We start from the raw sequence: 51,952 nt of genomic DNA, 5'->3' as shown, positions 1-51,952 counted from the left end.
CCACACCCCCACCAACCCCCCAACCAACCCCCCAACCAACCCCTAACCCCCACGGCCCGCCGCCCGACCCCCACACGGGCGGCACCCACCACCCCACGGCCAGCCCCCCGGCAGGCCGCACGCATACCACCACCCCGAACCACCAGCCCCACCCGACCGACTCACCACCCGCAACCAACCCAAAGGAACCGACCCCGAATGAACCGCCCACCTCTCGCCCGACGCACCCTCCTCACCGGCCTGGCCGCCACCGTCATCGGCTTCAACACCGCCACCCGCGCCTGGGCCACCACCAACGCCCCCACCACCGGGTGCATCACTCCCGTCCCCCCGCTCGACGGCACCCTCACCACCAACCCCGCCACCATCACCGCCCACGCCCACGACTTCGGGCGCCTCACCACCAACACCCCGCACGCCGTCCTCAACCCGGCCTCCGACCAGGACATCGTCAAGATCATCAACTACGCCCGCGCCAACGGCCTCAAGGTCGCCATGAACGGCCAGGCCGGCACCGACAACGACCTCGAATCACACTCCAACTACGGCCAGGCCGGCGCCGCCGGCGGCATCAGCATCAACGCCCGCGCCCTCAACCGCATCCACACCATCACGCCGACCAGCGCCACCGTCGACGCCGGCGTCACCTGGGCCGAACTCACCGTCGCCGCCCTCGCCCAGGGCCTCACCCCGCCCTGCCTCACCGACTACCTCCACCTCACCGTCGGCGGCACCATCTCCATCGGCGGTATCGGCAACACCGTCCAGAAGTACGGCCTTCAGACCGACACCGTCGAATCCCTCGACATCATCACCGGCACCGGACGCCTCGTCACCGCCACGCCCACCAAGAACGCCCGGCTCTTCCACGCCGCCCTCGCCGGCGCCGGGCAGGTCGGCCTCATCGTCCGCGCCACGCTCAAGCTCATTCCCGCGCCCGAACGCGCCCTGGTCTTCAACCTCTTCTACACCGACCTCAGCGCCTACATGAGGGACCAGGAAGCCATCCTCGAAGACGGGCGCTTCCACGGCCAGGTCGGAGAAATCCAGCCCCAGCCCGCCGGACAGCCCACCCGCTTCAAGATCGAAACCGCCATCTACTACAGCGGCAGCACACCCGCCAACCCCCAAGCCCTACTTGCCGACCTCACCCCCCTCCCCCAAGAAACCACCATCACCGACACCACCTACCAGGAATACATCTACCGCGCCAACGCCTTCGCCCAGAACCTCAAGAACATCGGTTACTGGGACCAGCCCAAACCCTGGCTCTCCCTCTTCCTCCCCGCCACCACCACCCACCAGTTCATCACGCAGGCCCTCTCCGTCCTCACCCCCGACGACCTCGGCCAGGGCCTCCTCCTCTTCTACCCCTTCCACACCAACAAGGTGACCACCCCGCTCGCCATCACCCCCGACGAACCCGTCGCCTACCTCTTCGACTTCCTCACCTTCCCCCACCCCGGAACCGACCCCCAACCCGCACTCGCCCGCAACCGTGCCCTCTACGACAGCGCCACCCGACTAGGCGGCAAGCGCTACCTGGTCGGTGCCGTTCCCAACATGACCACCACCGACTGGCAGCGCCACTACGGCCCCCACTGGCGCACCCTCACCGCCAACAAGAACACCTACGACCCCACCCACACCCTCACCCCCGGACAGCGCATCTTCCAGTAACCACACCTCCGACCCACCCCCGACCAAGCCAGAGGAAAGATCATGCACACCATCAACCACACCCACGAAACCGTCTACCCCCACCCCACCCACACCATCTGGCACCACCTGATCAACCAACTCAACAACACCGGCACCTGGCAACACCCCAAGAACACCTTCCAACCGGGCCCCACCCCGCCCCAGGAAGTCACCGGAACCACCCTCACCACCGTTCACACCAACGGCCCCGGAAAGCCCGGCCCCAAAATCCACTTCACCAGCACCACCACCCACACCACCCCCACCTCACCCACCTCACCCACCGACGACCGGTACCACTACACCGCCACCCACAGCGGCCACTTCACCGGCACCACCACCATCACCCTCACCCCTCTCGACAACAACACCCGGACCCGCCTCAGCTACACCTTCACCGCCACCCCCCAGGGATGGACGAAGCTCCTCCCCACCGCCAAGATCCACGCCAACCACACCACCGCCACCATCGCCAACCACGACATCCTCCAGCGGATACTCAGCAAGCTGGACCAGTAATCCGCTTGGCGGACAGGCGTGTCGGCACTCCCGCAATGCGACGGCGCAGGACCGGATCGAACGGCCAATGACGGTCGATCCGGTCCGCAACCCGCAAGAAATCCGAAACCCACCGGAACCCGTCCCACCTCCTTTCGCCTGAAGTTGAGTCAGACCAACGGGTCCTGACGACCCTCAGCGGACGTTGCCCGATGAGATCTCGGACGCGGTCTGAGGAACCGATGAGAAACGCACCCCTCCCGCAGCGACTCCGTTAGCGTGGCCGGATGGATCAGGATGAACAGCGCCTCCACGCCTCCTCGTTCGGCGCGGCAGCGGTCGCCTACGCAGAGCACCGTCCGGACTACGCGCATGCCGCGGTGCATTGGGCACTCGAGGGCGCGCCCGGTCGGCGGGTGCTCGATCTCGGGGCGGGCACCGGCAAGTTGACGGCCACCCTGGCCGAGCTCGGGATCGACGCCATCGCGGTCGAGCCGGACCCCGCGATGCTGAGCGAGTTGCGACGCTCGTTGCCGACCGTACGGGCGCTGTCGGGCAGTGCCGAGGCGATTCCGCTGCCGGATGCCTCGGTCGATGCCGTGCTGGCGGGCAATGCGATGCACTGGTTCGACATGGCGGTCGCGGGGCCCGAGATCGCCCGGGTGCTGAGGCCCGGTGGGGTGCTGGCCGGGCTGTGGAACGTCATGGACGACCGGGTCGCGTGGGTTGCCGGGCTGGCCCGGGTGAGTGGGGCCGCGGCGATCGGTCCGCGGGACACGCCGGCGAGTTGGCGTGTGGAGACGGCCGCCGCACACCTCCCGAAGGAGTCCGGGCAGGCCAGGTTCGGTTCACCGGAGCAGGAGCTCTTCCCGCACGGGCAGCTCCGCACGGCCGATTCCCTGGTCGCGACGCTGGCGACGCGCGCGGGGATGCTGGTCATGCCGGACGGGGAGCGGGAGGCGGCGCTGCGCAGGATCCGCGACTTCCTCGCCACCGAGCCCGAGACCGCCGAAGGCGAGTTCGCCCTGCCGATGCTGACCGGCGTACTGCGCACTCGGCGGCTGTGAGCGCCCCACCCCGAGCCACCCGGCCGGCCAGGCCCCTGCGGCACGCCGGTGTCGACATCGAAGCCGCTGGTCGCGCCCGGTCCGGCCGCCGCGGGCCATACTCGACGGCATGAAGCGCGTTCCCCGCCTCCTCACTCTCACCCTGCTCACCGCCACCGCGGTCGCGGGGCTCGCCCTCGCGGTGGTCGCGGACTGGGGCGGCGGGGGCGGGGAGGCGGCGCGCCCGTGGAGGGACGGTTCGGTCCACGGGCCGTGGCGGTCGGTCTTCGACGGCCACGGGGAGAACCTCGGCCTCCCCAACGGGCTGTCCCTCTCCCCGATGCCCGCGCGGACGCCGGAGGTGACCCATGCCGGGTTGATCGTCTCCACCCGGCAGTACCGGGACATGGACCTCCGGGCGCGGATGCGTACCGTCGCCCAGCTGCGGACGCCCACCCCCAACCCGTGGGAGGTGCCGTGGCTGGTGTGGGCGTACTCCGACCCGGAGCACTTCTACTACCTCGTCCTCAAGCCCAACGGGTGGGAGCTGGGCAAGCGGGACCCCGCCTACCCCGGCGGCCAGCGCTTCCTGGCGACGGGCCCCGAGCCGTTCCCGGTCGGGCAGTGGTCCGCGGTGAAGGTGACCCAGCGCGGCGCGCTCATGGAGGTGGGCGTCGACGGCCGGGCCCTGGTGTCGTACCAGGACCCGGAACGCCCGTACCTGGCCGGCAGCATCGGGGCGTACACGGAGGACGCCCATGTGCTGTTCGAGGACATCGCGGTGGTCCCCGCGCAGTGACCGCGGGGCCGGAACCGCGCAGCCCCGGACCCGCGGTTCCGGGCCCGGTTCCGGTCGCGCGGTTCCGGCCCGCTCTCAGGCCCCGTCGGCCACCAGGCCGTCGACCTGGTCGGGGCCGACGTCGAGCGTGACTCCCCCGTAGGTCTCGGCCTCGGCGCCGCGGTACTGGTGGATGCGGTGGTTGGTCCACAGGTCGTCGGGCAGGCCGGCCTGCCCGGTGAGGCTGGGGTGCCCGTCCCAGCGGGCGTACCAGATCGCGTCGGGCATCGGGGTGCGGCCCGCGCGGGTGGCGGCGACGATGTCCGCGATGCCGGAGTCCATGCTGGAGTAGAAGCCGGAGCGGTAGCCGGACCGGTGCAGGGCGCGGGTCCAGCCGACGGTGAAGTCGACGACCGCCCGGGTGCACACCTGGTCGCCCGTCGGGTAGGCCTCCATGTCAAGGTAGACCGGGCTGCCCGGGCCGAGCCCCAGCGCCCGCAGCGCGGCCGCCGCCTCGTCCGCCTCCTGTCCGCCCTGCTCCTCGGCCCGGGCGGGGTCGATCCGCACCGGCTTGTCCGGACGGGCGGCGCAGGGTGCCTGGAGTCCGACATGGGTGGGCACCAGTCGCCACCCCGTCGCCCGGGCTTCGGCGACCCACTGCGGTGTCAACTCCGGCTGCTCGCAGGCACGCTGACCGCCGCTGCTGTAGATGTTCACGGCGCCGTACGGCGAGGCGGTGCGCCACGCGGCCAGGGCCTCCAGCGGCGGCGCCGAGCAGGAGTCGAACCCGGCCCCGGTGAACCGGTACTCGGGCAGGGGGTCCGTGGACTCTTCGGTCGGCGCGGCGGTGGGTGGTGCGGCAGCGGAACCGGCCGGTTCCCAGCCGCCGGGACCGGGTTCGCGGAGGGCGCCGGGAAGCAGGGCGAGCAGGACCGCCAGGGCCAGGAGCACGGTCGGAGAGGGCGGCGGGGACGGAGTCGGAGTCGGAAGTCGCATCTCCCCGTCCTAACCGTCGGCCGCCGGTCTCCCCCACCGTCGGACCCTCGCGTCGCGCCCCGTCAGCCGAACCCACCACGCACCCGCAGCCGACTCCCCGCAGCCGACGTCACCCGGCGTCGCGCCGCTCGGCCGCCTCGGCGGACACGGCCGCACCGACGCAGTCGAGGACGCGCTCCAGCCCCTGGCGGAACTGCTCGTCGCGGCCGAGTCGCGGCCGGCGCGCCTCCACCGCGATCCTGCCGAAGATCGGGTACTCCCCGCTCTCCAGCAGCTGTCGCACGTACGGGTAGCTCCGCGCCAGCCATTCCTCCTCGCTGACACCGCTGCGGCGGACCTCCTCGGTCCAGCTGACCTCGTCGCGGGCGGCGCCTTCGACGTAGCCGTTGAGGACGGCCATCAGGCTGAGGTTCTCGTCGATCGGGAGGTGGGGGTCGAGGACGCCCATCACCGCTTCGATCAGGCGCAGTTGGTTGGGGCCGAAGCCCGGCAGCGCCCGGTGGGCGGTGGCGATCCACGGGTGGCGCAGCCACATGGCGCGCAGTTCCCCGGCGTAGCGGGCGAGGTCGGCCCGCCAGTCGCCGGTGGGCATGCCCTCGATGTCGATCTCGCCCATCAGCCGGTCGGCCATCAGTTGGATCAGGTCGTCGCGGCTCGGAACGTACCGGTAGAGCGACATCGCGCCCGCGCCGATGTCGGCGGCGATCCGGCGCATGGTGGCGGCCTCCAGGCCCTCCGCGTCGGCGATCCGGATCGCGGCTTCGGTGATCCGGGCACGGCTGTAGGCGGGTTTCGGCCCGCGGGCGGGGCGTTCGGGCCGCATCCAGATGTTCACGTGCTCGGTGTCGGTCACCGTCGCCCTCCTTCTTGCGTACGCGGTACCCAGTAATTTACCGTGGCCGCCATGACCGCGTACAACGTACTCAGTCCAGGGGTGGAGTGATGGGCGACGGAGGCGGCGGCCCCGCGCCCATCGCCGCCGGGGACCGCGACACCGCCGTACGGCGACTGCAGGAGGCCTACGGCGAAGGACTGCTGCCCGACGGGGAGTTGGACGGGCGCCTGCAGCGGGCCCTCACCGCCGGCAGCCGGCGCGAACTCGCCGAGGCGCTCGCCGGACTCCCCGAGCCGCCCCCGCCCAGCACGGCCACCATCACCGGCGCCGCCCTCGGCGGGCGGATCCGTCGGCGTGGCGCCTGGGAGGTCCCCCGGACCCTCACCGTCGCCTCGGCGCTCGGGCGGGTCCGCCTGGACCTGTCCCGGGCGGTGATCGAGCATCCGGTGGTCGACATCGACCTGCGGCTCGGCACCGGCGGGGCCCGCATCACGGTGCCCCGGGACGCCGTCGTCGACCTCACCGGCCTGCTCCCCGGCCTGCGGGAGCCGCGGTACCGCCCTCGTCGGCCGGCGCGCCCGGGCGGGCCGACCATCAGGATCACCGGAGTGCTGGGAGTCGGGCGGCTGAGGATCCGTCACGCCCGCTGGTGAGACCCGTTGACGACAGTGAGAGGGTCTCACCAGCGGGTTCGGCCGGGCAGAAACCTATCCGCGCACCGCCTCGATGAACCCGCTGTCCAGCCCGACACCCTCCGGCAGCGGTCGACCGCAGTCGGCCCCGCAGTCCGCGAGGCTGGTGGTCCGGGCCTGCCAGCCGCGGGCGTTCAGCCATTGGTCGGTGTCGGGGCCGAGCCCGCCCTGCCAGAGTTCGATGACGTGCGCCAGGGCCGGGTCGTACGGGGTGAGGGAGACGTCCCGGCCGCGCTCCATCAGCAGCCGGCTGCCGGGGGCGGAGAGCGAGCCGACGGCCGTGAGCAGTCCGGCCGCCTGCTCGGCGCTCAGGTACACCACCAGGCCCTCGGCCAGCCAGGCGGTGGGCCGCTGCGGGTCGAAGCCGGCCGCCACCAGGCGGCGCGGCCAGCCCGGGTCCAGCAGGTCGCCCGGCAGGACGCCGCGCTCGCACGCGGGCTCGGCGCCGGCGGCGTCGAGCACCTGCTGCTTGAAGTCCAGCACCGGGGGCAGGTCGAGTTCCCACAGCCGCGTCCCGGCGGGCCAGTCCAGCCGGTACGCCCGGGTGTCCAGTCCGGCCGCCAGCAGCACCACCTGCTCGGCACCGGCGGCCCGCAGCCGGTCGTCGTAGAAGCGGGTGCGCAGCGTGATGTGCACGACCAGCCCTGCCACCAGACTGCTGAGGCGCACGCCGCCGGGGGCCGTCAAGGGCATCCCGGCGGCCTCGGCGAACCCGGCCGCGTACGGGTCGACGAAGAGCGGGTCGGGCCGGCGGCTCTCGTGGGCCCGCACCCGTGCGACGGCCAGCGCGGTGCGCGAGACCGGGCTCATCTCATCAGGCGTCGTCGTCATGCCCGACAATCTACCGCCGTCGCACAAGTCCGCTCCGGCCAGCGGGAATTCCTCGCGCACTCCGCCGTTCCCTGGCATGATCCCGGGAGCGCCCGGCTCCCGCGCCGACGGCCCGTCGGGCGTCTCGCGCGGCACCGGCCGGAGCAACGGCCGGAGCACGGGCAGGCGGGGAAGGTACTACCGGTGAGGATGCCGATGAACGTGAGGACCGTACGGACGCCGGACGGTGACGATGCCTGAGGACTCGGTCCCCCTCCAAGACACCCCACCGACACCGGAACCCCGGCCGCAGCAGCCCCCGAAGCCGTCGCCGAAGCCGAGGCGCAGTGCGGGCGAGCTGCTCCGAGCCGCCGCCCCGGCCGTACTCCTCGTCGTCGGCCTCGCCCTCACCGTGCTCGGCTTCGTGCGGTTCACCGAGACCTACCAGCAGACCCGCGCATACCTCGCCACCACGGTCTGCGCCGCGGACGCGAAGCCGGGCGCGGACTGCGTGACGCTGGAGAGCGGCCGGGTGACGAAGAAGCAGGAGGAGGCCGGCTCCGACTCGACCGACTACCTGCTGACGGTGGCCCGCGAGAAGGCGCCCAGCGACCGCTACGGCGTCGGCAGGGCCTTCTACGAGGACGTCGACACCGGCACCTACGTGGAGTTGAAGATCCTGCACGGCAAGGTCTTCGAGCTCAGCTACCAGGGGCACAGCTCCCGGCCGCCGAACACCCCGTACCTGGCGGTCGTGGAGTTCAGCGTGCTGATCGCGTTCGGCATGATCATGATGGTGCTCGCGCTGAGCGTGGACGACGTCGAGTTCATGCTGCCCCTGGCCCTGGGGTACGTGCTCGGAACGGCCATCGCGACCGGCATCGGCTCCCTCACCCTGATCGCCCTCCAGTGGCCGCTGGCGGTCACCCTGGCCATCGCCGTCGTCCTCTGGCTGATCGTCGCCGCCGTCAGCCGCGCCACCTTCGAGGGCCTCTGACCCCGCACCGGCTCCACCGCTCCCCGCTCCCCAGCGACCGACCGACCGGGCGGGGCCGGGCCCTGGCCGCGCCGAGGAGGGATTGTCAGATCCCGAACAATGGAATGTCAGGTCCCGAACAAGGGAAGGAGCCTCCCCACACCCACCACCCCCGGGAGGACCTCCGTGTACGTCCGGACCAGAACAGCAGCCGCCCTGCTGACCGCCGCCCTCGCCACCAGCCTCCTCGGCGCCGCCCCCGCCTGGAGCGCGCCCGCCACGGACGGTCCGAGCTCCCCGACGGCGAGCGCCTCCCGGCACCAGGTGGAGGCCTTCGCCGAGGACGGCACCATCTCCCACGGCACGGCGCCCGCCGCCTCCCCGTACCTGGCCGCCCCCTCCCCCGCCCTGAGCGCACCGACCGCCGGCGGTGACGGCGACGGCGAGGTCACCGCCCTGGTCCACAACGGCGACCCGGCCACCAAGCTGGACGTGGTGGTGATCGGCGACGGCTACTCCGCCCAGGAGCAGGGCAGGTTCCGCACGGACGCCGCCGAGAAGTGGCGCGAGATCACCGCCGTCGAGCCCTACGCCACCTACCAACGCCTGTTCAACGTCTGGGCGGTGAACGCGGTCTCGCCCGAGTCCGGCGTCACCGGCGATCCGGACCGGGCGACCGTCCGGCACACCGCGCTCGGCTCCTACTTCTGGTGCGACGGCGTCGAGCGGCTGCTCTGCGTGGACGAGAAGGCCGTCGAACGCTACGCCGCCAAGGCGCCGCAGGCGGACCTGGTGATCGTGGTCTCCAACAGCACCAAGTACGGCGGCGCGGGCTACAACGACGTCAAGTCCACGCTGGGCTACGAGGGCATCGCCACCGTCGCGGGCGGCAACGCGAAGTCCGGGCAGATAGCGGTGCACGAGACCGGGCACTCGCTGGGCAAGCTCGCCGACGAGTACGCCTACGACGGCCAGGGCACCTACCAGGGCGCCGAGCCGCCCGAGGCCAACCTCAGCACCCTGACCGCCGACCGGATGCGCGCCCAGGGCACCAAGTGGTCCCGCTGGCTCGGCCAGGCCTCGCCCGACGGCGGAACGGTGGGCGCCTACGAGGGCGCCGGCTACTACCCGACGGGGCTGTACCGGCCGACCGAGAACTCGATCATGCGGTCGCTCGGGCGGGAGTTCAACCTGCCCGGGCGGGAGGCGATGATCGCCGGCTTCTACCGCCACGCCACCCCGCTGACCAGCCCCACCCCCACCGGCACCCGGCTCACCGCCGCCGACCGCCTGACGGTCGACCTGCCGGTGTCCGGCACCCGGTTGCACTGGTACCTGGACGGGCGCGAGCAGACCGCGCTGCGCGGACGCACCACCCTCGACCTCGGCGCACTGCACCTGACCGGCCCGCGCTCGCGGCCGCACCTGCTCACCGCCGTCGCCACCGACCCCACCCCGGCGGTGGCGGACCCGGCACTGCGGGCGGAACTGACCCGCAGCCTGTCCTGGTCGGTGACCCGCTAGCGGACTCCGGCGGCCCGCGCCCCGGGCCGCCGGAGGCGGCCCCCCCGGGTGGTGCGGGGGGGCGCGGGGGAGTGGTTCCCGCCCTGGGCGAAACGCCCCCGCGCCCGCCACCCCCCCGCGGTGGTGCCCGACCGGCCCCGGCTGGGCCTCGGGACCGGTGGGCCGTTCGGGGGGGTCCCCCACGAGGGCAGACGTCGCCCCGGGCCCCCGGGCCCCCTTCGGCGCCCGCCGGGGAGGTTCCGGCGGGCGCCGAGGAAGTGGTCCCGGCCGTCCTCGAAGCCCAGCGGCCCCGGCAACTCCTCCAGCGGCCCCCACAGTTGTCGCGGTACGGGTTGGCCGCCCGCCCATCATCCGGTCGTCGTCGGCGGCGGCGACGCGATCACGGCCATCCCGCCGACCCAGGACCTACAGCGGCCGGCGCCGCACCACGCTCTCCGGCGGCCGCCGCCGCAGCGGCGCGAGTTCGCGCTCCAGGGTCCGGACGTCCCGGGCGATGCTCGCCGCGAGGTCCCTCGGCCCGGTGTCGCTCGGCAGCCGGCGCGTCCAGGAGCGGGACTTGGCCGGGCCGTCCTGGATCATGTGGAAGGTGAGGCCCACCACTCCGCCGACGTCGGCCAGGCTCACCAGGATCCGGGTGTCGGCGAGGTCGATGGTGACTTCGTTGCCGATGCACGAGCATGCCACCAGCCCCTGGATGTCCTCCTCCGCCAGGTACCTGGCCAGCGGAACCGCCCTCCCCCGGACCAGAAACGGACGTGCCACCGTACCCACGGGAACCGCCTCCTCTCGCCGTACGCGTGCCACCCCGGCCGGGCGCAAGCGCGCCGCAACTGACCGGGCCCCGACCATGCTCCACCACCCTGCCGAAAAGCGCCAACTCAGCGTCTCACCAAGTGAATTGAGCGCATGCATCCGACCGGCGCACCGGCGCACACCCGGGCGCACCGGGTAACGCCACCGGGGGCGGCGCCCCCGGGCAACGCGAGTGCCCGCCCGCGCGAGGCGGACGGGCACCGGGGAAGCGCGACGGGCGGACGGGCTCAGCGGCCGGAGCGGCCGAACCGGCCGTGCAGGACCAGGGAGCGGGTCAGCGCCAGCAGACCCGCCGTGCACAGCGCAGTCCGCAGCATGTTCGCCGCCACCCACGTCCCCTCGAACTTCGTCCGCACCGCGGCGAAGTCGTGGATCTGCGACGGGTCCCCGGCGGCCGCCAGGTCGTTGTTCAGCGGGATGTTGACGCCCATCGTCACCATCAGCGCCACCACGTACAGCAGGGTCGCCCCCGCCGCCCACAGCGCCGCCTGCCGCCGGCCCGCCTTGTGCTGCAGCCAGGCGGCGACGCCCGTCGCCACGAAGGCGCCCGTGAAGACGAGGCCGAACATTCCGTTCTCGATCGACTTGTTGATGTGCTGCATCGCCGTCACGTACGTCCGGTCGTCACCGGCCGCCAGGCCCGGCATCACCGACACGTCGAAGGCGAAGAACAGCCCCGCCATCAGCCCCATCGCGATGGTGGCGCCCACCAGCACGGGACCGGCGGCCTTGCCCTGACCGGTACCGTGCACCGAACTCCCGCGTCCCGTACCGCCGATGGCGGACGGCGCGGAGTAGGACAGCGGAACCGTGCTCTGATCCGAACGCATCCAAGGACCCCTTTACTCTCCCGGCTCCGCGGGGTGCGGCGCCGACGAACTTCGGAAACACGCGGCACCGCCCACCGTGCGGCGGGCCGCGCAACAGAACCGCGACAACCGGAACCTCCCCTCGCGTCAAGGCACTTGCCGTGCTCGTCGGTGCCGGGCCGGATCGGCCGAACGGGACAGCGGCCGGGCCTTCGGGCCGCCCCTGAAGGCCCGGCGGACAGGGTCGGAGGACGGGGTCGGAGGACGGATCAGAGGACCGGGCCGAGGGTGCGCCGGTAGCGCCGGTCCAGCACCGTCCGGCCGAGCAGCCGCACCGGGGCCGGGATGGTCGCGGACACCGCCCGCACCGAGGCCTGGTCGGCGCCGTCGAACATCCACGGCTGGAGGTAGGTCATCACCTGGGCCGGCGCGCTGCCGATGATCCGCCGCTCCACCCGCAGGTACTCCTGCACCGGCAGGCCGGCCAGCGCGGGGAAGACCACCGGCTCCTCGTGCCCCAGGTGCTCGCGCACCAGGGACTGGAACGCCCGGGCGGCTTCCGGCAGTTCGGCGCTGCGACCGGCGGCCAGCACCCCGGCGACCCGGGCCATCACCCGGTCCAGCGCCTCGTGGTCCTGCTCCAGCACACCGCTGCCGTCGAAGCCGGCCACCCGGTCGCGCAGGTACGGCCAGAGGATCTCGTCCTCGCTGTGGTGGTGCCAGTCGATCACCGCCCGCAGCCGCCCGAACCAGTCGGCCAGCCCGGCCGGCGAGCCCGATCCGCCGCGTGCGGCGACGGCGCACAGCCGTGCCGCGTCCCGGCGCATCGCGACGTGCATCAGGCCGAAGCCCCGGATGTGTTCGGGCAGTGCGCCCAGTGACTGCTCGCTCGACCAGACCGTCGTGCCGTCCGACATGACCAGACCTCCAGAGTCCGTTCAGCTACTCGACCACCGCCCGTCGGACGACGGGTCGGCTCAGGTGTTCCACACGCCGGTGGCGGCGGCCGCCCGCGCGTAGTCCGCGAAGTCCCTCGGCTCACGCCCCAGCGCCCGCTGGACCCCGTCCCCCAGTGAGGCGTTGCGACCGTCCAGGATCACCGCGAACAGCTCCGCGAAGTCCCCCGGCAGCCCCGCCTCCTCCAACACGGCCCGGTACGCCTCCAGGGACACCGCCTCGAACCGCACCTCGCGCCCGATCGCCGACGACAACTCCCGTGCCACGTCGGCGAAGGAGAGCAGCCGCGGCCCGGTGAGCTCGTACACCTCCCCCGCGTGGCCCGCCTCGGTCAGGGCCGCCACCGCGACGTCGGCGATGTCCTCCACGTCCACGAAGGGCTCCACCGCGTCCCCCACCGGCAGGGCCAACTCCCCGGCCAGCACCGGCTCCAGGAAGAACGACTCGTCGAAGTTCTGGTCGAACCACGCGCACCGCACCACGGTCCACGCGGCCCCCGACTCCATCACCGCCTTCTCCCCCGCCTCCGCCGCCTCCTCGCCACGGCCGGACAGCAGCACCAGCCGCCGCACGCCGCGCTCGGCCGCCAGCCGGGAGAACGCGCCCACCGCCTCCACCGCCCCCGGGAACGCCAGGTCCGGGTAGTACGTCAGATAGGCCGCACTCACTCCCTGCAGCGCCGCCTCCCAGGTGTTCTCGTCGTGCCAGTCGAAGGGCACCGCCCCGGCCCGCGAGCCCACCCGCACCTGGTAGCCCAGGGCGGTCAGCCGGTCGGCCACCCGCCGGCCCGTCTTGCCCGTACCGCCGACCACCAGCACCGCACCCGCACCGGTCGGCAGATCCACAACGCGCGTTCCAGTCATCTTGACCACCCTCGTTCGAAGACTCGGAGGAACCCTGACACCGGCTCGTCGGGGGCGCAGTGGGCCCCCGGCCGGTTCGACGCGATCCGCGGGCTCCGTCGGTTTCCCGAGCCCGACCGGTTCGTCGTCATGCATCAATTCAACGGTCCCCCGGGCCGGCGAACCATAGCCTCCGCACTCACATGCATGCGTGAGCGTCTACCCCGCTCGGTTCGGCGGCGGCCACGGCTCTCCGTCACCCACGACAACACACCGTTCCCGCGGTCGAAAGCGCTTTCCAGCGGCCCTCGACCGGCCTTCCAGTGGCGGGTGGACGCCGGGGGCAGCGCGTTGCTCGAATGCCGGAGCGACGCTCGCGTATGCGGCCGCCGCCCGTCCGCCGCCGGACGGGCCGCCGGACGGCCACCCGACGGCCGATCGGCGTACTCCGGCACCCGGCCCGGCCGCTCTCGGGGCATCCTGACGGAGGAGCCGCCGCCGTTCACCGAGCGTGACGGCCGCACGGCAGCCATCCGCCCGGCGAAGGAGGCCCGTCATGACCGATCCGGCGCAGCCGACCTCGCCCTCCTCCCAACCCGCGTCCCAGCCCCCGCCCTCGGTGAGGCCCTCCCCCGACCGCCGGCGTCCCACCCCGCCCGGGGTGATCGCCACCCACGTGCCCGCCCGACTGGACCGGCTGCCCTGGTCCCGCTGGCACTGGCGGATCGTGATCGGTCTGGGCACCGTCTGGATCCTGGACGGCCTGGAGGTGACGATCGTCGGCAACATGGCCGGCCGACTCGCCCAGCACGGCAGCGGCATCGCCATCACCACCGCCCAGGTGACCACCGTCGCGGCCGCCGTCTACGTGGCGGGCGCCTGCACCGGGGCGCTGTTCTTCGGCTGGCTGACCGACCGGCTCGGCCGCAAGAAGCTGTTCATGGTCACCCTCGCCGTGTACCTGGCCGCCACCGCCGTCACCTCGCTGTCCTGGACGGCCTGGTTCTTCTTCCTCTGCCGGTTCTTCACCGGCTTCGGCATCGGCGGCGAGTACGCGGCGATCAACTCGGCGATCGACGAGCTGATCCCGGCCCGGGTGCGCGGCCGGGTCGACCTGATCATCAACGGCAGCTTCTGGGTCGGCGCGGCGATCGGCGCCTTCGCCTCGATCGCGCTGCTGAACACCGCCCTGTTCGCCACGGACCTCGGCTGGCGGCTCGCCTTCGGCATCGGCGTGGTGCTGGGCCTGGTGATCCTGCTGGTGCGCCGGCACGTCCCGGAGAGTCCGCGCTGGCTGTTCACCCACGGCCGGGCGCCGGAGGCCGAGCAGGTGGTGGCCGAGGCGGAGGAGGCGGTCGAACGGGAGACCGGGCGCCCGCTGCCGCCGGTCACCGGGGAGCCGATCCTGATCCGCGAACGCGCGCCGCTGGGCTTCGGCACGATCCTGCGGACCGTGGTCGCCCGCTATCCGCGCCGCACCGTGCTCGGCCTCGCGCTCTTCATCGGCCAGGCCTTCCTCTACAACGCGGTGACCTTCGGTTACGCCACCATCCTGACCACCTACTTCGCCGTACCGGAGGGCGACACCGGCTACTACTTCGCGGTGATCGCGGTCGGCAACTTCCTCGGTCCGCTGCTGCTCGGCCACCTCTTCGACTCGGTCGGCCGCAAGCCGATGATCGCCGGCACCTACATCGGTTCCGGTCTGCTGCTGTTCGCCACCGCCGCGCTCTTCCAGCGCGGTTCGCTCTCCGCCGCCACCATGACGGCCTGCTGGACGGCGGTGCTGTTCCTCGCCTCGGCCGGGGCCAGCGCGGCCTACCTGACGGTCAGCGAGGTGTTCCCGCTGGAGACCAGGGCGCTGTCCATCGCCTTCTTCTACGCCGTCGGCACGGCGGTCGGCGGCATCAGCGGCCCGCTGCTCTTCAACGGCCTGGTGAGCAGCGGCAGGGTCTCCGACACCGTGCTCGCCTTCTGCATCGGTGCGGCGCTGATGACGGCCGCCGGCCTGGTCGAGGCGGCGATCGGGGTGCGGGCAGAGCGGCGCAGCCTGGAGTCGCTGGCTGCGCCGCTGAGTGCCGTCACGTCGTCGGATCAGCCCTGACGGGCGTCGCTACCGCAGCATCCCGCGCACGGCCTCCGGGTCGGTGGGCGCGAGCGGGCCGGCCGGGGCGGCGGTGAGCGCCTTGGCGGTGGCCGGCGGCGGGGTCACGTAGACCGGCGCCGGTTCGGCCTCGGGGGCGCAGGTCTTGGCGATCCGGCCCTTGCCCTGGGGCAGGCTGCCGTCGCGCAGGTAGGCGGCGAAGGTGTCGTCCAGGCAGGCGTTGCCGTGGAAGAGGATCTCGTGGAAGCTGCCGCCGTTCTGGACGACCAGCTTGGAGCTGGGCAGCGCGTCGTGCATGGCGAGGCCGCCCTCGTACGGGGTGGCGCCGTCCTCGGTGGACTGGAAGAGCAGCACCGGGGGCAGGTTCTTGCCGGTGATCTTCAGTCGGCCGGCCGGGTTGCCCTGGTAGGGCCAGAACATGCAGGCGGCGTTGTACCACATGTTGTTATAGGTGTAGAAGGGCGCGACGGCGTTGACCTTGGCCTGGTCCTTCTTCCAGACCTCCCAGTCGCGCGGCCAGGCGTTCTCGGTGCACTGGGCGGCGTTGTAGGCGGGGAAGGCGCCGTCGTCGGGGCCGGGGGCCGCGTACTTGTTGTAGGCGATGTTCAGCGGCCGGGTGTCGTGCTGGGTGAGGTAGGCGGAGAGCACGGTGGCCATCCGGGGCCAGCGCAGGAAGTTGTAGCCGCCGCCGTAGAAGGTGTCCTCGAACTCGGCGGGGCCGATCTTCCCGGGTGCCGGGGCGGCGTCGACCGGGTCCTTGCGCAGGGCGGCCTCGACCTGGTGGTAGGCCTGTTCGACGGTCTTGGCGTCGGTGCCCAGGTGGTAGACGGAGTCGGCCTTGGCGGCCCAGGCGGTGAAGGCGTCGAAGCGGCGCTGGTGCTCCTTGTCCTGGAGGATGTTGTGGTCGTACCAGCTGATGCTCGGTCCGACGATGCTGTCCAGCACCATCCGGCGCACGTGCGAGGGGAAGAGCTGGCCGTAGGTGGAGCCGAGCGAGGTGCCCCAGGAGCCGCCGTAGTAGTTGATCTTCGGTGCGCCGAGGGCCCGGCGGATGCTGTCCAGGTCGCGGGCGTTGTCGACGGTGGTCATGTGCGGCAGCAGCCAGGACCAGTCGGCCGCGCAGTCGGCGGCGTAGCCGGCCGCCTTCTTCAGCCAGGCCTTCGAGGTGCCCTGGTCGGGCTGGTAGTCGGGGCGCTCGGCGTCGAAGTAGTGGGCGTCGCAGATGACATGGGGGTCGCTGCCGTTGGTGCCGCGCGGGTCGAAGCCGATCCAGTCGTAGTCGGCGGCGACGTCCTTGGGGACCTGGCCGGAGATGTAGGCGGGCATCCAGAGGCCGGAGTCGCCGGGACCGCCGGGGTTGAGCAGGATCGGGCCCTGCTGCTTGTCCTTGGGGGCGGTGGCGGGCAGCCGGTTGAGCTTGATCTTGATCTTGCGACCGCGGGGGTCGGCGTAGTCCACCGGCACCTCCAGCATCGCGCACTGGAGCGCCGGGGTGGTGGCGTCGTTGCAGGAGGTCCAGGCCAGCTTTCCCTGGCCGGTGTCGGCCAGGTCGGGGCCGTCGGGTTCGGCGGCGGAGGCGGCGGGGCCGACGAATCCGCCGAGGGTGGCGACGGCCGCGGCGGCCGCGAGGAGGGCGATGGCTTTTCTCATGAGGAGCATGATGTGACATGTGCAATAACACCTCCAGAGGGTGGGCCGGACTTTGCCAAGCTTTGACCGGATCTCCGCCGACAGCCGGCCTCTGGGACCACCCCGGCATCGGACGGGCTGCCAACTGCCCACTCCCCCATCGGAACCGGCACTCCGGGCGGTACCGTCTGGCTGGACGACAGCGGGCGGCACAACGGGCATCACGACGAGGGGAGCGGCTGGGTGGAGGCGCTGGGGGACGGGGATCCGCGGCGGATCGGCGAGTACCGGCTGCTCCGCCGGCTCGGCGCGGGCGGGATGGGCCAGGTCTATCTGGGCCGCACGCCCGGCGGGCGCACGGTGGCCGTCAAGACGGTGCACGCCCAGTACGCGGCCGACCCGGAGTTCCGGGTGCGCTTCCGCAACGAGGTGGCCGCGGCCCGCCGGGTGGGCGGCCGGTGGACGGCCCCGGTGCTGGGCGCCGACACCGAGGGCCCCCGGCCGTGGGTGGCCACCGCGTACGTCGCCGGGCCCGCCCTGAGCACCGCCGTACGGGACTTCGGCCCGCTGCCCGCCGCCGCCGTCCGCTCGCTCGGGGTGGGGCTCGCCGAGGCCCTCCGGGCCGTCCACGAGGGCGGGTTGGTGCACCGGGACGTCAAGCCCTCGAACGTGCTGCTGGCCCTGGACGGCCCCCGGCTGATCGACTTCGGCATCACCCGGGCTCTGGACGCGGCCACCGCGCTCACCCGCTCGGGCTTCGTGGTCGGCTCCCCCGGCTACCTCTCCCCGGAACAGGCCGAGGGCCGCCCGGCCGGGCCCGCCTCGGACGTGTTCTCGCTCGGTGCCGTACTCGCGTACGCGGCCACCGGCCGGGCGCCGTTCGGCTCCGGCGTGAGCGCACCCGTGATGCTCTACCGGGTGATCCACGAGCAGCCCGAACTGCACATCACCGACCACGAGTTGCTCGGCGTCGTGACGGACTGCCTGGCCAAGGACCCGGCCCGGCGCCCGACCCCGGCCCAGCTGCGGGCCCGGCTGAGCGCGGGCGATCCGGCGGCGGGCGAGCGGCTGGAGCGCCGGAGCTGGCTGCCGCCCGCGATCTCCGCGGCGCTCGCCGCGCTCGCCGTCGAACTGCTCGACCTGGAGGGCGAACAGGCCGGTGAGCCGGGCCGGTTCGGTCCGCCGCCCGAGCCGTGGACGGCGCCGCTGCCGCCGCCGACCGCAGCGGCCACCGTGCCCGTCCCGCCCCCCGGTTCCGCCCCGCCGCCGCCCGGCCGACCGCCCGCGCCCACGCTGCCGTACCCGGCCCAGCCGACCCAGCCGCAGCCCGCCCGCGGCCGCCCGGGCCGGGCCACGCTGCTGATCGCCGTCCCGCTGGCGGCGGCGGTGGCCGCGACGGGCGTGTACCTGGCCCTGCCGGACGACCCGCCCACCGACCGGTCCGGCGGGGCCGCCGCGGCCGCCACCACTCCGCCGGCCCGACCGGCGGCCACCAAGGACCCGACCACCCCGGCCGCCGTCCCGGCCGCCACCTCCCCGACCGCTCCGGCCGCGACCTCCGCCGCCCCCGGCACCCCCGGCACCCCCGCCTCCCCGCCCGCCGACGGCGCGGTCCCGGCCGCCTTCCTCGGCAGCTGGCAGGGCCAGCTCGCCGGCCAACTGACCGGCCTCCGGGTCGACTTCACGATCACGTTCGCCCAGGGTCAGGTCGGCACCCCGGTCGCCCGGATCCACAACGACTCCGGTACCGGCACCGGCTACTGCGACGCCGTCGCCGACCTGCTCTCCGCCACCGCCGACCGCGTGGTGCTGCGCACCTCCCCGGTCGGCATCACGCCCGGCTGCGTGCCCGACCCGCACGAGCAGGTGTACACCCGCACCGCGGACGGCGCCCTGCACGTCACCGTGTCCACCCTCGCGGGCGATCTCCGGAAGAAGTGACGGATCGTCAACTCCCCTGACGGTGACGGGACCACGGCCGACCGGTCGACCGCCACACGTCCGCGCCAGCCTGCCCGGAACCGTGCTCGATCCGCACTAGAGGAATCCGGCCGGCCGCCCCCGCCGCAACTAGGGTGCGACGCGTCCGCCCCACCATCCCTCGGAACCATTCCTCGGATTCGAACTGACATCCGCCAGGCCGAGCCGCCGCCCCGTACGAGAGGAGAACCGCCATGCACCTCAAGGTCCTCGGCCCCCTCACCGCCGACCTCAACGGCATCTCCGTCGTCCCCACCGCCGCCAAACAGCGCCAGATCCTCGCCCTGCTCGCGCTCTACCCCAACCGGATCCTGCCCACCGCCACCCTGATCGAGGAGATCTGGGGCGACGAACCGCCCAGACAGGCGCTCACCACCATGCAGACGTACATCCTGCAGCTGCGCCGCCGGATCGCCCAGGCCCTCGGGCCGACCCCGCACACCACCGCCAAGGACGTGCTGACCACCCGGCACGGCGGGTACCAACTCACCGCCCACCCGGACGACCTGGACGTCCACACCTACAACCTGCTGATCACCCAGGGCCAGCACGCCTTCAACCACGGCCACGACCACCAGGCCGCCACCCACTTCCGCCAGGCCCTCGCCCTCTGGCACGGCCCCGCCCTGGTCGACGTCCGCCCCGGACCGATCCTCACCATCGAGATCATGCGTCTGGAGGAGAGCCGCCTGATCACCCTCGAACGCCGCATCGACACCGACCTCCGGCTCGGCCGGCACGACGAGCTGATCCCCGAACTCACCCACCTCACCCACCAGCACCCGCACCACGAGGGCCTGCACGCCCAGGCCATGGTCGCGCTGTACCGGGCGGGCCGGCAGACCCACGCGCTCTCCGCCTACCACCACCTGCGGCACCGGCTGACCAGCGAACTCGGCATCCAGCCCTCCCCGCACCTGCAACACCTGCACCACGCCATCCTCACCCTCGACCCCACCCTCAACACCCCGGCCACCGCACACCACCCGACCACCTACAACCTCTACCCCGCCTAGGCGGCACCCAGGACCCACGACCTCTCCCGCCCTCACCCACAGGACCCGTCATGACCACCGAACCCGAGAAACCCCTCGCCCTGATCACCGGCGGCACCCGCGGGATCGGCCTCGCCATCGCCCGCGAACTCGGCAGCCGCGGCCACCACGTCTACATCTGCGCCCGCACCGCCGACCACATCGGCCAGGCCCTGGACACCCTGCGCGGCGAGGGCCACCAGGCGGACGGCTCCACCTGCGACGTCCGCGACCCCACCCAGGTCAGCGAGTTGATCCAACGCGCGGTCGCGGCCCACGGCCCGATCACCGTCCTGGTCAACAACGCCGGACGCACCGGCGGCGGGCCCACCGCGACCACCACCGACGACCTCTGGTACGACGTCATCGACACCAATCTGAACGCCGTCTTCCTGGTCACCCGGGAGACCCTCAAGCACGGCCGGATCACCACCACCACGCACCCGCGCATCATCAACATCGCCTCCACCGCCGGGAAGCAGGCCGTCACCTACGGCGCCCCGTACACCGCGAGCAAGCACGCCGTGATCGGCTTCACCCGGGCGCTGGCCAAGGAGCTGGCGCCGACCGGCACCACCGTCAACGCGATCTGCCCGGGCTACGTGCACACCCCGCACACCACCCGGATCCACCACGAGTACGCCACCGCGTACAACACCACGCCCGAGACGATCCACCAGCACTTCCAGACCCACATCCCGCTCGGGCGCTACACCACCCCCGAGGAGGTCGCCTCGCTGGCCGGCTACCTCACCAGCCCGACCGCGGCCAGCATCACCGCCCAGGCACTGAACGTCTGCGGCGGCCTCGCCACCCAGTAGCCCCGGCGCACCAGGCCGGACGACGGGAAGGAACCGGGCCCGGAGCCCGCTGATCAGCGATGACGAACCGCCAGTTCTCCAGCGCACCCGTCACCCTGCTGGTGGCCGGTGCCCCCGCGCCCGCGCCCTGCCTGCCCGCCCCCCGACCACCGGGACCGCTCGACCCGGCCGCGGTGCGCGCCGCGCTCGCCCGCACCGCGCCCCGTGCCCGCGTCCAGGTCCGCGTCCACCGGGCCGTCGCCGAGCGCCCCGGCCCCCGGCTGCCCGAGTTCCTGCTGGTCGAGCTGCACCGGGTCCACCGGCCCGAGGTGCTGCGCACCGCCCTGCGGGCCGTCGCCCCGGCGTCCGCCGCCGACCTGCTCTGGCGGCGGACGGTGACCGGCCCGGCCGCGCTGGACGGCCTGCTCGCCGAGCTGGGCCGCTCGCTGGCCGCCGGGGCGCCGCTGCGGGCGGTCCTGGTGACGGAGCTCCGGGAACCCCCGGGAGGCCCGCGGGACCGCCGGCGGCTGTTCGTCGGGATCGCCCCCGGCCCGCCCGGGCACGCCGCGCGCCTGCTGGCCGAGCTGCGGGAGGCCCTGGCCCACCCGCCGGAGCCGGTCACCGTCCCGACCAGCGCCCTCCAGCGCGAGCTGCTGCGCGACGTCCTCGGCCGCCCCGACCACGGCGGGCGGCACATCGAGCAACTGTCCTGGAACTGGCACGGCCCGCTGGACACCGAGCGCTTCACCGCGGCCTGGCAGGCGGTGTTCGACCACGAGACGGTGCTGCGCGCGGCCTTCGACTGGGCGCCGGACGGCAGCGGCGAGCCGTGGACGGTGCTGCACGAACGCGCCGTCCCCGAGGTGACCAGGCACCCGCACGGCAGTGTCGGGTGGGACCAACTGCTCGCCGCCGACCGGCTGCGCGGCTTCGACCTGCGCCGCCCCGCCCTGCTGCGCGCCACCCTGCTGGACGCCCCGCAGCCCGCCGACGAGGGGCCCGTCACCCGGGTCCTGCTCACCTACCACCACGCCATGCTGGACGGCTGGAGCGTCCGGCTGCTGCTGCAGTCCTTCTACCGCGCCTACCTCGGCGGCGGCGTGCTCCCCGGCGGCGAACGGCGCCCCGACCTGCGCGACCACGCCCGCTGGCTGGCGGCCCAACCCACCGACGCCGCCGAGCAGTTCTGGTCCACCCGGCCCGACCCCGCGGCGCTGCTGCCGCTCGCCCCCGACCCTCGACGGCGCGGCAGCGGCCGGGCCCGGCGCCGGCTCTCCCCCTACGAGGCGGTCCGGCTGCGCGGCTGGGCGGCGGCCTGGGGCGCGGGCGAGAGCACCGCGCTGCAGGCCGCCTGGGCGCTGCTGCTGTACCGCGCCGCGCTGTCCGACCGCCCCCGGCGGCCGGCCCGGCCGGTCCGGGTCGGCTTCGCGGTGACCGTCTCCGGCCGGGGCATCCCGCTGGAGAGCGTCGACCGGCTGCCCGGCGCCCTGCGCACCCCGCTGCCGATCTCGGTCCGGGTCCACCCGGGCGCCACCGTGCCCCAGTTGCTCGGCACGCTGCGCGACACCGTGCTCGACCTCTCCTCCTACGAGTGGGTCTCGCCCGGCCAGGTCGAACGCTTCGGCCCCGGCGGGCGCGGCCGGCGGCCGAACAGCCTGGTCGTCCTGGAGCACCAGCCGATGACCGCGCACCAGCTGCGGCTGGAGACCGACCTCGCGGCGCACGGCATCCACGTCGAGAGCCCCGTCCCGGCCGGCACCCTCACCTCGTACCCGATCACCCTCGCCGCCCACTACGACGCCACCGGCGGCCTGGTCCTCACCGCGACCCATGACCGGGCCCTGCTCGCCGACCAGGACGCCGCCGAACTCCTCAGCCAGAGCGCCCACTTGCTGCGCAGCTTCCCCGACCTGCCGAGCGGGCTGAGCACCACCGAGGTGCTCCGCTCCACCCTGGCCGGACAGCCCGCGCCCCGCCCCGGCGCCGCCGCCTCCCCCGACGGCGGGCCGTCGACGGTACGGCTGGACGTGCTGTGCCGCGCCACCCGCCCCGGCGCCGGCTGGGTCCTGCTGCTCCCCCCGCCCGGCGCCCCGCACACCGGTTACCCCGGCACCGCCCGTACCTGGCCGGGGCCGCAAGCCCTCGGCGTGCTGCGCCCGGGCACCGAGGACACCCCGCCCGGCGCCTACCGACCGGTGCTGGGGCCGCTGTTGGCGACCGACGCCCCGGTCGCACTGCTCGCCCCGCCCGGCCGGGGCCTCACCGCCTACGAGATCGCCCGGCTCGGGGCGGGCGGCCGGCCGCCGCTCGTCGTCCTGCTCGCGGCCGACGCCGACCCCGCGGCCCTGGCGGCGCCGCTGGAGGAGGTGGACCGCTGGGCCGTGCCGCTTGACTGACCGTCAACTGTCTGCACAGGTCGGATCTTTGCCCGGTGATTTCCTTGTCATGACCTGCTCGACGGTGGGTTAATCTCCTCTTGGCACGATCACCTGTCGATCTCGCACCGGGGAGAACCACATGGCCATCGGACGACGGCAACTCCTCACCTCCGTCGCGCTCGCCGCCCTCGCCGGGCCCGTCCTGACCAGGACGACCGCGAGCAGCGCGGCCGCGGCCACCGGCCCGGGCACCACCACGGGCAGCACCCTGACCGCCGGCTCCGGCCAGCTGTTCCTCCAGGTCGTCGCGCACGAGGACGACGACATCCTGTTCATGAACCCCGACCTGTCCACCGCGATCGCCGAGGGCACGCCGTCCGTCACGGTGTTCGTCACCGCGGGCAACGGGACCGGCGACCCGTGTCCCACGGTCTGCTGGGACCCCGCCGGCGAACCGCTGCGCACCTGGAACCGGCAGATGGGCGCCGTCAACGCCTACTCCCGGATGGCCGGGGTCGGCGACACCGACCCGTCGACCGACGAGGTCGGCCACTGGACGGTCGAGGCCTGGACGGTCGCGGGCAAGCAGGTCGAACGGTACATCCTCAAGGACCACCCGGTGCACCTGGTCTTCCTCAACCTGCACGACGGCCAGCTCGCCGGCGTGCTGGGCGGCAAGACGGACACCAGCATCGTCCCGGTCGGCAGCCCGCTGTCCGGGCCGTCCGGCTACACGGCCGCCGATGTCGTCGAGGTGCTGCGGCAGTTGATGGTGACGTACCAGCCGACCGTGCTCCGGGCCCAGGACGAGCTCCCGGACAGCCGCTACGCGGGCGACCACTCGGACCACATCGCCGCCGCGAAGTTCGCCGGCCTGGCGGCCTCGCTCTACGGCGGCACCCTGATCCAGGTGAACTACCGGGACTACAACATCGGCGACGCCCCGGTGAACCTCGAACCGGCGGCGTCCGGCCCCAAGGGCGTGTTCTTCTCCGAGTACGCCGGCCACGACCACTCCACCGGGAACTACTCCGCCGACTGGTTCTCCCGGATGTACTACCGCTGGTCCCGCGGCACCTCCTGGGCCGGCCTCAACCAGGACGGCCGGCCGCAGGTGTTCGTCGTCCGGGCCGGCGCCCTGTACACCTACTGGCGGCGGACGGACGGCAGTTGGAGCGGCTCACTGCGGCTGGCGGACTCGGGCGGGCGGCTGGCGCCGGGCATCGCCGTCGGCAGCAACGCCGACGGCCGACTGGAGGTCTTCGCCCGTCGGCTCACCGACCACCACATCGTCTCGCTGCCGCAGGGCACGCCCAACGGCGCGTGGTCGGGCAGCTGGGCCGACCACGGCAGCCCCAACTCCGGCCTCGGCAACGAGGACCAGGTCGGCGTGCCCGTGGTGGCCAACGACCAGGACGGACGGCTGGAGATCTTCGTGAAGAACGGCGGGGGCGGCCTCAGCAGCACCTGGCAGACCGCCCCGAGCGGCGGATGGTCGGGCACCTGGGCGGACCAGGGCGGCAGCGACGTCCAGGACCCGGTCACCGCGATCCGCAACGGTGTCGGGGCGATCGAGGTGTTCGCCAGCACCCGCAGCGGGATCCTCGGTTGGTGGCAGAGCACCCCCAACGGCGCCTTCAGCGGCCCGGGTCAGATCCCGAACGCCCGGCCGGCCAGTGCGCCCAAGGCCGCGCTCGACCAGGACGGCCGGATCGAACTCGCCTACCGGGAGGCCGACACCGGCGCCGTGGTGGTCAGCTACCAGGTCCAGCCCGGTGGTTCGTGGAGCCGGTCCCCGGCCCCGCTCGGCGGACACGGCGGGGTGGGCGAGCCCGCGGCCGTGAACCTCGGCGGGCAGGTCGTGCTGTTCGAGCGCAACCGCGGCAGCGGCGTCAGCACCACCGCCCAGACCGCCCCGAACTCCGGCTACGGCGCCTGGCAGGACCTCGGCGGGACCGTCCTCGACTTCCCGACCGCGATCGTCGACGGCAACGGGGTGCTCCACGTGTTCGCCATCGGGACGGACGGCCGGGTCTACTACCGCGCGGGCTCCACGCCGACCGACTTCGGCGGCTGGCAGGGCCTGCCGCTCTGACCCGCCCGGGCGGCCGTCCGAGGGGGCTCCCGGACGGCCGCCGGACGGCGGCTCACGAGTCGGTACCCGAGGGCGCCGAGGCGTCCCGGTTAGGCTGCGGCATGGCCCGATTCGTCCTGACCCGCCGCTCCCCGCTGCCGCCCGCCGACTGCTGGGCCCGGCTCACCGCCTGGCCCCGGCACGGCGACCGGGTCCCGTTCACCCGGGTGAGCGTGGTGCGGGGCACCGGGCGGCAGCCGGGGGACGTGATCCTGGCGCGGACGGCCCTCGGGCCACTGCGCTTCGACGACCCGATGGAACTGGTCGAACTGGCGCCGCCCGCCCGGTGCGTACTGGCCAAGCGCGGCCGGGTGGTGCGCGGCGGCGCCGAGCTGCGAGTGCGCGCGCTGAGCGCGGGCGGCTCGGCAGGCACGGGCGGCTCGGCAGGCACGGGCGGCTCCGGCGGAGGCTCGACCGGCGGCAGCGAAGTGGTCTGGGCCGAGGAGCTGCGGATCACCGGCCTGCCCCGGCTGTTCGACCCGGCGGTGGCACTGGCCGGGCGCCTGGTGTTCGGCCGGGTGCTGGACCACCTGCTGGCCACCCCGCCCCCGGCTACCGGTTGAGGGTGCGCCAGCTCAGGTACTGCTGCCGGACGTACCGCCGCTGGTCGCCCTCCACCGTGATCAGGTCGTACCGGACCAGCTCCCCCGCCGCACTCAGCGCGATCCCCAGCGCCAGCCCGTCCCGGTCCCGCAGGAACACCCGGTCGGCCAGTGCGGCCCGCCGCAGCAGGTGCTCGCGCCGGTACCGCTGCCGGGGCCGCTGCCGCCAGTGCGGCAGGGCGGCCGACTCCGCCGCGATGTCCGGCGCGTCCGCGTAGGCCCGCTCCGGCTCGGGCGCCCCTTCGGCGGGCTCGACCCACACCCGCAGCGGGGGCAGCAGCGGAAGGCCGCGCACCCGGAGCACCTCGTTCGCGAACTCGGCCTCCTCGACCGGCAGTCCGCGCTCCCCGAAGACCGCGAACAGCTCGGCCAGGGCCCGGGGCGGGACACCCGACGGGGTGTCCTCGTCGGTGACGTCGAACCTGCCGACCAGCGGCCCCGCGACTCGGCCCGGCGGATCGGCCAGCCGCAACCGCAGCCGCATGAAGTGGACGTCGGTCTCCGATTCCTGGCCGAACTCCATCGCCAGCCCGTCGATCTCCGCCCAGCCGAACCGGCGCGGCACCAGGCACCGGACCAAGGTGACGCCCTCCTCGTCCGCCCGGAGCCAGAAGGTGTAGGGCGCCGCGAAGAGCGCGGCGGCGCCGACCGCGCACCCGGCCAGGAAGATCCCGAAGCCGTCCGCGGCCCCGCAGGCCGGCAGCAGGGCCAGCGTGCCGATCATCGGCAGGACGCCGGCACCGATGAGCTCGGTCCGCATCCGCATGGACGACAACCGCACTCTACGCATTCCGGCGCCCCCTCCCCAGTGGCCGCTCCCCACGACCGGTCCCACCGTCCCGGCCCGGACCCGCCCCGGGCAACCGGCGGCGGGAAGCTGTGACAGCGCCGTGACGGAAGGCCCCGGCCGGCCGGCGAGGGCCTACCGCCCGCGCAGCCGCCGCACCAGATCGCGGGCGGCCCGCGGCCAGTCCGGGTGGTCGAAGGCGAAGCCCGCCTCCAGCAGCCGCCCGGGCACCACCCGGCGGCTCTTCAGCAGCAGTTCGCTCTCCGAGCGCAGCGCGAACGCCCCCAGCTCCGCCATCCAGCGGGCCGCGGGCAGCGCCAGCGGCATGCCCCAGGCGGCCCGCAGCACGCGCATGAACTCCCGTTGGGGCAGCGGGTTCGGGGCGGCGAGGTTGACCGGTCCGTCGATCTCCTCGTGCGCGATCAGGAACTCGACGGCGCGGGCGAAGTCCCGCTCGTGGATCCAGGACACGTACTGCGCGCCGCCCGCGATCGGTCCGCCGATGCCGAGCCGGGCCAGCCAGGACAGCGAGTCGAGGGCACCCCCGCGTTCCGGACCGAGGACGACGGCGGTGCGCAGCGCGAGGCGCCGGGTGTGCGGGGTGTCGGCCGCGCTCTGGGCGTCCTCCCAGGCCCGGGCGATGTCGATGCTGTACCGCCAGGAGGGCGGGGCGTCGGGCTCGTCGCCGCCGATCAGGCCGTCCCGCTCGTCGTTGGGCGCGTCGTGGCGGTGGGCGTAGACGGTGGCGGTGCTCATCTGCAGCCAGACGGCGGGCGGCCGCCGGGCGGCGGCGATCGCCTGGCCGACGGCCCGGGTGGAGTGCACCCGGGAGTCCATCATCGCGCGCTGGTTCTCGGGCGTGTAGCGGCAGTTGACGCTGCGCCCGGCCAGGTTGAGGACGGCGTCGCTGCCGTCGACCTCCGCCGTCCAGGCGCCCCGGGTGCGGCCGTCCCAGCCGATCTGGCGCGGTCCGGTGGGCCGTCGGCTCAGCACCACGACCTGGTGGCCGGCGGCGGTCAGGCTGCGGTCGAGCAGAGTGCCGAGCGCGCCGGAGCCGCCGGGGATGACGATCTTCATGAGTTCCCCCTCATTTCCGACCGCCAGCGTAGCGCGAGAATTGAACGCGTTCAATTTACTCGCGCGCATGCCGGACGAGCCCGTGGATGTTCCGGAACCTGTCCATGATTCATGGACATGAAAGGGTGAATCACCAAATCCTCTCCCATACAAGGCAATTGGCCACGCCGATTATTCGTGGATACGAACGAGAGGTCTTGACCTGTTCCCTGCCGGCCGCTTCACTCCCGGAAACGGCACCTCCCTCGCACGGCACCGACCACCCCCGCGCCACCCCCGAGACGAGGCGGTCCCCCATGCCCCACCACCCCCGCACGACTCCCCGCAGGATCAATCCCGTCACGCTCTACGCCTTCGGCGCCCTCGGCGGCATCCTCTTCGGCTATGACCTCGGCGTGATCGCCGGCATCCTCGTCGTGATCGCCAAGTCCTGGCAGCTGTCCGGCTTCCAACAGGGCGTCCTGACCGCCTCGCTGTCCGTCGGCGCGATGGTCGGCGCGGGCCTGGCCGCCCGGCTGACCGGGCGGATCGGCCGCCGCCGCACCATCATGGCGGCCGGTGGCGTGGTGATCGTCGGCACCCTCGCCTGCGCCCTCGCCCCCGGCTTCGGCGCCCTGGTGGCCTTCCGGACGGTGCTCGGCCTCGGGATCGGGCTCTCCTCCGCCACCGTGCCGACCTACCTCTCCGAGCTGGCCCCCGCCCGGATCCGCGGCGCGATGGGCGCGCTCAACCAGATCTTCATCGTCAGCGGCATCCTGATCGCCTTCCTGGTCGACTACTGGCTCCAGCCGCACCACCTGTGGCGCTGGATGTTCGCCGGCGCGCTGGTGCCCGCCGCGGTACTGGTCGCCGGGCTGCGGTTCCTGCCGGAGACCCCGCGCTGGCTGGTCAACCTAGGCCGCGAGGAAGAGGCCCGAGCCGTCCTCGCGGCCACCCACCCGACGGCGGAGGTCGAGGCCGAACTCACCTCCATCCGCACCGTGATCCGCCTCGACGCCGAGCAGACCACCTACCGGGTACGGGAGTTGTGGGCACCCTGGGTGCGCCCGATGCTGCTGGTGGCCCTGCTGCTCGCGGTCGGGCAGCAGTTCAGCGGCGTCAACGCGATCAACGCCTACTTCCCGACGATGCTGGTCTCGCTCGGGCTGACCGCCAACACCGCGCTGTTCTCGGCCGTCATCCTCGGCATCACCAAGCTCGCCTTCACCGCCTGGGTGGTGTTCGTGGTGGACCGCTGGGGCCGCAAGCCGCTGCTGCTGATCGGCAGCGCCGTGATGGTGGTGACGCTGGGCCTGACCGGCTGGGTCGTCACCCACGTGCACGACAAGTCCACCCTCGGCACGCTGACCGTGGTGCTGCTGGTCCTCTACCTCGCCGGGTACGAACTGGGCTGGGGCGCGGTGGTGTGGGTGATGATGGCGGAGGTGTTCCCGCTCAAGGCGCGCGGCGCGGGGATGGGCGTCGGGTCGGTGGTGCTCTGGGCCGCGACCGGCCTGGTCACCGCCGTCTACCCGATCATGTCCGACCGTCACCACCTCGGGGTCGGCACCTCGATGTACGTCTTCGCCGGGGTCAACGCGGTGCTGCTGGTGCTGACCCTCCGCCTGGTGCCCGAGACGAAGGGCCGCACCCTGGAGCAGATCGAACTCGGCCTGCGCGGGTGACCACCACCGCCGCCGGATCGCCGCCCTTGCTCAGAGCCGGTCGGCGTCGAGGTTCGGGAAGGTGAAGTGCCCGCCCAGGTGGGCGAAGACGGGGTCGTCGACGGGCGGGTTCCCGTGCGCGGCGAGGACGGCCTCGGCGTGCACCTCGGCGTCGTCGGCCGGTTCGTAGCCGAGCGCGCGGGCCTCGTCCAGCGAGACCCAGCCCCCGCGGGTGTTCGGGGAGACACCGTAGACGATCCGGTAGCCGGGCCGTTCCACGGCGAGGCAGGCCTCCAGCAGGCGGGCGCAGTCGTCCGGGGAGAGCCAGGTGGAGAGGGCACGGGGGTTCGGCGGTTCGGCGAAGCAGGTCATGATCCGGATGCAGACCACGTCCAGGCCGTAGCGGTGGTGGTAGAGCGCGCCGAGCGCCTCGCCGGCCGCCTTGGAGACGCCGTAGTAGGTGTCGGGCAGCGGCGGGCTCGCCGCCGTGAGCGGGTACTCGGCCGGGGTGTGGAAGCCGACCACGTGGTTGGAGGAGGCGAACACCACGCGCGGGACCCCGGCCCGGCGGGCGGCCTCGAAGACGGTGTAGGTGCCGTTGATGTTGACGTCGAGGATCCGCTCCCAGGGCGCTTCCAGGGAGATCCCGCCGAGGTGGATGACGGCGTCGACGCCCTCGCAGGCGGCGCGCATCGCGTCCGGGTCGGTGACGGAGGCCCGGACGGCCTCCTCACCCTCGCCCGGGTCGAGCGGCAGCAGGTCGAGCAGCCGGAGGGTGCGGTCGGGGCGGGCGAGCCGGGGGCGGATCAGGGTACCGACGGCGCCTGCCGCGCCGGTGACGAGGATGCGGGGCACGGTGACTCCCTAGGTCGGAGACGGGTGTGCGGTGCGGGCCCATGGTCACAGAGCTTCGGGCGGTCCACAAGAACAGCGGTTCACAGGAATGACCGTCATTCAGATATGAGAACGCGACTCCCTTGACCTCCACGCCCGGGCCCTCCTACGCTCCTCGGTGTTCCCACCGCTGGACGCTCTCCACGAAGGGACCCATCCCCGTGCCCGCACGCACCGGCCTGCCCCCGCTCGACGGCCTGCTGTTCTTCCCCGTCACCGCCTTCGGCCCCGACGGCACCTTCGACCCCGGGGCCTACCGCGCCCACCTCGACGCCCGCCTCGCCGACCGCCCCGCCGCCGTGTTCGCCGCCTGCGGCACCGGCGAGTTCCCCGCCCTCGCCCCCGCCGAGTACGAGCGCTGCGTCGCCGTCGCCGTCGAGGCCGCCCGCGGACGGGTGCCCGTCGTCGCCGGCACCGGCTACGGCACCGCCCTCGCCCTCGACTTCGCCCGCGCGGCCGAGCGCGCCGGCGCCGACGCCCTGCTCGTCCTGCCGCCGTACGGTCCCGGGGGCGGCCAGGACGGCCTGGTCCGCCACATCACCGCGCTCGCCGAGGGGACCCCGCTCGACCTGATCCTCTACCAGCGCGACCGGACGGTCTACGAGCCCGAAACCGTGGCCCGGCTGGCCGGGCTGCCCGGCGTGGTCGGCTTCAAGGACGGCCTCGGCGACCTCGACCGGATGCTCCGCACCGTCAGCGCGGTCCGCGCCGCCGGGCACCGGGACTTCCAGTTCTTCAACGGCATGCCGACCGCCGAGATGACCCAACTCGCCTACCGGGCCATCGGCGTGCCGCTCTACTCCTCCGCCGTCTTCTGCTTCGCCCCGGACCTCGCGCTCGCCTTCCACCGCGCCCTCGCCGAGGACGACCGGCCCACCCTGACCACCCTGGTCGACGTCTTCCTGCGCCCCTACGTCGAGCTGCGCAACCGGCGCCCCGGCTACGCGGTCTCCCTGGTCAAGGCCGCGACCCGGGCGGCCGGACACCCGGTCGGAAGCGTCCGGGCGCCGCTGACCGAGCCCGAACCGGCGCACCTGCGCGAGCTGTCGGAGCTCCTCGACCGCGCCCGGAAGGCGCTGGCGTGAACGCACCCGAAGGGGCGCCGGCATGAACCCACCTGACGTGAACGCCCCCGAGCAGGCGCCGGCCGTCGCGGTCGGCGGCTACCTCTACCCCTGGGACGCCGACGGCGACCCGGCCTGCGGCGAGCGCCTCACCGGCCTCGGCATCCGCCGGGCCGCCGTCGCCGCCGCGTACCACAGCGTGCGCGCGCTGACCCCGCGCCACCCGCGCCACAAGGTCGTCACCGCCGAGCACGCCGCCGTCTACTTCCGGCCCGACCCGGACCGCTGGTCCGGCACCGGACGGCTGCGACCGGTCGAGGCACCCTGGTCGCCGCGGTCCTTCGGCCGCGCCACCGAGGCGCTGACCGGGGCCGGGGTGGAGGTGTACGCCTGGACCGTCCTCGCGCACGGGCAGCGGCTCGGCGCCCGGCACCCCGACGCGGCGGTGCTCAACGCCTACGGCGACCGCTACCCCTGGGCGCTGTGCGCCGCCTCCCCCGCCGTCCGGCTCTACTGCGCCACGCTGGCCGCCGAGACGGCCGCCCAACCTGGCCTGTCCGGGCTGGAGTTGGAGTCCTGCGGCTGGTACGGCTTCGACCACCTGCACGCCCACGACAAGGTCGCGGGCGTGGCCCTGCCGCCCTCGGCCCGGCTGCTGTTCTCGCTCTGCTTCTGCCCGCACTGCCAGGACGGCTACCGAGCCGAAGGGGCCGACCCCGTCGCCCTGCGCGCCGAGGTGCGGACGGCGCTCGACCCGGTCTTCGCCGGCACCGCCCCGGACGCGGCGCTGGACCCCGAGTCGGCCGGGGCCGTCGCCCGGATGCGGGTGGGCGCGGCCGACGGGCTGCGGCGGTCCGTCCTCGCGGCCGTCGCGGCGGAGCGCCCGGAGCTGCCCGTCCTGCTGCACGGCCAGCCGGACCCGCTCGGCTTCGGCCCCTCCCCCGGCCTGCCGCCCGAGCGGGCCGGGGCAGCCGCGCCCGTACTGCTCGCCCCCACCCGCTCGGCGGCCGCGCTGGCCGCCGTCCGCGCCTACGCCGACCCGACGACGCCCGGGCGGCGCGTCGTGGCCACCGTCGGCGCCGTCGCAGGGCTCGGCGGCGACCCCGCTGACCTACCCGCCTGGTGCGCCGAGCTGACCGCGGCCGGGGCGACCGAACTGCGCTTCTACCACCTGGGCCTGGCCTCCCGGCAGGACCTCACCGCGATCCGCACCGCCGTCGAGGCGGTCGCCGGGACACCGATCGCTCCCTAGCCCGCCCACCGGTAGCCCGCCCACCGCCGACGGCTCAGAGGTGACGCGTCGCCAGCGCCAGCCGCTCCCGGGCCCCGGCGAGCGCGTCCCGGATCATCTGCTCCCGCCCCGGCGTGAGCCGCGCGACCGGCACCGAGCAGCTGACCGCGTCCCGGGCCGGCGTGCGGTACGGCACGGCGACCGCGTAGCAGCACAAGCCCAGGGTGTTCTCCTCCCGGTCGGTGGCGTAGCCGCGCTCGCGCACCTCCCGGAGGTCGTCGAGCAGGGCGGCCCGGCTGGTGTGGGTGTGGTCGGTCAGCGGGTCCAGGCGCTCGGGGAGCAGCCGCTCGACCTCCTCCTCCGGCAGCGTGGCCAGCAGCGCCTTGCCGAGCGCCGTCGCGTGGGCGGGCAGCCGGCGGCCGACCCGGGTGAACGGGCGCAGGTAGTGCTGGGAGGCGCGGGTGGCCAGGTAGACCACGTCGGTGCCGTCCAGACGGGCGAGGTGGACGGTCTCGGTGGTGTCGTCGGCGAGCCGGTCGAGCACCGGACGGGTCGCCGCCACGGCCTCGTCGCCGTCGATGTAGGCGGTGCCGACCAGCAGCGCCCGCACCCCGATGCCGTACCGGGTCCCGGTCAGGTCGGTCTCCACCCAGCCCAGGTCGACCAGGGTGCGCAGCAGCATGTACAGGCTGCTCTTGGGGTAGCCGAGCGCCTCCTGCGCGTCGGCGAGGCTGTGCAGTCCGGGGCGCGCGGCGAAGTACTCCAGCACCTCGATCGTGCGGACGGCGGACTTCACGCCCGCACCGGCGGCTGGGGCGGCGGGGCTCGGCTGCGCCATCGGGGATCCTCCCTGTTCACGTGCGCGTGGGCTGCGAGCAATATAGCCCGGTCGGCCCGGTCGACGCCCTCCTGTCGTTCACATACATGAACCTTGTCCAGACCCTTGACTGGGACACATTCGCCGCCGTGTCATGGTGGACGCCCCCGCACCGTTCCCCGCACCGCCGCACGACCCCCTTCCCCGCCAGCCGAAGGACCGTCATGAAGCGCTTGCTCACCGCCCTGTGCGCCTCCCTCGCCCTGCTCGCCACCGCCCCCGCCCAGGCCGCCACCGCCGTCCGGGCCCGGCCCACCGACGCGCCCGCCTGGACCGGCGACTTCACCGGTTACGGCAGCGGCGCCTGGACCTCGGCCTGGGGCACCCTCACCAAGGGCCAGTGGGGGCAGCAGGACCTCAGCCTGGTCAACGACTCGGCCGCGCCCGGCGACGGCTCGGCGCTCCAGGTGTTCTACGGCGCCGGCTCCTCCGCCAACTCCTGCTCCGACTGCCCCTCCGCCGGCGGCGGCCAGTTCTACACCGACCTCCCCACCCTCGGCCTGGACAACCTCGCCAACTCCACCACCCTGGACCTCAAGTACAGCCTCAAGCTGTCCGCCGGCTTCGACTTCGGCAAGGCCGGCAAGCTCCCCGGCCTGTACGGCGGCACCCCCGGCGAGGCCTCCGGCGGCAACCACGGCAACGCCTGGTCCACCCGCTACATGTGGCGCAACCCCGGCTCCGGGGCCGGCAACGGCGAGGTCTACCTCTACACCCCGTCCAACTCGGGCCCCACCGGCTACGGCGTCGACCTCGGCCTGGGCTCCTGGCAGTGGCCGGCCGACGGCGCCTGGCACGACATCGAGCAGCTGGTCGACCGCAACAGCGGCGACATCACCGTCTGGCTCGACGGCACCCAGGTCTTCACCCAGGCCGGCGCGGGCGCCCCGGACCTCTCCTCGATCCCGTTCAGCGGCGTGTTCTTCTCCACCTTCTACGGCGGCCACGACACCTCCTGGGGCCCGGCCACCGACCAGTACGCCTACTTCGCGCACTTCAGCCTCTCCACCGGCGTCCAGCACTGACGACCCACCGACCCACCACGGAGGCCGAGTTGCGCACCCGAACCCCGCGCACCCGAACCTGGCGGACCCGTCTCGGTCTGCTCGTCGCCGCGAGCCTCACCGCGGCCGTATCGGCCTCCGGTGGAGCCGTCGACGCGGCCGCCGCCCCCGCCGGGGGCCACCCGCGCTGCGCCGGGCACGACCACCACACCTGCGTGCCGCGGACCGTCGTCCTCGACGGTCACCGGCTCGCCGAGACCCGCCGCGCCCTGCACGAGGGCTCCGACCCCGCCCGCACCGCCGCCCTCACCGCCCTGCTCGCCCAGGCGGACGCCGAACTCACCACCGGGCCCTGGACGGTGACCGGCAAGCAGCAGCTCCCGCCCAGCGGCGACCGGCACGACTACCTGAGCCTCGCCCCCTACTACTGGCCGACCGAGCCGCAGACCCCCGACAACCCGTGGGGCTGCCCGTACGAGAACCGCGACGGCCGACGCAACCCGATCGTCGACACCATCCCCGACCACGCCGGCCGCCTCGACGCCTTCACCGCGATCTACCAGCTCTCCCTCGCCTGGTACTACACCGGCGACCGCCGCTACGCCGACCGCGCCGAACTCGACCTGCGCACCTGGTTCACCGATCCGGCGACCCGGATGAACCCGAACATGAACTACGCCCAGGGCATCCCGTGCCAGGTCGACGGCCGCGGCATCGGCATCATCGAGTTCTCCTACCTGCTCACCCAGGTCGTCGACGCCACCGCGATCCTGGACGCGGGCGCCCCCGGCTGGACCGACGGCGACCGGCAGGGCGTCCTCGGCTGGGACGGCGCCTTCCTGGACTGGCTGCGGACCAGCAAGAACGGCCGGGAGGAGACGGCCGCGTCGAACAACCACGGCTCCTTCGACGACCTGATGACCGCCGCCCTCGCCCTCTACACCGGCCGCACCGACACCGCCCGCCGGATCGTCCGGGAGGCCGCCGGCAAGCGGCTGGACGTACAGATCGACGCCGACGGCAGCCAGCCCCAGGAACGCACCCGCACCCGCACCTGGCACTACTTCAACTTCAACCTGGTCGCCCTGACCCGGCTGGCCCAACTCGGCCGGCACCTCGGCATCGACCTCTGGGACCACCGCACCCCGGCCGGCAGCGACCTGGCCGACGCCGTCGACTTCCTGATCACCACCGCAACCGGCACCCCGGCCGACTGGCCCTACCCCGAGACCGACCTGCGCCGCTACGCGGCCCTCGACGTCCTGCACGCCGCCGCCGACGCCGGCGACGACGCCGCCCGCCGCGCCCTCCCGGACGTCCCGCCACCACCCGGCGGGGACCTCTACCCGGTGCGGCCGGCGGCGGAGCAGCTGGACGACATCTCCAAGGCCTGACCGACCGCCGAGCGGTGCACCGGGATCGGATCCCGGCGCACCGCTTGAGCAGGCCCGCTACCGGAAACCGTTCCGTCCCTCATCCGCAGCACCCCACCGTCCGCCCCTGTTGACCGGCCGGAAACTCTGCGACACAGCCGACCGCTTCGTCGGATTGGGCTTTCATCTCAGCCGGTGATGCTCGGTCGGCCGTCCTCGATGTGCCCCATCAGGCGGCGACGGAACTCCTTGTCCTCCGCGATGGAGACGTCCAGGTCGTACCAGCCGTCGGTGCCCTGGGTGTCCCAGGAGATGACGAAGGGCGCTCCCTGGACGGCTTTGCCGCTCTTGGACTGAGCGGGTTCCTGGTAGTGACGCGAGGTCACGGTGACGTTCAGCGGGGTGGTTCCGGCGGTCGTCAGCGTGAGGGTGAGGGCGCGGGGGGAGGCCGCGTCGGTGCCGATGGCGGTGGTGAGGTCGGCTTTGGCGGCAGCTCCCCCTGAGGTTCCGGCGAACTCTCGGCGGAAGCCGTTGGGGCCGGTGAGGTAGAAGTCGTACGCCCCCTTCTTGAGCGGCACGCTGACGGGCTCCGCCGGGGCACCGAGCACGTCGAAGTGCTGCGGCTTCTCGAAGACTTGGTAGGCGTAGAGGGTCACGTGCGCGGACGCCTTGCCGGTACTGGAGCCGGTGTTGGACATCGACAGGGCCACCGCGTCGGAGGTCCCGTCGGACTTCCAGTGCAGCGCGCCGTGGACGTCCACCTGGTACGGCAGCGGCCGGGCCAACCGCCGGGTCGGGTCGGTGGGTTGCTTCGGCTTGTCCCCGGTGCGGCCGAAGTCGAACACCGAGGTGAGGTCGCCGGCCACGGTCCGCCGCCAGCGACTGATCGCGGGCTGCCGGACGCCCAGCCACTCCTCGAGGAAGCGGACCTGCGACGTGTGGTCGAAGACCTGGGAGTTGACGTACCCACCCACCGTCCACGGGGAGACGACGATCATCGGCACCCGATTGCCCAGGCCGATGGGCCACTTGGGCCCCCCGCCGCGCTGGGCGTACTCGTCCTCGACCTCGGGCCGGGGCACGGGCGGCGGCATGTGGTCGAAGAACCCGTCGTTCTCGTCGTAGCTGATGAACAGCACGGTGGATTCCCACATGTCGGGGCGGCCGGCGATCACGTCCAGGACCTGCTTGACGACCTTCTCGCCGTCCCTGGGAGTCGAACTGCCCGGGTGCTCCGAGTCGGGTTCCGCCGGTACCAGGTAGGACACCCGGGGCGCATTGCCTGCGCTGACGTCCTTGAAGAACTCGTAGACGAAGTCCGCGTACCCATGGGGATTGTCCATGTCCAGCGGGGGCGCGTGCCGGGCGAGCCCTCGGCGATAGAGGCTCTTGTCGGTCGCCGACAGGGTCTTCGAATCGGCGGCCGCATTGTCCAGGGGGACCACTGCCGCCCGATAGGCCTTCTTGGCCTTGTCGATCCCAGCCGGGTCGTTCTTCTCCATGGCATCGTGCATGGCCTTGACGAAGGGCTGGTAGTAGTCGTACAGGCTGACCTTGTGGGGGTAGCCGGCCTCTTTCAGGACCGTCGCGGAGATCCTCTTGAACTCGTCGTGGAACTCCAGGTTGTTGTCGTAGAAGTTGTCACAGCCCTGGTAGACCTTCCAGCTGATCGTGCCGGAGCCGAAGGGGTCGTTGTTGACCTCCAGGATCTCCGGGTAGCTGGGCCAGTTGTAGCCCGGCTTCCGGTCCTCCTCGTGCACGTCCGCGTTGGGATCCTCACGATCATGCGCCTCGGCCCCGGTGACCCGGTCGCCCTTGGGCTCCCAGCCGCCGAAGCCGCTGAAGAGGTAGTTGCGGTTGCTGCTGGTCTCGCCCATCACCGAGGCGTGGTAGGCATCGCAGATGGTGAAGGCCTTGGCCAGGTCCTGGTACAGCCCCACGACCTCGGGCTGGTCCAAGTAGCCCATGGTGATTCCGCCCTTGGCCATGATCCACTGGTCGTAGCGGCCGTCGTTCCACGCCTCGTGGCCGGTGTTCCAGTCGTGGGCGCGCGGCTCCTTGATCGCGTCGCCGGGCTTGATCTGATAGGGGCGGTAGACGACGGGGACCGCGCTGTCCTGGTCGGGCTGGTCCAGGACGGAGTGCCCGTCGGGGAGGGTGACGAGGTTGCGGTCGTCCTGCCCTCGAACCCCGCCGAGGCCCTTGCCGAAGTAGTGGTCGAAGGAGCGGTTCTCCTGCATCAGGAAGACCACGTGCCTGATGTCCTTCAGGCTGTGGAGGCTCGGTGGCCGCTCCGCGGCGTCCTGCAGGGACTGGGGCAGCTCGCTTGTCACGCGTTCTCCTGGAGGTTCGGGGCCGGCCGGTAGTCGAGGTAGACGAAGTCGCCGCCGGCGTCGAAGTTGAGGTCGGCGTCGGCGCCGTCCCGCTGGAGTCGGCGATAGCCCTCCTTGGGCTCGACGGCGTCACCGGACTTCGACCAGTGCACGATGTCGAGGTCGGCGATCGGCTCACCCCCCTCGCGGGTCACTGCCAGGTAGAGGGCCGTCGCCTTCACGATCTTCTTGTCCGGGCCGTCTTCCTTCTCGATGCCCTTGTTGAGGTCGATCGGAAGCTTCTGGTACCCCGCGGGCGGCCGCTCCTCGCCCTTCAGGATGCGCAGACCGGTGATGGCCTGGTCCCCCGTGTGCCTCTCGTAGACGAGATACAGGCAGGCGCCGCCCGCGCCGCTGTTCAGGTTGACGGGGATCGGCGTCCACCCGGTGGGCACGTGGTCCGGAGTGTCGTTCGGCGGCTTCTTGTACGGGACCAGGATGTCGATGTCGGTGATCAACTGCCCCATGGGCAGGCCTCCTTCGCAAGGCGTTGAACGCAGGACAGCGGGATAGTCGTCCCGCCTCTGCCATCACGGCCAGTGTCGCTCCGTCACCGTCCGCAGCGGAGTGTGACACTCTGTCCACGACCGATTTTGTTCGTGAGCGATCTTGAACGAGGTGGCGCATGAGGGTTCCAGGGTGGGTGGCCGCCGCGGTGGCCGCCGCCGTGGCCGTGTCGTTGCCGACACCGGGGGGCGCGGCAGCCCCCCGTTCTGGCGCGGCGGCCTGTCCGACGCTGACCCCTGATCCGGGCTGGTACGGCGACAACCTCGCCGCGCTGCAGGACTTCATCGACGCGGCCGGGATGTGCGCCCAGCCCCAGGCACACCCGCTGGCGGTGTTCGACTGGGACAACACGATGGTCCGCAACGACACCGGTGACGCGACGTTGGTGTGGATGCTGCGGGACAGCAAGGTGCGCCAACCCGCGGGGAAGGACTGGTCGACCACCAGCCGCTACCTGACCCCCGCGGCGGCCGACGCGCTGAGCACCGCGTGCGCGGACGCGGCGGACGCCGGACAGCCCCTGCCGACGGCCGACCACGCGCCGTGCGCGGACGAGATCCTCTCGGTCTACCGCGACGCCTCGACCACGGACCACCAGGCGGCGTTCGGGAACCACGACCACCGCCGGATCGAGCCCGCCCTCGCCTGGGCCGCCCAACTCCTGGCCGGCTACACCCCCGACGAGGTCCTGGCCTTCGCCCGCGCGGCACGCGAGGACAGCCTCGCCGCGCCACCGGGGTCCACCCGGACCGTGGGCACCCACCAGGTTCCGACCTGGGTGCGCTACTACCGGCAGATGGCCGACCTGGTCGACACGCTGCGGCGGGCCGGCTTCGACGTCCGGGTCGTCTCGGCCTCGCCCGAGCCCGTCGCCCGGGTCTGGGCCGAGGCGCTGGGGCTCACGGCGGACAAGGTCATCGGCATCCGCAACCAGGTAGGTGCCTCAGGTGAGTTGACTCCTCACCTGACCGGCTGCGGCGGCGCGGACACGGACACCGTGATCACCTACATCGAGGGAAAGCGTTGTTTCATCAACCAGGAGATCCTCGGCATCTCCGGTGCCGCCGCCTTCGCACCGGCACCCTCCGAACGGCGGCAGGCCTTCGCGGCCGGGGACTCCACCACGGACGTCACGTTCGTCGGCGACGCCACCGGGCTCCGCCTGGCGATCAACCGGAACCTACCGGAACTGATGTGCCACGCCTACGACAACGACGACGGCCGCTGGCTCGTGAACCCGATGTTCATCGACCCGCTGCCCGCCCGGGCCACCCGCTACCCCTGCTCGACCACCGCCTACACCCGACCGGACGGCTCCGCGGGCCCGGTCCTGGACATCCAGGGCCGGGTGATCCCGGACCAGGCCGACACCGTGCACGGATCCGCCTGACCGTGCGGGTCGCGGCACTGCGCGTTCCCTCCCCCGACCGACCACGACTTCTCGGAGACCAACCATGACCGTGACCGACATCGACATCCTGGACGGCAAGGACACCAAGCCACCCGCAGGCTGGCTCAAGGACGGGCACGACCTCAACAAAGGGGTCCACGGCAGCGCGGACCTCTTCCTGACATGGGAGAAGGACGGGAAATCGAGCCCGATCACCGACCTCACCATCCTCGTCAACACCGAGACGGCCCCTCCGGGTTTCGAGCCCCCCATCCTCAAGGACCTCAACAAGGGCGCCAAGGGCGCCACCCTCTACCTCTGCTTCTCCAGGAAGGCCGGAAAGCCCATCACGGAACTGGCCGTCGTCCTCTCCGGCGACCCGGACGCGCCCGCTCCGCTCGGCTTCACCCCGTGCAGAACGGACCTCAACAAGGACGCGGGCGGGGAGTACGTCTTCCTCTGCTACAAACAGCAGGAATGACGGCACCCGATCCACCCGATCGTGCCGTGCCCCGGCCCGGCACGATCGGGTCCGTGCAGACCGACGCCAGTTGTAGGCCACGCACCGGCGCGCACGGCGTTCGCGGCCGGCCGTGATCAGCGCGGGATGTCGATCCGGAAGCGCAACCGGCAGATCACCGCGTCGGTGTAGCGCCGCAGGGCCCGGTCGAGGACCGCGCCGCGTTGGTTCTGCAACAGCCGGTGCCACGGGCGGGGGAGGTGCATCTCCGGGATCAGCACCACCAGTTCGTCGTGCTCGTCCTCCGCCGCGAGCGCGCGCAGATGGTCGACGATCGGCCGGGTCAGCGACCGCGTGCGGCTGGTCAGCACCGTCAAGGGGACGTTCGGATGCCAGCTCTCCCACTCCTCCCGTACCTGCTCGGCGCTCGGCGCGTCGGTGTCCTCCGGGTGGACGACGGTGACGGCGCGCACCTCGTCGCCGAGGGAGAGCGCAGCTCCGATCGCCTCCCGCGTCAGCAGGTTCACCGCGCCGACCGGGACGACCACCAGCGAGTGGCGCTCCTGCGGCGGCCCCGGCACCTCACCGACGTGCAGCGCCCGGCCGATCCGTTCGTACGTCCGGTGCACCGACTCGAACGCCACCACCAGCACGGCCACCGCGACGAAGACCAGCCAGCCGCCCTCGCCGAACTTGGCGATCAACTCGATCACCGTCGCCGCCGCCGTCAGCACCGCCCCGGCCCCGTTGAGCACGGCCCTGCCGTGCCAGCCCGGGCCGCGCTCGGCCCGCCAGTGCCGCACCATGCCGATCTGCGAGATGGTGAACCCGATGAACACCCCGATCGCGAACACCGGTACCAGCGCCTGGGTGTCGCCCTGCGCGCCGATCAGCAGCACCAGAGCGGCGCCCGCGAGCACCAGCACGCCGTGCCGGTAGACCTGACGGTCCGCCCGCAGGCCGAAGACGTGCGGCACGTGGTGGTCCCGGGCCAGCAGCGACGCCAGCACCGGCATCCCTCCGAACGAGGTGTTGGCCGCCAACGCCAGCAGGGCCATGGTGGCGAACTGGACCACGTAGAAGCCGAGGTGGTGGCCCAGTGCGCCGTCCGTGAGCTGGGCGAGCAGCGTCTTGGTGCTGCTCGGAGCGACGTGCCACCGTTGGATCAGCAGCGCGAGTCCGATCAGCATCGCCCCCAGCAGCGCGCCGAGCGCGACCTCGGTCCGCTGGGCCCGCCGCACCCGGGGCGTGCGGAAGGTCGGCACCGCGTTGGCGATCGCCTCCACCCCGGTGAGCGCCGCGCAGCCGGAGGCGAAGGCCTTCAGCAGCAGGAGCACCCCGACGGTCTCGGTGGCCCGCGCCACGTGGGCGGGCTCGGTCGCCGGGTGCGCGCGCAGCAGGCCGACGGCGATCACGGTGAAGACCGCCACGACGAACACGACGGTCGGCACGATCAGTGCCTTCGCCGACTCGGCGACGCCGTACAGATTGACGCCGGTGATCAGCGCCAGAACGACCACGCACAGGCCCACCCGCTCCGGGTACAGCCCCGGGAAGGCCGAGGTGAGCGCAGCCACCCCGGCCGAGACCGACACCGCGACGTTCAGCACGTAGTCGATCACCAGTGATGCCGCCGCGACCAGGCTCACCCGCCGCCCGAGATGCGCCCGGGCCACCGCGTACGCGCCGCCACCGTTGGGGAACGCGGCGATCACCTGCCGGTAGGAGACGGTCAGCCCGATCAACAGCACCACGATCGCGGCCGTCACCGGCAGCGTGAAGCCCAGCCCGTGGGTTCCCGCCACGGCGAGGACCAGCACGATCGCCTCCGGGCCGTAGGCGACGGAGGCCATCGCGTCCAGCGAGAGCGCCGCGATCCCCTGGGGGACCGTCAGCCGGTCGCGTTCCCGCCCCGTGACGGACACTTCTCCCGGCGCCGCGCCTGCCGCCATCCCCGGACCTCCGCCTCGACCGTCCCGACCGTCCCGAAAGGGCCGACGCTAGCGGCAGCCGGACGGGCGGAGCGCCGCGACGCGCGACACCGCCGTGTCCTCTCCCCCAGGAGGACCCGGCGGTGTCCGCGTACCCGATGCGGACGGCGGCGAGCGGCCGGATGGTAGGGCGGACAGGTCGTCAGGCCGTCATGAACTCGCCGACCCGGAGCGCCCGCTTCACGATCCGGACGTCGCCGACGTACCCGTGGAACACCTTGTCCAGGACGCCCGCGTAGGAGTAGCCGCCGAGCATCCAGGGCCGCCCGGGCGTCACCAGCCCGACGGCCGGGGTCGCCGGGTTGCGGGCCACCTCGCAGCCGTCGACGTACATCCGGCTGAGCTGCCCGTCGTTGACCACCGCCACGTGCCACCACCGGTCCAGCGGCAGCTGGTGGCCCCAACAGGTCGACGGCCCGGTCTGGTTGACTGGGTAGACGCACCACTGCAGGGCGGGCGCCTCGTTGACGCTGAGCGTGAGGACGGGCTCGTCCGGGTCCGTCCCCGGGCCGCTCCGGCCCGCCTCGCTCGCCGTCCCCCACCGGCTGAGCAGCGCGGACCAGCGGCTCTGCGCCGAGTCCCAGTCGGCGGGCAGCTTGCAGAAGGCTTCGACGGTGAACCCGCGCTCGAAGGTCTCCCGGTTGATCGGCGCGGTGGGCACGGTCTGCAGGTAGCTGCCGTGGACCGGCGAGCGGGTGCCCTTGAACAGCAGGCTGCCGTGGCCCGGCTGGTCCGGGTGGTGGTCGGCGGACCAGGTGAGCGCGCCGTCCGGGGTGCCCGCGGCGCTCTGCCGGAGCAGGTCGTTGCCCTGCCCCGTCAGGTCCTTGACGACCTGCTGCGGGGAGACCGCCGTACCGTCGCCACCGCCGCCGTCGAAACGCCAGTACGCCACGGTGCCCCGGACCAGCAGCTCGGCCGCCCGGCGGGCCGGCCGCTGCGGAACGGGCGCGAAGCCGGCGAAGCGGCGGTCGAAGTCGATCGCGAGCGAGAAACGGTCCACGTCCGAGGTCAGCTCGACCTCCTGCGCGGCCAGGGTGTTGCGCTCCTCGGCCGCGATCTCCTGGATCCACGGCGAGAACGTCGACACGTCGACCGTGTTCCGGTCGAGGTCGAAGCGGTACGTCCGGATCATCGCGGCGCCGCCGTAGTAGCGGTCCTGGTAGTTGGTGATGTGGACGTGGACGTCGTGGCCCGCCTTGTTCCGCAGCACCGTCCGCCCGGGCGGCCAGTAGTGCCCGTTGACGGTCAGGAAGATCTGGTCGTTGCCGCTGATCAGCCGCTCCCAGAGCTGCTTGCCGTAGTCGGACAGCTCGGCCCGGCCGCCGTCGTCGGCGTACGCCAGTTCGTGGGTGGTCAGGATCACCGGGACCTTCGGGTTGGCGGCGATCACCGCGTTGGCCCAGGCGAAACCGGCGTCCGAGAGCCGCCAGTCCAGCGAGAGCAGCATCCACGGCCGCCCGCCCGCGGTGAAGATGTGGCAGGTGTTGTAGCCGTCCGGGCTGGAGCTGTGGTACCCGGAGGTGCGGGCGGCGCGCTCCTTGCCGAAAGTCTCCAGGTACGGGGTGGTGCCGCGCCGGTCGTCGGTCGAGGAGCGGACGTCGTGGTTGCCGGCGAGCACGCCGTAGGCCGCGCCGGCGTCGTCCAGCAGGCCGAAGACCTTGGTGACGGCGGCGTACTCGACGGCCAGTCCGTTCTCGGTGACGTCGCCGAGGTGGGCCAGGAAGACGATGTTGTCGTCCGTCCCGTCCTCCCGGTTGACCCCGCCGTCGAGCACGTAGCGGATCGAGGCCTCCAGCGGGGCCGGGTGGATCCGGTCCTGGTCGAACAGGTACTGGGTGTCCGGCATGACGACGACGGTGAACCGCCGGGCGTCCGGGTCGGGCTGCCAACGCCCCCGGCCCTTGGCCTGCTTCGGCTTCTCCGACGCGTCCGCCGAGGCCGCCCGCGCCGGCGCCGCGCCGAGCAGGCCCAGCCCCACGGTCCCGACCCCGGCGCCCAACAGGCCCGCTCCGCGCAGGAATCGGCGCCGGCCGGCCGCGGCCGCTCCGTCCCCGTCGAGGTCGGCCGTCCGCGGGCAGTCGCATACCTGCCCGGACTCGTGGATGTCGTGCATGTTCGCTCCCGGAGGTGGTGTGGGCCCTGACGGTACGTACCGGGTCTGGTCGCAGATCATCCGCCGAGCCACGCGCCGCTGAACAGCGGCCGAACCACCGACCATCGACCGGCCGTGGGTGCCGATCTCGGGCCGGAAGCACACCCCCTGCTACTGCCCCAGCAGGGCCAGCGTGTGGCGGCAGATGAAGACCGGGCAGACGGAGGCTTCGGCCACCACGGATCGTCGGGCCACAAACCTGATGTCGGCGTCGTTCACCGCCAGGCGGTGGTGACGGCGATGACGGCCCGGGCCAGGGCCACGGGCTGGTCGCGGGCGATGAGGTGCCCGGCGCCTTGGAGGGGCCGGACTGTGGTGTGGGGAGCCAGGCGCAGCAATCGGTCGATGTCCTCGTCGGTGAGCGAGGAACCGTGGTCGCCGTGGACGAGCAGGATGGGCAGGGCGAGTTCCGCGGTGACCTGCCGTAGCCGCGGAACCTGGGTGAGGATGTCCTCGACCAGCTCGGTGCGGGTACCGTGCAGGCCGGCGGCGGCCAGGAAGCGGCGCACCCGGGAGGGCTCCAGGCAGGGCACGACGTCGACCAGCACCAGTCCCGCCACCCTTGCCCGTACTACCGGGTCGGTGAGGGCGGCGACGGCGGCGAGGCCGCCCAGTGAAGCACCGACGACCACGCATCCCGGCGGCTCGGCGCACAGCATCGCGGTGACGTCCTCCGCGCACGGGGACAGCGCCCGGGCGTCGCCGCTGCTCTCACCGTGGCCTCGTTGGTCGTAGGCCACGCACCGGTACCCGGCATCGACGAGGACCTCGCTGACCGGCCCCCACACCTGACGCCGCTCGCCACCGGCGTGCAGCAGCAGGAAGGCCGGTCCGGCACCGATCTCCTCCCCGCGCAGGACCGCATCGGGGCGAGTGATCCGCCGTGGCCGTGGGACGGCAGGGTCGATCATGAAACTGACACCTTCCCCCTCTTGCCGCACATGCGCCGCCAGGCAGCCGGGGACCGGCCGGCGGCTCACATCCGACGCGACGCCGCACGCTGCCCGCAGGACGCGTTGGAAACCGTACCCCGCCCCGTGTGCGCGTCGAACCATGGTTGAAGTGACCGAGCGTGGCGACCTTCACAACCGCCCCGGAGGGTCCCCGCACACAACCGGCGGGGCTTCAGGGCCGCCGGTACCCGAGGGCGTGCGTACGGGACTTGGGGACGGCGAGGTCCCTGCGGACGAAGCGGGCCGAGCCGGAGATGAACGGCATCACGCCGAGCACGGCGACACCGAGGACGACCTCGCCCCGGACGACCTCGGGGGCGAGGTCCCTCGGCGCCGCACCCCGACAGCGGCTCGCGGCCGTCGTCGACATCACCGACCGGTGCGGGGAACGCGTCGCCGAACTGCTCACCGCCGTGGGCCTCACACCCGACCACGCCGCCCGCCACCCCCACGAACTGTCCGGCGGACAACGCCAACGCGTCTCCGTCGCCCGGGCCCTGGCCGCCGAACCCGACGTCCTGCTCTGCGACGAGATCACCTCCGCCCTCGACGCCGACGCCGCCGACGGCATCATGGAACTGCTGCGCGGCCTACGGACCGACCGGGGCCTCGCCGTGGTGCTCGTCAGCCACGACCTGCCCCTGGTCTCGGCCCACGCGGACCTCCTGCTCACCCTCAACGGCACCGGCCGGGCACCGCTCACCGAGCACCGGACAGCCCCGAGCCCGGTGCCCAACTGAGCCCTCCGCGGGGAATCAGCCCGCCGCTTCGACGTCCGGCCCACCGGCCGGACCGACGCCGTCCCGGACCTCCGTCCAGGTCCGCCGGGCTCCGCGGCTGAGCGCCCAACCGCCCCTCCTGCCCTGGGGCTGCGGCGGCTGCCCGGCCCCTCGGGCGGCGGCCGCGCACACGCGGCGCAGCAGGGAGTTGAGCTCGACGCGCTGCCCCTTCGTCAGCGACGCCAGCAGCGCGTCCTGGGTCGCCGACGCGTCCTCGTGGAGCACCTCCAGGGCGGCCTCGCCCGAGGTGGTGATCGTCAGGACCTCCTGCCGACCGCCGACGTGCACCACCATCGACTGCAGCAGACGCGCCGACAGCAGGTCGTCCAGCGCCTGGTCCACCTCCTCGGCGGGCGCCGTGACCCGGGCGATGAGGTCGTGCCGCCCGTGCGGCCCCAGCTTCGCCAGTGCGGACAACAGTGCGTGGTGGACCGGGGTCAGCCCCCGGTGTTCCAGCCGGGCCGCCAACAGGCGGTCGACGGCCCGCCCGGCCTCCGACAGGAGGTAGACGGACTGCTCGAACGGACTCGACGATCCCTGCCGTCCGTCGTACAAACCGTGACCCCATCATCGGAAGAGCGCGACGCACACGGCGTCGGCGGAGCAAGCCGAGGCTCACCATACCCGCGTCTTCGATCATCGGTCTACATCGATGTCGTCAGATACGTCGGGGACCCGCACGTCAGTGGCCCACGATCCTCCGGGCCGCGTACTCCACGTACTCGTGCAGGCCGTAGGCCAGACCGAGCGCCAGCAGGACCGACACCAGCACCGCCGCGACGAGCCCGGACGCGGCCGCACGCGGCCCGCGCCCCCGGGGCCCGGCCGGCACCGGCTCCAGCAGGGCCCGGACCCGCTGGGGAACCGGCCCCGTGCTCACGGACAGGAACCCACCGCCGCGCCCGCCCGTCCCGACCGATCCCGCCAGCGCGGCATGGGCGATGGCGGTCGCGGCGGCCTTCCGGTCCCCCACCGCCGCCGCGGCCGCCTCGTCCGCCCACCGTTCCAGGTGGAACTCCAGCGTCGGGCCCAACTGCGCGAGCGCCGGGTGCACGGCGGCGGCGAAGTCGGTGACGGCCGAGAGCACGTGGTGGCGGCCGCCGAGGTGAGCTCGCTCGTGGGCGAGCAACACCGCGCGCTCCGTCGGCCCGAGGACTCCGAGCATGCCCTCCGTCACGACCACGCGGCCGGCCCGCCCGCGGTAGCGCGGCAGGGCGAATGCCTCCGCCTCCTCGCCCGGCACCACCAGCACATCACCGTCGGCCTTCCCCTCCCCGGTGAGCTCCCACGCACGCGACAACAGCACACGATGCCGGCGTGCGGCCAGCGCCAGCCGGACCGCCTGCGCGGCCAGCAGCACCCCGGCCGCGCCGGACACCGGCACCACCGCCGGCCAGTCCGCCGCGACCTGGGCGAACCTCAGCTGCTCCAGCACCGCCAGGAACGGCACATGGAAGAGCCCGGCCAACGCCGCCACCGTGCCGCCCGCGAGCAGCACCGCCGCCCCCGCGAGCGTCAGGGAGGCCTCGCGGGGCGGCAGCAGGCCGGCCAGGCGACGGGCCGCGGGCGCGGCTGCCCACGGAAGGAGGACGGCGAGGGCGACGATCACCAGGAACAGCGTCACGTCCCACCCTCCACAGCGGGCTCGCTCTCGACCGGGGCGGCCGCGTCGGCCTCCACCTCGGCCAGCAGCCGCCGCAGGACGTCCCCATCGTCCGCGGACAAGGAGGTCACGAAGCGCTTCAGCACCAAGTCCCGCTGCGGCTCCCGCTCCAGCTCCCGGCGCATCCGCCCGGCGGCCAGGCCGGCGGCATCCGAGACCGGCGCGTAGGCGAAGGAGCGCCCCGGCCGGGTGCGTTCCAGGGTGCCCTTCTCGTGCAGCCGGGTGAGGATCGTCGCCACCGTCGTCCGGGCGAGGCCCTGCGACAGCGCACCCTTGACCTGCTGGGCCGTCATCGGCTCCCCGGCCGCCCACAGCACGGCCATCACGTCCGCGACCAGCTCCCCGTGCGGACGCCTGGCCTCCTGGTGGTCTCTCGCCATCTCTCCCCCTGTCCCGGTGTACTCATCCGACACACCCCGGACCCGACGGCGATCGGCGACGAGGGCCGCCCGCACCGGTGTGGCAGGAGTGGGTACGGCGCGTGTGACTTAGGTGTGCCTCAGCTAACTTTACGAGGCCTGCGCAGCATCGCCGAGCCCCACCCCCGTCGAACGCCGTCCCTCGGCGCCCGGCTCACGACCCGTCCGCGTCCGGGCGCGCCAGGCCACCGATCAACGCGGCCAGGGCCGGCCGCAGTTCGGCGCAGTGGGCGCCCGGCCCCAGGTGGGGGGCCGCGGTGCGGGCGAGCGCCAGCGCGGGGAGGGCCAGGGGATCGGCGGCTGCGAGCGCGGCGGTCCGCTGGCTGGGCTCGCGCGGGCGGCTGACGGGGTGTTCGGAGAGAAGCTCACCGGCGAGGAGTTGCCAGCAGGAACGGTAGGCGGCCACCGCGAGCGGGGGCCGGAGCCCGGCGGCCATCAGGTCGGCGAGGCAGGCGTCGGTGAAGGGCAGGGCCCGCTCGGAGGTCATCTCCCCGCGGATGAGGACGTGCAGGACCCAGACGTGCCCCGCGAGGAAGTCGTGGGCGTCCAGGAGTCGACGGAGCAGCCTGGCGATCGGCGAGTCGCCCGGGACGTCCACGGGCATGCCGTCGGCGATCTCGTCGAGGACGGCGAGCAGCAGGCTCTCGCGGTCGGCGACGTGCCGGTACAGAGAGGCGGCGGCCGTGTCGAGTTCGGTGGCCACGGCCCGCATGGTCAGCGCGTCGATGCCGTCCCGCTCGATCAGTCGCCGTGCGGCGGCGACGATCACGTCCGGGGTCAGCCCCGGGCGCCGTCGGCGGGGGCCGTCGTGGCCGGGGCCGGTCGTCGTTCGCTGTTCTGCCACTCCGTCATCCTGCCACGCCGGACCGGCCCACCTGCGGGCTTGCATTCTCATTCAGGTAAGGCTTACCTTACGCGAACACTGTTCGCATCGGAGGAAGCCATGCCCGGATCACCCCTGCCCACCTCATCGACGGTCCCTCCCGAGGGCCGCTCCGCAGCCGCTCCGAGCGGGCACGGCCGGTCCGGGCCGCGCACCGGTCCGGTGTTGGCCACGGCGAGCCTCTGTCAGCTGCTGGTGGCGCTCGACGCGAGCATCGTGAACATCGCCCTGCCGTCGATGGGCGGCTCCCTGGGCTTCGCCGACGGCGCGCTGCCCTGGGTCGTCAACGCCTACGCCCTCGCCTTCGGCGGTCTGCTGCTCCTGGGCGGACGGGTGGCCGATCTGGTGGGGCACCGTCGTGCACTGCTGGCGGGTCTGGCGCTGTTCGGGATCACCTCCGTGCTCGGCGGATTCGCCCAGACCCCTGCCCAGCTGATCACCGCCAGGGCCGGACAGGGCGTGGCCGCCGCGCTGCTCGCACCCCTCAGCCTCACCCTCATCATGGTCACCTTCGCCGAAGGGGCCGCCCGCGCCCGCGCCCTGGGCGTCTGGTCGATGGTGACGGCCGCGGGCAGCGCCATGGGCGTCCTGCTCGGCGGAGTGCTCACCGACCTGCTCGACTGGCGCTGGGTGTTCTTCGTCAACGTCCCGCTGGTCCTGCTGGCGGGCGTCCTGGCCGTCCGCGCGATCACCACCGCCCGGCCGGAGCGCACCGGCCGGCTCGACCTGGTCGGCGCGGTGCTCGGCACCGGGGCGATGTGCGCGCTCGTCTACGGGCTGATGGAGACCGACCGCCACCCGTGGACGTCCGCCCGGACCCTGGTCACCCTCGGCGCCGCCGTACTCGTCGGGATCGCCTTCCTGGTCTGGGAGGCCCGCTTCGCGTCCGCGCCGATCGTCCGGCTCGGGGTGCTGCGGGCCCGGACCGCCTGGACCGCGAGCCTGATCGTCACCCTGATCGGCGCGGCGATGCTGGTGGGCTTCTACTTCTGCTCGCTGCACCTCCAGAACGTCCTGCACTACGGCCCGCTCGCGGCCGGCGCCGCCTTCCTCCCCTTCTGCGCCGGCGTGATGGCGGGCAGCATGGCGGCCGGCCGCCTGAGCACCCGGTTCGGAGCACGGGCCACGCTCGCCGGAGGACTGCTGCTGGCCGGCCTCGGGATGCTCTGGTTCAGCGGGCTCGGCGTCGACTCCGGCTACCTGACCGCCTTCCTCGGCCCCTGCATCGTCACCAGCACCGGCGTCGGGATCTGCATGGTCGCCAACACGGCGATGGGCACCTCGGGGGTCGCCCCGCACGAGGCCGGACTGGTCAGCGGGCTGCTCAACGCCGGGCGCCAGTGCGGCGGCAGCATCGGCCTGGCGGTGCTCTCCTCGCTCGCCGTCGCCGCGACCCGGGACTCGGAGCACACCGGACAGCAGCCACTGGCCGCCCTCGCGGCCGGCTACGACCGCGCGTTCGTCGTCACCGCGGCACTGCTGGCCGTCGCGGCGCTGATCGCGGTGCTGTTCGTCCCCGCTCCCGCGCCGAAGTCCTCCGCGCGGGGCTGACGACGTACCTCCCCGACCCGCTGTCCGACGCACCGGAGGGGCCGTGGTCGACCACGGCCCCTCCGGACGGTTCAGAGGATCGTCAAGCGGTTCGGTCAGGAGGTCTTGAGGGCGGTGTCGTCGAGGACGAAGCTGGTCTGCCCGTTGCCGTCCTCGGTGCCGGTGAACTTCACGGTCACGGACTTGCCCGCGAAGCTCGACAGGTCGAAGGTCTTCTGGACGTAGCCGTTGCCGGCGTTGAGGTTGGAGTAGGTGGCGAGGGTGGTGGAGCCCGCCTGGACGGTCAGGGTGTCGTCGGCCGTGGTCGAGGTCTTGGCCGTGTCGACGTGCAGCCAGAAGGAGAAGCTGGCCTTGCAGCCGGCCGGGACGGTGACGGTCTGGCTCAGGGTGTCGGTGTGCGGGGCGCCGTAGCCGTCCAGCCAGGCCTTCCAACTACCGCTGTGGGCGGGCTCGGAGGAGCTGTTGTCGATCACGCCGGCGGAGGCGCTCCAGGGTGCGGCGGAGCCGGTCTCGAAGCCGGGGTTGCCGAGCAGCTGGCCGGGCTTGGCGCAGGTGCCGCCGCCGCTCCCGGCGACGGTCCAGGTGAAGGACGCGGAGCCGGTGGCGCCGGTGGCGTCCTTGACGGTGACCGTCACGTTGCTGCTGCCCGCGGTGGTCGGGGTGCCGGAGATCAGGCCGGAGGAGGAGTTGATCGACAGGCCGCCCGGCAGGCCGCTCGCCGAGTAGCTCAGGCTCTGCCCGGTGGCCGAGTCGCTGGCGTGGATCTGCAGGCTGGCCGCGGTGCCGACGGTGCCGGACTGGTTGCCGGGGCCGGTGACGGTGACGGTGTTGCCACCGGTGCTGCCGCCGGCGGTGAAGGCGGCCAGGCCGTTGGGGGTGCCGAGGCCGGTGGGGCCGTCGTAGCCGGCGCCGGCGGTGCACAGGTAGTCGGGCGAGCAGGTGCC

At 73.1% G+C, this 51,952-nt stretch carries 46 protein-coding genes; 23 read left to right on the top strand and 23 right to left on the bottom strand.

All coding sequences use genetic code 11. From position 1 onward, the window contains the following. The first annotated feature begins 198 nt into the window (after positions 1 to 198). The 4 genes from ABTZ03_RS34675 (at position 199) to ABTZ03_RS34660 (ending at position 4,044) form a co-directional block, all read left to right on the top strand. Positions 199 to 1,680, top strand: a complete 1,482-nt coding sequence (locus ABTZ03_RS34675; RefSeq protein WP_350517143.1) for an FAD-binding protein — start codon at positions 199 to 201, stop codon at positions 1,678 to 1,680. A gap of 42 nt (positions 1,681 to 1,722) precedes the next feature. After that, positions 1,723 to 2,220, top strand: a complete 498-nt coding sequence (locus tag ABTZ03_RS34670; RefSeq protein ID WP_350517142.1) for a hypothetical protein — start codon at positions 1,723 to 1,725, stop codon at positions 2,218 to 2,220. A gap of 266 nt (positions 2,221 to 2,486) precedes the next feature. After that, the gene (locus ABTZ03_RS34665; protein WP_350517141.1) at positions 2,487 to 3,266 is read left to right on the top strand and encodes a class I SAM-dependent methyltransferase; all 780 of its coding nucleotides are present in this window, start codon (positions 2,487 to 2,489) and stop codon (positions 3,264 to 3,266) included. 109 nt (positions 3,267 to 3,375) lie between these two features. Then, complete coding sequence (locus ABTZ03_RS34660; RefSeq protein ID WP_350517140.1) at positions 3,376 to 4,044, top strand: calcium-binding protein; 669 nt, start codon at positions 3,376 to 3,378, stop codon at positions 4,042 to 4,044. Positions 4,045 to 4,119: 75 nt separating this feature from the next. Here the strand turns inward: ABTZ03_RS34660 and ABTZ03_RS34655 are convergent, their stop codons facing one another. Then, the gene (locus tag ABTZ03_RS34655) at positions 4,120 to 5,019 is read right to left on the bottom strand and encodes a DUF1906 domain-containing protein (protein ID WP_350517139.1); all 900 of its coding nucleotides are present in this window, start codon (positions 5,017 to 5,019) and stop codon (positions 4,120 to 4,122) included. A gap of 109 nt (positions 5,020 to 5,128) precedes the next feature. Further along, entirely contained in the window at positions 5,129 to 5,872 is a 744-nt protein-coding gene (locus tag ABTZ03_RS34650) for a TetR/AcrR family transcriptional regulator (RefSeq protein WP_350517138.1), read from the bottom strand. 89 nt (positions 5,873 to 5,961) lie between these two features. Between ABTZ03_RS34650 and ABTZ03_RS34645 the strand changes: the two genes are divergently transcribed. Next, positions 5,962 to 6,507, top strand: a complete 546-nt coding sequence (locus ABTZ03_RS34645; protein ID WP_350517137.1) for a DUF1707 SHOCT-like domain-containing protein — start codon at positions 5,962 to 5,964, stop codon at positions 6,505 to 6,507. A 54-nt stretch (positions 6,508 to 6,561) separates the two neighbouring features. On the opposite strand, the gene ABTZ03_RS34640 is transcribed toward ABTZ03_RS34645, so the two are convergent. Further along, entirely contained in the window at positions 6,562 to 7,377 is an 816-nt protein-coding gene (locus ABTZ03_RS34640) for an SAM-dependent methyltransferase (protein WP_350517136.1), read from the bottom strand. Positions 7,378 to 7,603: 226 nt separating this feature from the next. Between ABTZ03_RS34640 and ABTZ03_RS34635 the strand changes: the two genes are divergently transcribed. Further along, positions 7,604 to 8,353 (top strand): hypothetical protein, encoded by a 750-nt coding sequence (locus tag ABTZ03_RS34635; RefSeq protein ID WP_350517135.1) that lies wholly within the window; start codon positions 7,604 to 7,606, stop codon positions 8,351 to 8,353. A gap of 165 nt (positions 8,354 to 8,518) precedes the next feature. Continuing rightward, positions 8,519 to 9,856 carry a M64 family metallopeptidase gene (locus ABTZ03_RS34630; protein ID WP_350517134.1) on the top strand — a complete coding sequence of 446 codons (1,338 nt, stop codon included), beginning with the start codon at positions 8,519 to 8,521 and terminating at the stop codon, positions 9,854 to 9,856. Positions 9,857 to 10,261: 405 nt separating this feature from the next. Here the strand turns inward: ABTZ03_RS34630 and ABTZ03_RS34625 are convergent, their stop codons facing one another. The 4 genes from ABTZ03_RS34625 to ABTZ03_RS34610 all read right to left on the bottom strand — a co-directional run bounded on the left by ABTZ03_RS34625 (position 10,262) and on the right by ABTZ03_RS34610 (position 13,298). Next, the gene (locus tag ABTZ03_RS34625) at positions 10,262 to 10,618 is read right to left on the bottom strand and encodes a hypothetical protein (protein ID WP_350517133.1); all 357 of its coding nucleotides are present in this window, start codon (positions 10,616 to 10,618) and stop codon (positions 10,262 to 10,264) included. Positions 10,619 to 10,896: 278 nt separating this feature from the next. Continuing rightward, positions 10,897 to 11,499, bottom strand: a complete 603-nt coding sequence (locus ABTZ03_RS34620) for an anthrone oxygenase family protein (protein ID WP_350517132.1) — start codon at positions 11,497 to 11,499, stop codon at positions 10,897 to 10,899. Between the two features lie 248 nt (positions 11,500 to 11,747). Then, the gene (locus ABTZ03_RS34615; RefSeq protein ID WP_350517131.1) at positions 11,748 to 12,395 is read right to left on the bottom strand and encodes a hemerythrin domain-containing protein; all 648 of its coding nucleotides are present in this window, start codon (positions 12,393 to 12,395) and stop codon (positions 11,748 to 11,750) included. Between the two features lie 60 nt (positions 12,396 to 12,455). After that, complete coding sequence (locus ABTZ03_RS34610) at positions 12,456 to 13,298, bottom strand: Rossmann-fold NAD(P)-binding domain-containing protein (RefSeq protein ID WP_400921934.1); 843 nt, start codon at positions 13,296 to 13,298, stop codon at positions 12,456 to 12,458. A gap of 535 nt (positions 13,299 to 13,833) precedes the next feature. Here ABTZ03_RS34610 and ABTZ03_RS34605 point away from each other — a divergent pair. After that, on the top strand, positions 13,834 to 15,381 hold the full coding sequence (locus tag ABTZ03_RS34605; RefSeq protein ID WP_350517129.1) for an MFS transporter: 1,548 nt from the start codon (positions 13,834 to 13,836) through the stop codon (positions 15,379 to 15,381). 9 nt (positions 15,382 to 15,390) lie between these two features. Here the strand turns inward: ABTZ03_RS34605 and ABTZ03_RS34600 are convergent, their stop codons facing one another. Continuing rightward, positions 15,391 to 17,031, bottom strand: a complete 1,641-nt coding sequence (locus ABTZ03_RS34600; RefSeq protein ID WP_350517128.1) for an alpha/beta hydrolase — start codon at positions 17,029 to 17,031, stop codon at positions 15,391 to 15,393. Positions 17,032 to 17,253: 222 nt separating this feature from the next. Between ABTZ03_RS34600 and ABTZ03_RS34595 the strand changes: the two genes are divergently transcribed. From ABTZ03_RS34595 to ABTZ03_RS34570, 6 genes are all read left to right on the top strand, one after another. Then, complete coding sequence (locus tag ABTZ03_RS34595; RefSeq protein ID WP_350517127.1) at positions 17,254 to 18,951, top strand: serine/threonine-protein kinase; 1,698 nt, start codon at positions 17,254 to 17,256, stop codon at positions 18,949 to 18,951. A 233-nt stretch (positions 18,952 to 19,184) separates the two neighbouring features. Further along, complete coding sequence (locus ABTZ03_RS34590) at positions 19,185 to 20,006, top strand: AfsR/SARP family transcriptional regulator (RefSeq protein ID WP_350517126.1); 822 nt, start codon at positions 19,185 to 19,187, stop codon at positions 20,004 to 20,006. A gap of 50 nt (positions 20,007 to 20,056) precedes the next feature. Further along, positions 20,057 to 20,845, top strand: coding sequence for an SDR family NAD(P)-dependent oxidoreductase (locus ABTZ03_RS34585; RefSeq protein WP_350517125.1), 789 nt, complete (start codon positions 20,057 to 20,059; stop codon positions 20,843 to 20,845). 59 nt (positions 20,846 to 20,904) lie between these two features. Continuing rightward, positions 20,905 to 23,220, top strand: a complete 2,316-nt coding sequence (locus ABTZ03_RS34580) for a condensation domain-containing protein (RefSeq protein ID WP_350517124.1) — start codon at positions 20,905 to 20,907, stop codon at positions 23,218 to 23,220. A gap of 121 nt (positions 23,221 to 23,341) precedes the next feature. Then, on the top strand, positions 23,342 to 25,297 hold the full coding sequence (locus ABTZ03_RS34575) for a DUF8189 domain-containing protein (RefSeq protein WP_350517123.1): 1,956 nt from the start codon (positions 23,342 to 23,344) through the stop codon (positions 25,295 to 25,297). 101 nt (positions 25,298 to 25,398) lie between these two features. Next, positions 25,399 to 25,899, top strand: coding sequence for an SRPBCC family protein (locus ABTZ03_RS34570; RefSeq protein ID WP_350517122.1), 501 nt, complete (start codon positions 25,399 to 25,401; stop codon positions 25,897 to 25,899). Here the strand turns inward: ABTZ03_RS34570 and ABTZ03_RS34565 are convergent. Continuing rightward, positions 25,889 to 26,704: a hypothetical protein gene (locus tag ABTZ03_RS34565; RefSeq protein WP_350517121.1), complete on the bottom strand. Its 816-nt coding sequence runs from the start codon at positions 26,702 to 26,704 to the stop codon at positions 25,889 to 25,891. The genes ABTZ03_RS34570 and ABTZ03_RS34565 overlap by 11 nt on opposite strands. Positions 26,705 to 26,860: 156 nt before the next feature. Next, positions 26,861 to 27,802: a TIGR01777 family oxidoreductase gene (locus tag ABTZ03_RS34560; protein ID WP_350517120.1), complete on the bottom strand. Its 942-nt coding sequence runs from the start codon at positions 27,800 to 27,802 to the stop codon at positions 26,861 to 26,863. A gap of 86 nt (positions 27,803 to 27,888) precedes the next feature. Here ABTZ03_RS34560 and ABTZ03_RS34555 point away from each other — a divergent pair, with 86 nt between their 5' ends. Further along, positions 27,889 to 29,466, top strand: coding sequence for a sugar porter family MFS transporter (locus ABTZ03_RS34555; protein WP_350517119.1), 1,578 nt, complete (start codon positions 27,889 to 27,891; stop codon positions 29,464 to 29,466). Between the two features lie 30 nt (positions 29,467 to 29,496). Here ABTZ03_RS34555 and ABTZ03_RS34550 read toward each other — a convergent pair whose 3' ends face one another. Next, positions 29,497 to 30,300: an NAD-dependent epimerase/dehydratase family protein gene (locus ABTZ03_RS34550; protein WP_350517118.1), complete on the bottom strand. Its 804-nt coding sequence runs from the start codon at positions 30,298 to 30,300 to the stop codon at positions 29,497 to 29,499. A gap of 200 nt (positions 30,301 to 30,500) precedes the next feature. Between ABTZ03_RS34550 and ABTZ03_RS34545 the strand changes: the two genes are divergently transcribed. Continuing rightward, a complete protein-coding gene (locus tag ABTZ03_RS34545; RefSeq protein ID WP_350517117.1) occupies positions 30,501 to 31,424 on the top strand; it encodes a 5-dehydro-4-deoxyglucarate dehydratase in 924 nt (307 codons plus the stop codon). Between the two features lie 22 nt (positions 31,425 to 31,446). After that, entirely contained in the window at positions 31,447 to 32,655 is a 1,209-nt protein-coding gene (locus ABTZ03_RS34540; protein ID WP_350517116.1) for a hypothetical protein, read from the top strand. A 34-nt stretch (positions 32,656 to 32,689) separates the two neighbouring features. On the opposite strand, the gene ABTZ03_RS34535 is transcribed toward ABTZ03_RS34540, so the two are convergent. Then, the gene (locus tag ABTZ03_RS34535; RefSeq protein WP_350517115.1) at positions 32,690 to 33,472 is read right to left on the bottom strand and encodes an IclR family transcriptional regulator; all 783 of its coding nucleotides are present in this window, start codon (positions 33,470 to 33,472) and stop codon (positions 32,690 to 32,692) included. A gap of 203 nt (positions 33,473 to 33,675) precedes the next feature. On the opposite strand from ABTZ03_RS34535, the gene ABTZ03_RS34530 reads away from it, so the two are divergent. Together ABTZ03_RS34530 and ABTZ03_RS34525 are read left to right on the top strand one after the other, a co-directional pair. Next, entirely contained in the window at positions 33,676 to 34,536 is an 861-nt protein-coding gene (locus ABTZ03_RS34530) for a polysaccharide lyase (protein ID WP_350517114.1), read from the top strand. A gap of 29 nt (positions 34,537 to 34,565) precedes the next feature. Beyond that, positions 34,566 to 35,909, top strand: a complete 1,344-nt coding sequence (locus ABTZ03_RS34525; protein WP_350517113.1) for an alginate lyase family protein — start codon at positions 34,566 to 34,568, stop codon at positions 35,907 to 35,909. A gap of 167 nt (positions 35,910 to 36,076) precedes the next feature. On the opposite strand, the gene ABTZ03_RS34520 is transcribed toward ABTZ03_RS34525, so the two are convergent. Both ABTZ03_RS34520 and ABTZ03_RS34515 read right to left on the bottom strand, forming a co-directional pair. After that, complete coding sequence (locus tag ABTZ03_RS34520) at positions 36,077 to 38,221, bottom strand: alkaline phosphatase family protein (RefSeq protein WP_350517112.1); 2,145 nt, start codon at positions 38,219 to 38,221, stop codon at positions 36,077 to 36,079. Next, the gene (locus ABTZ03_RS34515) at positions 38,218 to 38,727 is read right to left on the bottom strand and encodes a hypothetical protein (RefSeq protein ID WP_350517111.1); all 510 of its coding nucleotides are present in this window, start codon (positions 38,725 to 38,727) and stop codon (positions 38,218 to 38,220) included. The genes ABTZ03_RS34520 and ABTZ03_RS34515 overlap by 4 nt, the downstream gene beginning before the upstream one ends. Before the next feature lie 158 nt (positions 38,728 to 38,885). Between ABTZ03_RS34515 and ABTZ03_RS34510 the strand changes: the two genes are divergently transcribed. Beyond that, positions 38,886 to 40,157, top strand: coding sequence for a haloacid dehalogenase-like hydrolase (locus ABTZ03_RS34510; RefSeq protein ID WP_350517110.1), 1,272 nt, complete (start codon positions 38,886 to 38,888; stop codon positions 40,155 to 40,157). Positions 40,158 to 40,221: 64 nt separating this feature from the next. Further along, a complete protein-coding gene (locus ABTZ03_RS34505; protein ID WP_350517109.1) occupies positions 40,222 to 40,638 on the top strand; it encodes an MVB12 family protein in 417 nt (138 codons plus the stop codon). Positions 40,639 to 40,754: 116 nt separating this feature from the next. Here the strand turns inward: ABTZ03_RS34505 and ABTZ03_RS34500 are convergent, their stop codons facing one another. The 4 genes from ABTZ03_RS34500 to ABTZ03_RS34485 form a co-directional block, all read right to left on the bottom strand. Then, a complete protein-coding gene (locus ABTZ03_RS34500; protein ID WP_502894678.1) occupies positions 40,755 to 42,569 on the bottom strand; it encodes an APC family permease in 1,815 nt (604 codons plus the stop codon). Positions 42,570 to 42,750: 181 nt separating this feature from the next. Then, entirely contained in the window at positions 42,751 to 44,721 is a 1,971-nt protein-coding gene (locus ABTZ03_RS34495; protein WP_350517107.1) for a LamG-like jellyroll fold domain-containing protein, read from the bottom strand. Between the two features lie 254 nt (positions 44,722 to 44,975). Continuing rightward, positions 44,976 to 45,671, bottom strand: a complete 696-nt coding sequence (locus tag ABTZ03_RS34490; RefSeq protein ID WP_350517106.1) for an alpha/beta fold hydrolase — start codon at positions 45,669 to 45,671, stop codon at positions 44,976 to 44,978. Between the two features lie 214 nt (positions 45,672 to 45,885). Beyond that, a complete protein-coding gene (locus tag ABTZ03_RS34485; RefSeq protein WP_350517145.1) occupies positions 45,886 to 46,083 on the bottom strand; it encodes a hypothetical protein in 198 nt (65 codons plus the stop codon). On the opposite strand from ABTZ03_RS34485, the gene ABTZ03_RS34480 reads away from it, so the two are divergent. Further along, positions 46,082 to 46,453: an ATP-binding cassette domain-containing protein gene (locus ABTZ03_RS34480; RefSeq protein ID WP_350517144.1), complete on the top strand. Its 372-nt coding sequence runs from the start codon at positions 46,082 to 46,084 to the stop codon at positions 46,451 to 46,453. The genes ABTZ03_RS34485 and ABTZ03_RS34480 overlap by 2 nt on opposite strands. A gap of 15 nt (positions 46,454 to 46,468) precedes the next feature. Here ABTZ03_RS34480 and ABTZ03_RS34475 read toward each other — a convergent pair whose 3' ends face one another. The 4 genes from ABTZ03_RS34475 to ABTZ03_RS34460 form a co-directional block, all read right to left on the bottom strand. Further along, positions 46,469 to 47,047, bottom strand: a complete 579-nt coding sequence (locus ABTZ03_RS34475) for a MarR family winged helix-turn-helix transcriptional regulator (RefSeq protein ID WP_350517105.1) — start codon at positions 47,045 to 47,047, stop codon at positions 46,469 to 46,471. Between the two features lie 127 nt (positions 47,048 to 47,174). After that, positions 47,175 to 48,116, bottom strand: a complete 942-nt coding sequence (locus ABTZ03_RS34470) for a M48 family metalloprotease (RefSeq protein ID WP_350517104.1) — start codon at positions 48,114 to 48,116, stop codon at positions 47,175 to 47,177. Next, complete coding sequence (locus tag ABTZ03_RS34465; protein ID WP_350517103.1) at positions 48,113 to 48,535, bottom strand: BlaI/MecI/CopY family transcriptional regulator; 423 nt, start codon at positions 48,533 to 48,535, stop codon at positions 48,113 to 48,115. The genes ABTZ03_RS34470 and ABTZ03_RS34465 overlap by 4 nt, the downstream gene beginning before the upstream one ends. A 193-nt stretch (positions 48,536 to 48,728) precedes the next feature. After that, complete coding sequence (locus tag ABTZ03_RS34460) at positions 48,729 to 49,418, bottom strand: TetR/AcrR family transcriptional regulator (RefSeq protein WP_350517102.1); 690 nt, start codon at positions 49,416 to 49,418, stop codon at positions 48,729 to 48,731. A 201-nt stretch (positions 49,419 to 49,619) separates the two neighbouring features. On the opposite strand from ABTZ03_RS34460, the gene ABTZ03_RS34455 reads away from it, so the two are divergent. Next, a complete protein-coding gene (locus ABTZ03_RS34455) occupies positions 49,620 to 51,008 on the top strand; it encodes an MFS transporter (RefSeq protein ID WP_502894679.1) in 1,389 nt (462 codons plus the stop codon). 95 nt (positions 51,009 to 51,103) lie between these two features. On the opposite strand, the gene ABTZ03_RS34450 is transcribed toward ABTZ03_RS34455, so the two are convergent. After that, positions 51,104 to 51,952: putative Ig domain-containing protein (locus ABTZ03_RS34450; protein ID WP_350517100.1), on the bottom strand; the 849-nt coding region annotated here is incomplete at its 5' end.

This window comes from Kitasatospora sp. NPDC096077, assembly GCF_040303245.1.
Lineage (GTDB): Bacteria > Actinomycetota > Actinomycetes > Streptomycetales > Streptomycetaceae > Kitasatospora.
This window is presented reverse-complemented; position numbering and strand designations above follow the sequence as displayed.

Bases quoted from the DNA above. Each gene is read 5' to 3' on its own strand.
- ABTZ03_RS34675 (WP_350517143.1), top strand. From the start codon at position 199: ATGAACCGCCCACCTCTCGCCCGACGCACCCTCCTCACCGGCCTGGCC.
- ABTZ03_RS34670 (WP_350517142.1), top strand. From the start codon at position 1,723: ATGCACACCATCAACCACACCCACGAAACCGTCTACCCCCACCCCACC.
- ABTZ03_RS34665 (WP_350517141.1), top strand. From the start codon at position 2,487: ATGGATCAGGATGAACAGCGCCTCCACGCCTCCTCGTTCGGCGCGGCA.
- ABTZ03_RS34660 (WP_350517140.1), top strand. From the start codon at position 3,376: ATGAAGCGCGTTCCCCGCCTCCTCACTCTCACCCTGCTCACCGCCACC.
- ABTZ03_RS34655 (WP_350517139.1), bottom strand. From the start codon at position 5,019: ATGCGACTTCCGACTCCGACTCCGTCCCCGCCGCCCTCTCCGACCGTG.
- ABTZ03_RS34645 (WP_350517137.1), top strand. From the start codon at position 5,962: ATGGGCGACGGAGGCGGCGGCCCCGCGCCCATCGCCGCCGGGGACCGC.
- ABTZ03_RS34640 (WP_350517136.1), bottom strand. From the start codon at position 7,377: ATGACGACGACGCCTGATGAGATGAGCCCGGTCTCGCGCACCGCGCTG.
- ABTZ03_RS34620 (WP_350517132.1), bottom strand. From the start codon at position 11,499: ATGCGTTCGGATCAGAGCACGGTTCCGCTGTCCTACTCCGCGCCGTCC.
- ABTZ03_RS34615 (WP_350517131.1), bottom strand. From the start codon at position 12,395: ATGTCGGACGGCACGACGGTCTGGTCGAGCGAGCAGTCACTGGGCGCA.
- ABTZ03_RS34610 (WP_400921934.1), bottom strand. From the start codon at position 13,298: ATGACTGGAACGCGCGTTGTGGATCTGCCGACCGGTGCGGGTGCGGTG.
- ABTZ03_RS34605 (WP_350517129.1), top strand. From the start codon at position 13,834: ATGACCGATCCGGCGCAGCCGACCTCGCCCTCCTCCCAACCCGCGTCC.
- ABTZ03_RS34600 (WP_350517128.1), bottom strand. From the start codon at position 17,031: ATGAGAAAAGCCATCGCCCTCCTCGCGGCCGCCGCGGCCGTCGCCACC.
- ABTZ03_RS34590 (WP_350517126.1), top strand. From the start codon at position 19,185: ATGCACCTCAAGGTCCTCGGCCCCCTCACCGCCGACCTCAACGGCATC.
- ABTZ03_RS34585 (WP_350517125.1), top strand. From the start codon at position 20,057: ATGACCACCGAACCCGAGAAACCCCTCGCCCTGATCACCGGCGGCACC.
- ABTZ03_RS34580 (WP_350517124.1), top strand. From the start codon at position 20,905: ATGACGAACCGCCAGTTCTCCAGCGCACCCGTCACCCTGCTGGTGGCC.
- ABTZ03_RS34575 (WP_350517123.1), top strand. From the start codon at position 23,342: ATGGCCATCGGACGACGGCAACTCCTCACCTCCGTCGCGCTCGCCGCC.
- ABTZ03_RS34570 (WP_350517122.1), top strand. From the start codon at position 25,399: ATGGCCCGATTCGTCCTGACCCGCCGCTCCCCGCTGCCGCCCGCCGAC.
- ABTZ03_RS34565 (WP_350517121.1), bottom strand. From the start codon at position 26,704: ATGCGGATGCGGACCGAGCTCATCGGTGCCGGCGTCCTGCCGATGATC.
- ABTZ03_RS34560 (WP_350517120.1), bottom strand. From the start codon at position 27,802: ATGAAGATCGTCATCCCCGGCGGCTCCGGCGCGCTCGGCACTCTGCTC.
- ABTZ03_RS34555 (WP_350517119.1), top strand. From the start codon at position 27,889: ATGTTCCGGAACCTGTCCATGATTCATGGACATGAAAGGGTGAATCAC.
- ABTZ03_RS34540 (WP_350517116.1), top strand. From the start codon at position 31,447: ATGAACCCACCTGACGTGAACGCCCCCGAGCAGGCGCCGGCCGTCGCG.
- ABTZ03_RS34535 (WP_350517115.1), bottom strand. From the start codon at position 33,472: ATGGCGCAGCCGAGCCCCGCCGCCCCAGCCGCCGGTGCGGGCGTGAAG.
- ABTZ03_RS34530 (WP_350517114.1), top strand. From the start codon at position 33,676: ATGAAGCGCTTGCTCACCGCCCTGTGCGCCTCCCTCGCCCTGCTCGCC.
- ABTZ03_RS34515 (WP_350517111.1), bottom strand. From the start codon at position 38,727: ATGGGGCAGTTGATCACCGACATCGACATCCTGGTCCCGTACAAGAAG.
- ABTZ03_RS34510 (WP_350517110.1), top strand. From the start codon at position 38,886: ATGAGGGTTCCAGGGTGGGTGGCCGCCGCGGTGGCCGCCGCCGTGGCC.
- ABTZ03_RS34505 (WP_350517109.1), top strand. From the start codon at position 40,222: ATGACCGTGACCGACATCGACATCCTGGACGGCAAGGACACCAAGCCA.
- ABTZ03_RS34500 (WP_502894678.1), bottom strand. From the start codon at position 42,569: ATGGCGGCAGGCGCGGCGCCGGGAGAAGTGTCCGTCACGGGGCGGGAA.
- ABTZ03_RS34495 (WP_350517107.1), bottom strand. From the start codon at position 44,721: ATGCACGACATCCACGAGTCCGGGCAGGTATGCGACTGCCCGCGGACG.
- ABTZ03_RS34490 (WP_350517106.1), bottom strand. From the start codon at position 45,671: ATGATCGACCCTGCCGTCCCACGGCCACGGCGGATCACTCGCCCCGAT.
- ABTZ03_RS34485 (WP_350517145.1), bottom strand. From the start codon at position 46,083: ATGTCGACGACGGCCGCGAGCCGCTGTCGGGGTGCGGCGCCGAGGGAC.
- ABTZ03_RS34465 (WP_350517103.1), bottom strand. From the start codon at position 48,535: ATGGCGAGAGACCACCAGGAGGCCAGGCGTCCGCACGGGGAGCTGGTC.